Annotated in this window: 45 protein-coding genes, 1 tRNA gene, 1 rRNA gene and 1 pseudogene; 41 read left to right on the forward strand and 7 right to left on the reverse strand. The window is 27.7% G+C overall.

The annotated features are described in order from the left end of the window. The 5 genes from Q1J60_RS07240 to Q1J60_RS07260 form a co-directional block, all read left to right on the forward strand. Window positions 1–232, forward strand: a 23S ribosomal RNA gene (locus Q1J60_RS07240); the annotation flags it as partial. A gap of 54 nt (window positions 233–286) precedes the next feature. Beyond that, a tRNA-Asn gene (locus Q1J60_RS07245) sits at window positions 287–361 on the forward strand. Window positions 362–684: 323 nt separating this feature from the next. Beyond that, window positions 685–1,368, forward strand: a complete 684-nt coding sequence (locus Q1J60_RS07250) for a response regulator transcription factor (protein ID WP_300260198.1) — start codon at window positions 685–687, stop codon at window positions 1,366–1,368. Window positions 1,369–1,553: 185 nt separating this feature from the next. After that, window positions 1,554–2,969 carry a sensor histidine kinase gene (locus Q1J60_RS07255; protein WP_300260201.1) on the forward strand — a complete coding sequence of 472 codons (1,416 nt, stop codon included), beginning with the start codon at window positions 1,554–1,556 and terminating at the stop codon, window positions 2,967–2,969. 16 nt (window positions 2,970–2,985) lie between these two features. Further along, a complete protein-coding gene (locus tag Q1J60_RS07260) occupies window positions 2,986–4,509 on the forward strand; it encodes a hypothetical protein (RefSeq protein ID WP_300260204.1) in 1,524 nt (507 codons plus the stop codon). A gap of 128 nt (window positions 4,510–4,637) precedes the next feature. Here the strand turns inward: Q1J60_RS07260 and Q1J60_RS07265 are convergent, their stop codons facing one another. Further along, entirely contained in the window at window positions 4,638–6,527 is a 1,890-nt protein-coding gene (locus Q1J60_RS07265) for an LTA synthase family protein (RefSeq protein ID WP_300260206.1), read from the reverse strand. A 182-nt stretch (window positions 6,528–6,709) separates the two neighbouring features. Between Q1J60_RS07265 and yedF the strand changes: the two genes are divergently transcribed. Both yedF and Q1J60_RS07275 read left to right on the forward strand, forming a co-directional pair. Then, on the forward strand, window positions 6,710–7,282 hold the full coding sequence (gene yedF / locus Q1J60_RS07270; RefSeq protein WP_300260209.1) for a sulfurtransferase-like selenium metabolism protein YedF: 573 nt from the start codon (window positions 6,710–6,712) through the stop codon (window positions 7,280–7,282). Window positions 7,283–7,313: 31 nt separating this feature from the next. After that, window positions 7,314–8,276, forward strand: a complete 963-nt coding sequence (locus tag Q1J60_RS07275) for an NAD(P)/FAD-dependent oxidoreductase (protein ID WP_300260212.1) — start codon at window positions 7,314–7,316, stop codon at window positions 8,274–8,276. Window positions 8,277–8,411: 135 nt separating this feature from the next. Here the strand turns inward: Q1J60_RS07275 and Q1J60_RS07280 are convergent, their stop codons facing one another. After that, window positions 8,412–8,972: a GDSL-type esterase/lipase family protein gene (locus tag Q1J60_RS07280; RefSeq protein WP_300260214.1), complete on the reverse strand. Its 561-nt coding sequence runs from the start codon at window positions 8,970–8,972 to the stop codon at window positions 8,412–8,414. 8 nt (window positions 8,973–8,980) lie between these two features. Then, window positions 8,981–9,613, reverse strand: a complete 633-nt coding sequence (locus tag Q1J60_RS07285) for a RusA family crossover junction endodeoxyribonuclease (RefSeq protein ID WP_300260216.1) — start codon at window positions 9,611–9,613, stop codon at window positions 8,981–8,983. 141 nt (window positions 9,614–9,754) lie between these two features. Here Q1J60_RS07285 and tsaD point away from each other — a divergent pair, with 141 nt between their 5' ends. The 4 genes from tsaD to Q1J60_RS07305 all read left to right on the forward strand — a co-directional run bounded on the left by tsaD (window position 9,755) and on the right by Q1J60_RS07305 (window position 13,872). After that, window positions 9,755–10,774, forward strand: coding sequence for a tRNA (adenosine(37)-N6)-threonylcarbamoyltransferase complex transferase subunit TsaD (tsaD, locus tag Q1J60_RS07290; RefSeq protein WP_300260219.1), 1,020 nt, complete (start codon window positions 9,755–9,757; stop codon window positions 10,772–10,774). A 14-nt stretch (window positions 10,775–10,788) separates the two neighbouring features. After that, the gene (locus Q1J60_RS07295) at window positions 10,789–11,808 is read left to right on the forward strand and encodes an alpha/beta fold hydrolase (RefSeq protein WP_423249122.1); all 1,020 of its coding nucleotides are present in this window, start codon (window positions 10,789–10,791) and stop codon (window positions 11,806–11,808) included. Window positions 11,809–11,922: 114 nt separating this feature from the next. After that, a complete protein-coding gene (locus tag Q1J60_RS07300) occupies window positions 11,923–13,302 on the forward strand; it encodes a S1C family serine protease (protein ID WP_300260225.1) in 1,380 nt (459 codons plus the stop codon). A 237-nt stretch (window positions 13,303–13,539) separates the two neighbouring features. Next, window positions 13,540–13,872, forward strand: coding sequence for a PTS sugar transporter subunit IIB (locus tag Q1J60_RS07305; protein WP_300260228.1), 333 nt, complete (start codon window positions 13,540–13,542; stop codon window positions 13,870–13,872). A 160-nt stretch (window positions 13,873–14,032) separates the two neighbouring features. Here the strand turns inward: Q1J60_RS07305 and Q1J60_RS07310 are convergent, their stop codons facing one another. Next, on the reverse strand, window positions 14,033–15,178 hold the full coding sequence (locus tag Q1J60_RS07310) for a glycosyltransferase family 4 protein (RefSeq protein ID WP_300260230.1): 1,146 nt from the start codon (window positions 15,176–15,178) through the stop codon (window positions 14,033–14,035). Between the two features lie 128 nt (window positions 15,179–15,306). Here Q1J60_RS07310 and Q1J60_RS07315 point away from each other — a divergent pair, with 128 nt between their 5' ends. From Q1J60_RS07315 to Q1J60_RS07325, 3 genes are read left to right on the forward strand one after another with little or no spacing between them, the layout of a single operon-like run. Next, window positions 15,307–16,314, forward strand: coding sequence for a CotS family spore coat protein (locus Q1J60_RS07315; RefSeq protein ID WP_300260233.1), 1,008 nt, complete (start codon window positions 15,307–15,309; stop codon window positions 16,312–16,314). 6 nt (window positions 16,315–16,320) lie between these two features. Continuing rightward, the gene (locus tag Q1J60_RS07320; protein WP_300260235.1) at window positions 16,321–17,007 is read left to right on the forward strand and encodes a hypothetical protein; all 687 of its coding nucleotides are present in this window, start codon (window positions 16,321–16,323) and stop codon (window positions 17,005–17,007) included. 12 nt (window positions 17,008–17,019) lie between these two features. Then, window positions 17,020–18,048 carry a CotS family spore coat protein gene (locus Q1J60_RS07325; protein WP_300260237.1) on the forward strand — a complete coding sequence of 343 codons (1,029 nt, stop codon included), beginning with the start codon at window positions 17,020–17,022 and terminating at the stop codon, window positions 18,046–18,048. A gap of 189 nt (window positions 18,049–18,237) precedes the next feature. On the opposite strand, the gene Q1J60_RS07330 is transcribed toward Q1J60_RS07325, so the two are convergent. After that, entirely contained in the window at window positions 18,238–19,359 is a 1,122-nt protein-coding gene (locus Q1J60_RS07330) for a glycosyltransferase family 4 protein (RefSeq protein ID WP_300260239.1), read from the reverse strand. 108 nt (window positions 19,360–19,467) lie between these two features. On the opposite strand from Q1J60_RS07330, the gene Q1J60_RS07335 reads away from it, so the two are divergent. The 12 genes from Q1J60_RS07335 to rho all read left to right on the forward strand — a co-directional run bounded on the left by Q1J60_RS07335 (window position 19,468) and on the right by rho (window position 34,352). Next, window positions 19,468–20,472 (forward strand): CotS family spore coat protein, encoded by a 1,005-nt coding sequence (locus Q1J60_RS07335; protein ID WP_300260242.1) that lies wholly within the window; start codon window positions 19,468–19,470, stop codon window positions 20,470–20,472. Window positions 20,473–20,664: 192 nt separating this feature from the next. After that, complete coding sequence (gene yabG / locus Q1J60_RS07340) at window positions 20,665–21,546, forward strand: sporulation peptidase YabG (protein ID WP_300260245.1); 882 nt, start codon at window positions 20,665–20,667, stop codon at window positions 21,544–21,546. 162 nt (window positions 21,547–21,708) lie between these two features. Then, window positions 21,709–21,945 carry a Veg family protein gene (locus Q1J60_RS07345; RefSeq protein ID WP_300260248.1) on the forward strand — a complete coding sequence of 79 codons (237 nt, stop codon included), beginning with the start codon at window positions 21,709–21,711 and terminating at the stop codon, window positions 21,943–21,945. A gap of 360 nt (window positions 21,946–22,305) precedes the next feature. Continuing rightward, complete coding sequence (locus Q1J60_RS07350) at window positions 22,306–23,868, forward strand: DUF3794 and LysM peptidoglycan-binding domain-containing protein (protein ID WP_300260251.1); 1,563 nt, start codon at window positions 22,306–22,308, stop codon at window positions 23,866–23,868. 101 nt (window positions 23,869–23,969) lie between these two features. Then, window positions 23,970–24,797 (forward strand): cyanophycinase, encoded by an 828-nt coding sequence (locus Q1J60_RS07355; RefSeq protein WP_300260254.1) that lies wholly within the window; start codon window positions 23,970–23,972, stop codon window positions 24,795–24,797. Further along, a complete protein-coding gene (gene cphA, locus Q1J60_RS07360; protein ID WP_300260257.1) occupies window positions 24,784–27,408 on the forward strand; it encodes a cyanophycin synthetase in 2,625 nt (874 codons plus the stop codon). The genes Q1J60_RS07355 and cphA overlap by 14 nt, the downstream gene beginning before the upstream one ends. Window positions 27,409–27,543: 135 nt before the next feature. Then, a complete protein-coding gene (gene ispE / locus Q1J60_RS07365; RefSeq protein WP_300260260.1) occupies window positions 27,544–28,407 on the forward strand; it encodes a 4-(cytidine 5'-diphospho)-2-C-methyl-D-erythritol kinase in 864 nt (287 codons plus the stop codon). Between the two features lie 73 nt (window positions 28,408–28,480). After that, window positions 28,481–29,119 carry a stage II sporulation protein R gene (gene spoIIR, locus Q1J60_RS07370; protein WP_300260263.1) on the forward strand — a complete coding sequence of 213 codons (639 nt, stop codon included), beginning with the start codon at window positions 28,481–28,483 and terminating at the stop codon, window positions 29,117–29,119. 37 nt (window positions 29,120–29,156) lie between these two features. Further along, window positions 29,157–30,137, forward strand: a complete 981-nt coding sequence (locus tag Q1J60_RS07375; RefSeq protein WP_300260266.1) for a tRNA 4-thiouridine(8) synthase ThiI — start codon at window positions 29,157–29,159, stop codon at window positions 30,135–30,137. 24 nt (window positions 30,138–30,161) lie between these two features. Continuing rightward, window positions 30,162–30,581 carry a YwiB family protein gene (locus Q1J60_RS07380; protein ID WP_300260269.1) on the forward strand — a complete coding sequence of 140 codons (420 nt, stop codon included), beginning with the start codon at window positions 30,162–30,164 and terminating at the stop codon, window positions 30,579–30,581. Between the two features lie 347 nt (window positions 30,582–30,928). Then, window positions 30,929–32,536 carry a CTP synthase gene (gene pyrG, locus Q1J60_RS07385; RefSeq protein ID WP_300260272.1) on the forward strand — a complete coding sequence of 536 codons (1,608 nt, stop codon included), beginning with the start codon at window positions 30,929–30,931 and terminating at the stop codon, window positions 32,534–32,536. Window positions 32,537–32,870: 334 nt separating this feature from the next. Continuing rightward, window positions 32,871–34,352, forward strand: a complete 1,482-nt coding sequence (rho, locus tag Q1J60_RS07390) for a transcription termination factor Rho (RefSeq protein ID WP_300260273.1) — start codon at window positions 32,871–32,873, stop codon at window positions 34,350–34,352. A 102-nt stretch (window positions 34,353–34,454) separates the two neighbouring features. Here rho and Q1J60_RS07395 read toward each other — a convergent pair whose 3' ends face one another. Both Q1J60_RS07395 and rpmE read right to left on the reverse strand, forming a co-directional pair. After that, a complete protein-coding gene (locus Q1J60_RS07395) occupies window positions 34,455–35,579 on the reverse strand; it encodes an MGDG synthase family glycosyltransferase (RefSeq protein WP_300260275.1) in 1,125 nt (374 codons plus the stop codon). A gap of 102 nt (window positions 35,580–35,681) precedes the next feature. After that, complete coding sequence (rpmE, locus tag Q1J60_RS07400) at window positions 35,682–35,888, reverse strand: 50S ribosomal protein L31 (RefSeq protein ID WP_003452406.1); 207 nt, start codon at window positions 35,886–35,888, stop codon at window positions 35,682–35,684. Between the two features lie 153 nt (window positions 35,889–36,041). On the opposite strand from rpmE, the gene Q1J60_RS07405 reads away from it, so the two are divergent. From Q1J60_RS07405 to atpA, 15 genes and pseudogenes are all read left to right on the forward strand, one after another. Further along, a complete protein-coding gene (locus tag Q1J60_RS07405) occupies window positions 36,042–36,641 on the forward strand; it encodes a thymidine kinase (RefSeq protein WP_300260276.1) in 600 nt (199 codons plus the stop codon). A 25-nt stretch (window positions 36,642–36,666) separates the two neighbouring features. Continuing rightward, window positions 36,667–38,430 (forward strand): peptide chain release factor N(5)-glutamine methyltransferase, encoded by a 1,764-nt coding sequence (prmC, locus tag Q1J60_RS07410; RefSeq protein WP_300260279.1) that lies wholly within the window; start codon window positions 36,667–36,669, stop codon window positions 38,428–38,430. A gap of 56 nt (window positions 38,431–38,486) precedes the next feature. Then, complete coding sequence (prfA, locus tag Q1J60_RS07415; protein ID WP_300260284.1) at window positions 38,487–39,569, forward strand: peptide chain release factor 1; 1,083 nt, start codon at window positions 38,487–38,489, stop codon at window positions 39,567–39,569. Between the two features lie 79 nt (window positions 39,570–39,648). Continuing rightward, on the forward strand, window positions 39,649–40,239 hold the full coding sequence (locus Q1J60_RS07420) for a hypothetical protein (protein WP_300260286.1): 591 nt from the start codon (window positions 39,649–39,651) through the stop codon (window positions 40,237–40,239). A 21-nt stretch (window positions 40,240–40,260) separates the two neighbouring features. Beyond that, window positions 40,261–41,313 (forward strand): L-threonylcarbamoyladenylate synthase, encoded by a 1,053-nt coding sequence (locus Q1J60_RS07425; protein WP_300260289.1) that lies wholly within the window; start codon window positions 40,261–40,263, stop codon window positions 41,311–41,313. A 260-nt stretch (window positions 41,314–41,573) separates the two neighbouring features. Further along, a complete protein-coding gene (rpiB, locus tag Q1J60_RS07430) occupies window positions 41,574–42,023 on the forward strand; it encodes a ribose 5-phosphate isomerase B (RefSeq protein WP_300260292.1) in 450 nt (149 codons plus the stop codon). Between the two features lie 48 nt (window positions 42,024–42,071). After that, window positions 42,072–42,701: a uracil phosphoribosyltransferase gene (gene upp / locus Q1J60_RS07435; RefSeq protein ID WP_300260295.1), complete on the forward strand. Its 630-nt coding sequence runs from the start codon at window positions 42,072–42,074 to the stop codon at window positions 42,699–42,701. 66 nt (window positions 42,702–42,767) lie between these two features. Beyond that, complete coding sequence (wecB, locus tag Q1J60_RS07440; RefSeq protein WP_300260298.1) at window positions 42,768–43,922, forward strand: non-hydrolyzing UDP-N-acetylglucosamine 2-epimerase; 1,155 nt, start codon at window positions 42,768–42,770, stop codon at window positions 43,920–43,922. A 266-nt stretch (window positions 43,923–44,188) separates the two neighbouring features. After that, window positions 44,189–45,367 carry an acetyl-CoA C-acetyltransferase gene (locus tag Q1J60_RS07445; protein WP_300260300.1) on the forward strand — a complete coding sequence of 393 codons (1,179 nt, stop codon included), beginning with the start codon at window positions 44,189–44,191 and terminating at the stop codon, window positions 45,365–45,367. A gap of 880 nt (window positions 45,368–46,247) precedes the next feature. Beyond that, window positions 46,248–46,616 carry an ATP synthase subunit I gene (locus Q1J60_RS07450; RefSeq protein ID WP_300260303.1) on the forward strand — a complete coding sequence of 123 codons (369 nt, stop codon included), beginning with the start codon at window positions 46,248–46,250 and terminating at the stop codon, window positions 46,614–46,616. A 51-nt stretch (window positions 46,617–46,667) separates the two neighbouring features. After that, window positions 46,668–47,342, forward strand: a complete 675-nt coding sequence (locus tag Q1J60_RS07455; RefSeq protein WP_300260306.1) for a F0F1 ATP synthase subunit A — start codon at window positions 46,668–46,670, stop codon at window positions 47,340–47,342. Between the two features lie 57 nt (window positions 47,343–47,399). Further along, window positions 47,400–47,618, forward strand: a complete 219-nt coding sequence (gene atpE, locus Q1J60_RS07460; protein ID WP_011592986.1) for an ATP synthase F0 subunit C — start codon at window positions 47,400–47,402, stop codon at window positions 47,616–47,618. 98 nt (window positions 47,619–47,716) lie between these two features. Further along, complete coding sequence (locus tag Q1J60_RS07465) at window positions 47,717–48,196, forward strand: F0F1 ATP synthase subunit B (protein ID WP_300260308.1); 480 nt, start codon at window positions 47,717–47,719, stop codon at window positions 48,194–48,196. A gap of 2 nt (window positions 48,197–48,198) precedes the next feature. After that, window positions 48,199–48,738, forward strand: a pseudogene (locus Q1J60_RS07470) (F0F1 ATP synthase subunit delta). A gap of 10 nt (window positions 48,739–48,748) precedes the next feature. Continuing rightward, entirely contained in the window at window positions 48,749–50,257 is a 1,509-nt protein-coding gene (gene atpA / locus Q1J60_RS07475) for a F0F1 ATP synthase subunit alpha (protein ID WP_300260311.1), read from the forward strand. Window positions 50,258–50,348: the final 91 nt, after the last annotated feature.

The raw sequence follows: 50,348 nt of genomic DNA on the forward strand, positions 1-50,348 counted from the left end.
GGGATGGACTGACCTCTGGTGTACCAGTTGTTCCGCCAGGAGCACAGCTGGGTAGCTAAGTCGGGAATGGATAAACGCTGAAAGCATCTAAGCGTGAAGCCAACCTCAAGATTAGATTTCCCATAGCATAAGCTAGTAAGATCCCTTGAAGAACACAAGGTTGATAGGTCGGGGGTGTAAGCATGGTAACATGTTCAGCTGACCGATACTAATAGATCGAGGGCTTGACCAAATGTAGTATTAATTATGTGCAATTTTGAAAGAACAAAATCTTTCAATAAAATGTTCCTCGGTAGCTCAATGGTGGAGCACTCGGCTGTTAACCGATAGGTTGGAGGTTCGAGTCCTCTCCGAGGAGCCATTTTTTTGTGTGAAAATTTAATTTAAAATAGATTGTTTAAGTTATGAATTGATAATTTTATTAATTTATAACTTTTTTTTTGTATTTAGATAAAGTCTTGTTTAATATAGTATTTTTAGTGTAAGCTATTTGTAATTAAAGAAAGTATAATATTGTATATAATTAAGAAAAGATAAAATAATATGGTTTTTTATTAATAAAAAACTTTAACCATATTGGTATAATTAAAAAGGAATAGAACAATATTATTACATAATTAATATAAGTAAAAATTTTAATATATTTAAATTTTTAAAGTACATGCAAGGAGTTGAAGGATATAGATGAAGATTTTATTAGTAGAAGATGAAGAAAGCATAAGAGGCTTTTTAAGAATAAATTTTCAAAGAGAAAACTTTCAAGTTATGGAATGTGAAAGTGGAGAGGAAGGAATAAGAAGAGCTTTAATAGAAAAACCTGATATAGCAATACTTGATGTTATGCTACCTGGTATTAATGGATTTGAAGTATGTCAAAAGTTAAGAGAAATCTTTCCTAGAATGGGAATAATAATGTTGACTGCTAAAGGTGAAGATATGGATAAAATAATGGGGCTTCAGTTTGGCGCAGATGATTATGTTTTAAAACCATTTAATCCATTAGAAATAACTTTAAGAGTAAAAGCATTAATAAGAAGGTTAGAAGGAATAAGTGAAGAAAATAATAATGATTGTATAGAAGTGGATAACTTTAAATTAGATTTATATTCTCAAAGCTTATATAAAGAAAATATAGAAATAGATGTAACACCAAAAGAATTTTTATTAATGAAAATATTTATGCAGAATCCTGGAAAAGCATTTACTAGAGATGAATTATTGAATTTAGTATGGGGAATAGATTTTTTTGGAGATCCAAAGATAGTTGATGTTAATATAAGAAGATTAAGATCTAAAATAGAAGATAATTCTTCAAAACCTAAATATATAGAAACTGTATGGGGAACAGGATATAGGTGGAAGAGATAAAGATATTTCTATAAAAAAATTCTAAAGAGGTATTATTAAAATAGGATTTAGATGGAAAAGATAAAGCTATATATTACAGTATTCATAGTAATTTTATAAGGAAATACAAAGTATATAGTGAATATTTATGAGCTTATATTTTAAGAGTTTAAAGTATATATAGGTGAAAGATAGGAGTATATTTTATGAAGAGTATAAAGACTAGGCTAATGAAAAACTTTTTAGTTCTTTTGTTATCAACTATTATTATAGTTTCAGCCATGTTTTTGATTTTTATTTCTAGATATTATTATCAAAATACAGAGGAAATATTATTAAGTCAAATTAATATATCTGTAGATTTTTATAAAAGATATTTATCAAATGTCAGTCTAGAAGAAAATGTTTATGAAGATGTAGATATATTTTGGAAGCAAACAGATGCTCAGGTTCAAATTTATAACTTAAAAGGTCAGTTGATAATGGATTCTATAGGTTTGGAGCCTAAAGAGTACAATACTCCTATAGACGTAAAAAAAGCATTAGAAGGAGAGACTGCAAAATGGATTGGAACGTTGCCTGATTATACTGGTAAAGTAATGTCAATTTCAGCACCACTTAGAAATTCTTCAAATGAAATTGTAGGAGTTATTAGATATATAAGTTCACTTAGAAATGTGGATAATTTTATATTAAATTTCTTTTTGGTATTTTTGGTAATAGGTTTAACAGTTTTAGCTATAGGTATAATATTAAGTTACTTTTTAGCTAATAGTATAGTAAATCCAATCACAGAATTGATAAAAATTTCTGGACAAATGGCCAAAGGAAATTTAAAAGTAAGAAATAAAATTGTTACTAATGATGAAATTGAAAAGTTAGCTGATAGTCTTAATATAATGGCAGAAGAAATTGAAAATAGGGAAATATTAAAAAATGAATTTATTTCTTCAGTTTCTCATGAACTTAGAACACCATTAACATCAATAAAAGGTTGGGCAATAACTTTAAATAATGATTTTACAGATAGAGAAACCTTAAAGATGGGATTGGATATAATTGAAAAAGAGGCTGATAGATTAAGTAATATGGTAGAGGAGTTATTAGACTTTTCAAAGTTTGTCAGTGGAAAAATAAAATTAAAATATGAAGAAATAAACCTAAAAGAATTTGTAGAGTATTTAAGATTATATATGAATCCTAGAGCAGAAAGAGAGCATAAAGAACTTGTATTAGATGGGGTTACAGAGGATTTTATAATTGTAGGAGATAAAGACAGGTTAAAGCAAGTATTTATAAATATACTAGATAATGCATTTAAATTCACCAATGAAAATGAAAAGATAACAATAGAGTTTGTATATTCTGATGATGGAATATATATAAATATAATTGATACTGGATGTGGAATAAGTAAAGAAGAGTTGCCTAGAGTAAAAGAGAAATTTTATAAGGGTAAAAATTCAAATTCGCAAAATGGAATAGGGTTATCTATATGTGATGAAATTATAGCTTTACATGAAGGTCGTTTGGAAATTTATAGTGAATTGGGTAAAGGAACGAAAGTGGTTATATATTTACCTAAGAAATTAATTAGGAGTGTTGAGGAGGATTTAAATTAATCAAAAGAGGTGTTTTATGAAGAAAATTTTTTTAGTATTCTTTACTATTGTTAGCTTTTTTATGATAGGATGTTCTCAAAAAGAATCTTTTGATATATCTAAAATAACTCCACCAGAGTCAGATAATATAAAGATATTAGGGAAATGGGAAGTAGTAAGTAAGTTACATGATAGTGATGAAAATAATTCAAGTAGCGTAAGTGATGCTTTTCACTTAGAAAAAGATGATATTATTAATATAAGTAAGGATGAGATAGTTGCAAATGGTATTAGTATAGTTAATCCAAAGTTTAAGTTAAAGAGAATGGAGAGGGATGTATTCTTTAAAGAAATAGATAATATATCAATAAAAAATGAAATAAAGGATACAATAAAAAGCGAATATATAGATGTAAATTCTATATATGATAGTAACAAAACATATTTAAGTATTATTTCAATTAATGATAATGAGGCATATTTATTATTAACTGATAATCTTATTAAGCTAAAGAAAGTTTCTGATGTTGTTTCAAAAGAATCTATTAATGAATCGGATAACGTAGATATTTATAGTAAGGATAAAAGTGAAAATAGCATAAGTCCAGAGTATTATCAAAAGGATGTAGGAATTTTACTTGGACTTAAGGATCCTGTACATATAGAAGATAATAATTTGGAGGAAGCTTCTTATAAAACTTTATGGATCTCTGTGATTAATAATGAATTGCAACCAATAAGGGTTTTAAAAAACTCTCTTTTATTACCAAGAATAAATGGATTTTCTAATATAAGTTTAAGTTCAAATTTATATAATGGTAAAATTGAAAATAAACTTAAGGTTACAAGCAAAAAAAAGGATCCTAATGATAAGACAGAAATAAAGGGAGAAAAAAATACAGAAGGAATATATGAGGAAATAACTTTTGTAGGAAATGATTATATAGGGTTAGAATCTTATTCTGGAAGTGACAACTTTAGAGGCACATTTAATGAATATAGTATAATTCCTATTAATACTATGGACACTAATAAGAGTATGGATATAGTTAATTTATTTGGAAAAGAACAAGAGGAGAATTATAACAAAAGTGAAAAGAATGCTATTCAAAAGTATGATATTGACGGAAGAGAGTATTATTCTAAAAATAAATATTCTAATATAACTCTCCAAAGAAAGAATGGTAATTGGCATTTAGAAGGAATATTAAATGAAAAGAATTCATTAGATTATCCTAAAACTTTTGATATAAATATAAATCCAGTTCCTATATTAATAAATTATGATACTTTAGCAGTTCCATGGAGTCAGGTTTTATCTCTTGGAAGAGATGTTAGAGATGTTGTTACAGCACCAAATGGAAAAATAGCTATAACATTAGCTAAAGATAAATTATCAATATATAAAATTATTGATGGAAGAATTGGTGAAAGATTAGGTGAAATAAATATAAATAATGATGAAAAGATTGTTATGGCTGAATGGGCTGTAGGAGATTATGTTAAGTATTGGGATGAAACAGTTGAAAATGTATATGGAGCTAACAAAATAAGCGAATAGAATATAATAATTTATTATTAAAGTGTAAATACACAAATATTTGATTTTTAATACTGATTTATTTATTAAGTTTAATGTTTCTAGAAAATAAAAAAGGGAGCTGAATTATAAAATTCAGCTCTCTTTTTTTAATTATTATTAGAAGTATCATTAGGTATTTTATCTTTAAAATAATTCGCTCTAATCATCTTATCAGATAGATCTAATATGCTTCCTACTATTTCTTTTTCTTTATCTGTAAGTTCACCTTTAATTGTTTTGTCAGTTAAAATAGCATAAGATCTCTTAGTGTTTAATAGATTTCTACCTAAAGCTGTATTTTGATATACATTATTATCTACACCTAATAGATATAAAAGAGTTGGCATTATATCTATTTGTCCACCATAAACATCATCTTTTATAGGTGTCTTAATGCTTGGATTGTAAATAATTAATGGAACTGTATGATTTCCATTGTCTAACCACCAAGATTCAGGATTAGATAGTGATTCTATCTTACTGTTATAGTATTTATGAGGACCAGTGTGGTCACCTTCTATTGCAATAACAGTGTTATCTAAAAGACCATCATTTTTCAATGCTTCTATAAACATGCCTATTTTAGCATCTGTATAATGAATACTTTGGAAATATCCTCCTAAAACATTATCATTAAGTTCAGGACTAAGCTTTAATTGACGGTATTCTTTTGGTAAATCAAATGGTCCGTGGCTTGTTAAAGTAACTGTAAATGCATAAAATGGTTGTTTTAGTTCTTTAATCATTGGTTCAATTTGTCTAAAGTAGCTTCCGTCACTTAATCCAAGTCCTATATTTTCATCACGATCAAATGAATAATAATCTACAAACTTATCAAAACCTATTCCATTTAAACCTTGAGCATAGTTCCAGAAAGAGCCCTTATCTGAATGGATAGCAATAGTGCTATAGCCATCTTTTTCTAAAATATTAGGCAGTGAGTTATAAGTTGTAGCTGGGTTTCTAAAGAAAGTACTTCCTTGTCTTAATGGTAACATAGAAGTATTAACCATTAAATCGGAATCAGAGCTTGTACCTTCATTAACTTGGTCAAAGATATTAGGGAAGTAAATTGAATTATTCAATAACTTATTTATGTTTGGAGTTATTTCTTGTCCATCTACTTTTTGATTTATAACAAAATCTTCAAGAGATTCAACTTGTATTACTAATAAGTTCTTTCCTTTGAACATTCCCTTAAATTCATTATCAGGAAGATTTTCATTTTTAAAATCATAATATTCTTTTATTTTTGTCTCATCTTCAGCTGTCATTTTATATGGTTTAGAATTTTTATAAACATTATATATATCAAAAATATGATAACCAATTGGTGAGAAGTATTCTACTGTATTAGTTGGATCATAGTTACTAAATAAGTATGAATTTCTAACATTTTCTCTTTTTAATACATTAACGTTAAAAGGAACATATCCTATGTAACAAATTGATATAAGTAAAACCGCTAGAGTACCTTTCCAATTAGACTTACAGTTTTTAAAACTTTTTCTGAAAATTATAAAAGCTATTATTAAAATAATAAAGTCTATGAAGAATAGTAAATCATATGGACTAGACATTGAAAAAATACTATCTCCAAGATTATCTAAGTTAGCAGTTTGCTTTAATAGCATTATTGAAGGAACTGTTTGGAACCCTCTAAAATACCAAACGTCCATTACTGTAATTAAGGTTATAAATAAATCTACAATTATTAATGAGAAAAATTTACCTTTGTTTTTAAATAAAAAACATATACTTACAAATATTGCTGCAAATGCTATGTAGTAATTAATAAAATAAGAAGCTTGTCTATATCCTAAACTAAAATTAAGTGAGTAAAGGTTTTGGTTTAAAGAGAAACCTAAAAAAAGTGCTCCTTTTAAAACTATTGCTATAAGAGTAAATATGTAAAAACATAGTCTTATTAAAGCATTTTTATTAAGAGACTCTTTAAATTTAGAAAGCCTATTATTTAATTTAACTTTTTCTTGCATTGAAACACCCCTTCTTTTATTATTCAAAGCTGTTAATATTATATCATAAAATAATATGCTAATAATATGAAGGAATTATTACAAAAAATATTAAAAAAGAACTTTTTTTAGAATACTTTGATTTTCTCAATTTATAAAAATGTGATATCTTTATAATATAGATTATTTTAAGAGGTGAGGTCATGAAAAAAATAGATTGTTTAGGTATGGCTTGTCCAATGCCAGTTATAAATACAAAAAAATATTTTGATTCAATAGAAGAAGGAATTGTAGAAGTATTAGTTGATAATGAAGTATCAAAAAATAATGTATGTAAGTATGCAGAAGGATGTGGATACAATTTTGATGCTTCAGAAAAAGAGGGAAATTATATAATTAAAATAGAAAAAAATGGTAATAAAAAAATGGAAAAGAGAGAAGATGACTTTGTAATAGTAGTAGGTACTGATAAATTAGGAGAAGGTAATGATGATTTAGGTACTATACTTATGAAAGGATACTTATACACTTTATCAGAAAGTGACATTCTACCTAAGGAAATTATATTCTTAAATGGTGGAGTTAAACTTACAGTTAAGGAGTCAGAAGTTTTAGAATCATTACAAACTTTAGAAAAGCGTGGAGTTAATATAACAAGTTGTGGAACATGCTTAGATTTTTATGGAATAAAGGATTATTTAGCTATAGGAGAAATAAGTAATATGTACACTATAGTTGAATCTATGAATACTTCTAATAAGGTAATAAAGTTATAGTACTTTTGAGAGGAGAAAATATTTTTAGAGTATGGAGAATATTTTATGTGATTATGATGTTGTAGTTGTTGGTGGTGGAATAAGTGGAATGGCAGCGGCTATAAAGTCAAAAGAAAATGGAATAGGAAAAGTTCTACTTCTTGAAAGAGAAGATGTTTTAGGTGGAGTTTTAAATCAATGCATACATTGTGGTTTTGGAAAAGAAACTTTAGGAGAAGCTGTTACTGGTAGTGAATTTGTGGAGTTCCTAGTTAATAAAGTTGAGAAGTTAGATATAGATGTTAAATTAAATACTACTGTATTAGAAATAACTAAAGATAAAGAAATAAGTTATGTTAATCCAAATGAAGGTATGAGAAAAATTAAAACTAGAGCAATAGTTTTAGCTACTGGAAGTAGAGAAAAGTTTAAGGGAAATGTAAGTGTTCCTTTAAATAAATTTACAGGTATATATACTTCAGGAACTGCTCATAGATTTATAAATCTTTATGGTTATCTTCCCGGAAAAAATATAGTCATAATAGGTTCACATGATAGTGATATGATTGTTGCTAGAAGGCTTATTATAGAAGGAGCTAAAGTAGAAGCTATAATTGAAAGTAAGGATTATTTAAATTCTTCTCAATATATTGTGGAAGATATAATTGAGACCTTTGATATTCCTGTTAAACTTGGATATACGGTAAACGAAGTTTTAGGTACTGAAAGAGTAGAGGGAGTAATTATAAGTAAAGGTGGAGAAGAAGAAAGTTTTATAAAATGTGATTCACTTTTAATATCAGTTCCATGGATACCAGAAAGTGCTTTAGGGAAAAAGATTGGACTAAGAATATCTAATAGTAGTGAAACTATTTTAGTAAATGAAAACTTTGAAACATCTGAAAGTGGAATATTTGCTTGTGGAAATGTTTTGCATGCCTATGAACTATCTGATTTGGCAACAAAAGAAGGATTTAAAGTTGGAGATTCCATTAAAGATTATCTTGGGAATTAATTTTTAATAAGACTAAGATTCAGAATTTTAATAAAATTTAATCTGAATATTAGTCTTATGTTATATTTAAAACAAAGTTATAATTAGAAAAAAATATTTTAAAAGTGTAATTTTCAAAGTTTAAAATATATAAAATTATAGATAATTTTTTAAATGAATTTTTACTAAGTTAGAGATTAGTGTATTTCCTTTTAAACTTAAGTGTAATCCATCAGTATAATTTAAAGAATTAAAAGGAAGAGTAGAGTTTAAATCTATAAATAACAAATTGTTTTTTTTGCAAAATAGACCTAATTTTTTAGCATATTTTTCAAGATTAGAATTACATTTTTCATAATCAATTGAAGAATCCCACCTTTTAATAGCTAAGTCATTGTATATTTTAGGTGGAGATAAAATTATTGGTTTTATGTTAAGTGAATTACAATCATCAGTCATTAACTGTATATTATCAATAATTGAACTAATTGATTTATTCATTATAATATCATTTGAACCACACATAATTAAACAAATACTAGAATCACTTGATTTTAATATTGAATATATTCTAGATAAAATACCAGTTGAAGTATCACCATTAACTCCTTTATTTATGAATTTATTTTTTTCATCATTTAAAAGAGAGACCCAAGAATTTTCTTGTCCTACACCATAACCAAAGGTAAGTGAATCGCCTATACAAATTATATTCATATAATCACCTACATTCTTAGTAAACATTTTTTGCAAATAATAGTTGTCCCTTTATTAGCTGTAACAAAATCATTTTCTACAATAGTTTTATTACAAATAGCACATATAGTATTTGAACTTTCTTTACTTAATGAAGAACTTTTTGGTTCTTTATTAGTATTATTAGTTTTTCTTTTTTTATTAGGTGGGGGTGAATAAAGAAGCTTTTCAGCTGTTTCTTTACGCTTATTTATTTCATAATTAAAACTATAAGAACTTTCACAAAAAAGCTCTAATTCAAATCTAGGATTTTCTTTATCATAAAATTCCTCAGTTATTATTCTTCTTATTTGCATATCATTTATTATTAATCCACTCTTTTCAATTCCATCGAATATACTTTTTGTTATATTGCTTGTATCTGGATGTCTCTTAGAACTTTTATAATAAACTTTTAACACAGCTATTAAAGATTCCTCTAAAATAACATTAGGATTTTGAATTCTTGCTTCATAAGCAATTTGCTCTTCATACAATGCATATCTATCATGATATTTACCAGAATTGGATGGTAAAATTGCTCTTCCTTGCGAATTTGATAGTTTAAAATTTGATTTAGTAATAGGTGAGCCTTTTACTATAACTTTTGCGTATGAATTCATAGTAAACCTCCAATCATATGATATAATAATATAGATTATATCATAATGTAACATTATATATTTACATTTCTTGAAAGTATTTAACAGATAAAGTATAATACTCTATGTTTATATGAAAAATTAAAATTAAGAGGGATAAAAATGGATAAAAAAATTATATTAGCAATAGAAAGTAGTTGTGATGAAACAGCGGCAGCTGTTGTAGTCAATGGTAGAGAAGTTTTATCAAATATAATATCTTCTCAGATAGATATACATACAAAATTTGGAGGAGTAGTGCCAGAGGTTGCATCAAGAAAGCACATAGAGGCTATAAATGCAGTGGTAGAAGAGGCATTAGAAGTTGCAGGAGTAACTTTTGATGATATAGATGCAATAGCAGTTACATATGGTCCAGGTTTAGTTGGAGCACTTTTAGTAGGGCTTCAATATGCTAAAGGATTAGCATATTCTTTAGATAAACCTCTAATAGGAGTTAACCATATAGAGGGACATATAAGTGCTAACTTTATAGATCATAAAGATTTAGAACCACCTTTTGTTTGTTTAGTTGTATCAGGAGGACATACTTTTGTAGTTCACGTTGAAGACTATGGAAAATTTGAAATAATAGGAGAAACAAGAGATGATGCAGCTGGAGAAGCTTTCGATAAGGTAGCAAGAGCAGTCGGATTAGGATATCCAGGAGGACCAAAAATAGATAAATTAGCTAAGGAAGGAAATAGTGATGCTATAAAATTCCCAAAAGCTAATTTCCATGATAATACCTTAGATTTTTCATTTAGTGGAGTTAAATCAGCGGTCTTAAACTATTTAAATAAGATGGAAATGAAAAATGAAGAAATAAACAAAGCTGATGTAGTAGCTAGTTTCCAAAAGGCTGTAGTTGAAGTGTTAACTGATAATGCAATAAAAACTTGCAAGATTAGAAAGGCAGATAAAATAGCAATTGCAGGTGGAGTTGCGTCTAATAGTGCCTTAAGAGAAAATCTTCTTAGAGAAGGAAAAAAGAGAGGAATAAAGATTTTATTCCCATCACCAATACTTTGCACAGATAATGCTGCCATGATAGGAAGTGCTGCATATTTTGAATTATTAAAAGGAAATGTATCTGAAATGAGTCTTAATGCAAAGCCTAATTTAAGATTAGGTGAAAGATAGGGGCTGAATTACAAATGAGGTTTATTCCGTACTCAAATGGATTTCATAAAATGAACAAGAATATAGAAATAAAGCCTATAAATGTGATAAGGAACATTTTTATATTTATATTAGCTTTAGTATTTATAGGCTTTGTTTATCAAATGATAGTAAACAAAATTGACGATAGCAAAATAGAACCAGATACTAAGTATGTAAGAATTGATAGTAAGAAAAATTATTACAATTTCCAGGGAGAAAGTAAACCAACTATAATCATGAGTTCTGATATAGGTTTAGGACTAAGTGAATGGAATAAGGTTCAGAATCTTATAGAAAAAGAGTATGGTTATAGAACATTTTCTTATGATAGACCAGGATATGGTTTTTCTGAATCAATAAAGGATGATGGTATTAAAGAACAAGCTCAACATCTTAGAATGATTCTTAAAAAATCAGGAATTGGTGGTCCATATATACTTGTTGGTGAAGGCTATGGTGGATTAGTAATGTGTAATTTTGCTGAGCTCTATCCTGATTTGGTTCAAGGAGTTATTCTTGTAGATCCAATAAGTGAAGAAGCTTTAAGCGAAAATAAAAATTATATGGAACAATATTCAAGCCAAAAATTTAGTAGGTTTATACAAAAATATGGTTCATACTTTGGATTAACATCAATAATGAATAAATTTGGTATGTTAAAAAATCCAAATGGTTTAGAGGAAAATTTAAATAATGAAAATCTTAAGGTGTATAATATTTTGAGAACTAAAAGTGATTATAATAGCGGATATTATACTGAGCTTACAAATATTTTAGAGAAAAGTAGTAATTCTCAAAAATCTGGGTTATTAAATGGCAAACCTTTGAGCATAATAGTTAATGATAATGCTTTTATTAAAGAGCAGGAGAGTTTAAAAAAACTTACTTCAGATAATAAAGTCCAAATAGTAAATGCTAAGAATAAGACAGATGTTATACCTTTAGAGAAGCCAGAATTATTTTTAGATAGTATAAGATTTATCCAAGATAATAGTTTGGAAGAGCAAAATTAGCCTAAGAGTATAAACATATCCTATGACATAGAAATGACATAAACATGACATAGAAATGACACAAAAAATGGTTACTATTAACTTGTAAAACAAATGTTTAGGAGGGTATGTATAATGAGTGATTTTAATAAAAAAGATGAAAACTTAAATGACTACTTTGGTTTTGATCATAAAGAAAATGAAACTTTAGATTCAGATAAAGACATAAAAGACAAAGAAAATATAGAGTCAAATAATGATACTAAGCAAACTAACATAGATCAAACTCAGCACTTAAATATAGATAATGAAATTAATTCAAAAGAGGAAGTTAAACAAAGAGAGGATATAAAGTCCTCTGATGTAAACTCAAAAATTTTGAAAGAATCTAATGATAATAGTAAAAATAAAAAAGTAAAGGAAAAGAGTGGATTTAAAAGAGGAATAGCTATGATAGCAGGTGCTGTTATAGTTGCAATTCTTGGAGGAGCTATAGGAGCTGGAGGAGTTTATTATGCTTTTAAAAATAGCATACCGGTAAGTACATTAGAAAATAATAGTAATAGTGCAACTAATCCACCAGAATTTAAAGGCGAAGATGGAGCATTAACTGTTCCACAAGTAGTTGAAAAAGTTACACCTGCCGTTGTAGGAGTATCTACAAAAAGCTTAGTAAGAGATCAATTCTTTAATGTAAAGGAGCAAGAAGGTTTAGGATCTGGATTTATAATAAATGAAGATGGATATGTTGTTACAAACTATCATGTTATAAATGGAGCTCAAGAAGTTAAAGTAATATTCTCAGATGGAAAAGAAGTTAATGCTAAGGTTGTAAATTATGATGCAGAAAGAGATGTTGCAGTAATAAAAATAACAGATGATGTTAAAATGCCTGGAATAGCTCAATTAGGAGATTCATCTACAGTTAAGGCTGGTGAAGAAGTAATTGCTATAGGAAATCCTCTAGGAAAAGAATTTAGTTCAACAGTAACTAAAGGAATAGTAAGTTCACCAAATAGAAAAATGAAGACAGAAACCGGAAATGTATTAGATTATATTCAAACAGATGCTGCTATTAACCCTGGTAATAGTGGTGGTCCATTAATAAATTCTAAAGGTGAAGTTATTGGAATAAACACTGCTAAAAAAGTTGGTGAAGATATTGAAGGTATAGGATTTGCAATTCCTATAAATGAGGTTAAAACAAGATTAGATTCATTATCAAAACCAATATTAAAGCTTGGTATTACAGCTAGAACTGTTACTCCAGAATTGGCAAAAGAAAATAATTTAGAAGAAGGTATTTATGTTGTTGGAGTACAAGAATTTAGTCCCGCAGAAAAAGCAGGATTAAAAATAGGTGATTTAATAATTGAATTTGGTGGAAAAAGAGTAAAAACTTTAGAAGAATTAAATCAAGCTAAAAGTAAATATAATGATGGAGACTCAGTACCAGTTGAGATAATTAGAGATGGTAAGAAAGTCAAATTAAATTTAACATTAGTTGCTAATTAGTTTAATAAAGGATGTATATCAAATAAATTTATTTGATACACATCCTTTTTATTTTAAATAAAATTTAAATGTAAAATTTTAGATAAAAATCAAATATATCCAATAAAACCAATTATTAATTATTATATTTGACTATAGAATAGTAGTAATAGTCATTTAAAATTAAAGATATATTTTATCTAAAACAAAAAAATATAGGTTATAAACAAGAAGGGTATTAATTTAGGAGGATTATATATGAAAAAAATAGTATTATTATGTACATTAGGAATGTCTACATCTTTATTAGTTTCTAAAATGAGAAAAGTAGCAAATGAACTAGATATTGATTGTTCTATAATTGCAATAGGTGAATATGAGCTTAAAAAATATGAAAAAGACGCAGATATAATAATGTTAGGACCTCAAGTAAGATATTTATTTAATAGTTTAAGGAAAAAAATGGATAGTAATATACCAATAACTCTTATAAATAGTGGAGATTATGGAACTATGAATGGTAAGAAGGTTTTAGATCAAGCTTTAGAGCTAATTGATAATAAGGAATTATCAATAAATAATTTATTATAAGAAGTTTTAAATAATGGATCATATAATAAGTGTTTTTAAGATATTTTTATACGGATCTTTATCAAAATATAATAGTAAAACTTACAAACATATTGTGAGAATTACTGTTTGTAAGTTTTATTAAAATTTTCATACTGCACTATTATTTTTTAGCAGATTTTTATGATTTTATTAATGAATTTTTAGAAATTTTTATTACCTTTTTATATACATCTAAGGTTTTATTTGCTGTTTTTTCCCAAGTGAATTCCTTACTTCTTTCAAAACATAGATTTTCTAAATTATTTCTAAGCTTTGAATCATTTAATAGATTTTCTAGTTTTGAAGATAATTCTTTAGGGTTATTTGGATTAACTAAGCTTTCATTAAATGGAACTACTTCAGGAATAGAAGTTATATTTGAGGTTAAAACGGCTGTTTTACAACTCATGGCTTCTAAAGGAGGTAAACCAAAGCCTTCATATAGAGAAGGATAAGTAAACAGGGTAGTTGCATTATATAAGGTTGGTAAATATTCATCTTCTATAAATCCAGTAAAAATAACCTTATCTTTTATAGGTAAACTTTCAGTATAGGCCTTTAATTTTAAGCCTTCATCTCTTAATCCACCTACAATGAGAAGTTTATAATTTTCATCAATATTTTTATGAATATTGTTAAAGGCATCAACAAGTCCTTTAACATTCTTTCTTAAGCTAAATCCACCTATATACATAATAAATGGACCATTGAAATTAAATCTATTATTAACATCAAATAGACATTTTTCTTTATCTAAAGGTTTATAATTTTCATTAGCTGCTAGTGGTGTTACAAAGATATTTTCAGCAGGAAAGTGTGGGAAAAATCTTAGGATGTCACTTTTAGAGTATTCTGATACAGTTATTATTCCTGTTGAATTATCAATTATTTCAGGCATACTTTGAAGAAATTTTTTTAAGTAACCTTTACCAACGGTTTCAGGTAAAATATATGGAATTAAGTCATGAATAGTAACTAATTTTGCAAAGTTTCCTTTAGAAGAAAGTCCAAGTCCATTTTGGGGAAGGTGAAGTAAATCTATATTTTCTTTTATTGCATAGGATGGTATATAGTAATCTTCAAAAAAACGTTGATGTTTTCTAGAAGACATTATTATTTTAGTATTTTCAGTTTCAAACTCAGGTATTTTTTCTCCAGAGCATAATAAATCATAAGATGAATCCTTATCTAATTTTAATATGTTTGTTAATAGGTTATATGTGTATGTTCCTATACCTGTTCCTCTATACCAAGTTGCACCTCTTGCATCTATTAAGTTATACATTAAGATTCCACTCCTTAGAAAAATAATAATTATAATTAATAATATTAATAAATAATATAAAATGTGCATGTAACAAGAAGAATTTAATCAACATATACTAATTAAAAAGTGAAAGTAGGAGTAAGTTTATGGAACAGGATTATATAAAGGATAAAATCTTACTTAACTATGGTATAGAAAGCAAAGAAGTAATAAAAGTGAAAAACACATATAAAATTATAACCAGGGATGAGGAGTATTGTTTGAAGGTAATAAAATATCAATATCCTCATTTTTATTTTATAGTTTCTGCTCAAAAGCATCTTGTGAAAAATGGATTTAAATCAATTCCTAAAATACTAGATACTGTAGACGGAAAAGATTATGTAAAGCTACATGATAAATTAGCTTATTTAACTCCTTGGATAAAATGTAGAGAATGTGATTATAAAAATAAGTCGGATTTAAGATTAGCAGCTAAAAAGCTTAGTGAACTACATAATAGTAGTGAGGGGTTTGTTATAAATAAGGCACTTAACCCTAGGATAGCATGGGGAAGGTGGTATAAGATATTTGAAACAAGAGGAGAAGAAATTATTGACTTTAAAAAAAGAATATATCAGAAAGCGTATATGTCAGAATTTGATAAGTTATATCTTTCTATTATGGATGAGGAATTAAAAAGAGTTGAAAGAACACTTTTGCACATAAAAAGTAGTGGTTATTTTGACTATATGAAAAAAGAAGTTAAAAAATTGGGATTTTGTCATCATGATTATGCAGATCATAATGTACTTTTATTAGAAAATAATGAAATAAATATAATAGATTTTGATTACTGTATTTTAGATTCTCACTTACATGATTTAAGTAGCATATGCATTAGGACAATGAAAGAGGGGAGATGGGACTTAAATTTATTTAAATATATAATAGATAGTTATTTAAATAATAAAGAAGTAAGAAATGAAGAATTTCCTATTATGGCTTCTTTTATTGAGTTTCCTCAAGCCTATTGGCAATTAGGACTTCAATATTATTGGGAGCAACAGCCTTGGGAGGAAGAACATTTTTTAAAGAAACTAGGTAAATACGAAAAAGATAGAAAACTTAGACAGAATTTTGTTGATGAATTAAGTAATTTTACTTTGAGGTGATTTAATTTGAGTGAAGAATTAGAATTATTTTTAAATAAAAATAATATAGAAGTATTACCTAGAAAAGAAATAGAAAAGGAAAAAAGGGAATTAAGATTTTATGATCCATTAGAGTATTTAAATACAATAAGTGAAATTCACAAAGAATTTTTAAAAGAGGAAAATAGGATAAAATTTAAATTTAGAAATGATATATGGAAGCATGTTCAAATTTTAAAACTATGGATTAGAAGAGTAGATAAATTAGAAGAAAGTAATAAATTAATTAATATAGCCTTAGATACTTCAAAAAAAAGCTTAGAGTGTATTGAAAATATTAGTTATAAAGAGCTTATAAGAAGGGCTATGGAAAGAGAAGAAGTATGTATTGGTAGGATATATTATGAAATTAAGAAGGGTGAGAAAAGGATTTTTATAAAAAATACAGAGAATATAAAATTTAATATGGTAGAAGATGACTATTATAACTACTTAAAAAAGATAAGAGGAAACTATAGGGATGAATTAAAGGATTTGCTGAGTGAAGTGATAGAAAAAGAAAATTTGGATTTTAAAAGTTATGTTTATATAAATTCATTAATTGAGTATCCATATAATTCAATGAAGTATTTGCAAAATAATTATATAAAGGATTTAAAGATTGAAATTAATGTTTTAGAAGAATTATTAGTTAAAGATTATCTTATACAATAGGGGGAGTGGTTTATGAATAAGATTAGATATAAAGATGAGAAATATTTATGTAGATATGATTTGGATATTAAATTATTTGAAGCTTTAGGATTAGATATATTTGATTTAAGACCAAATAGAAATGTATTTTTGTTAGATACAAAGCAAGGCAAAAAGATTTTAAAGATGATAAATTATGATGATGATAGATTAAACTTCATAATACATTCAACAAATTACTTGAGAGAAAGATATGATGGTATATTAAAAATAAATAAACTTCCAAATGGAAATAGTAAACTCAAGTGGAAGGGGAATGATTATATATTATTAGACTATTTTGAAGGAACGGAGTTTAATATAGCTAATCCAATAGAATTAGAATTCATAACAGAGGCAGTAGCTAAACTTCATAATGCAGGAATAGGTATTCAGGAGGTTACTTCAAATGCAATGAATGAAAAGAATAGTGAGATTTTTAAGTTAAAAGATTATTTCACAAATAGTAAGAAAGATTTGGAAAAACTAAAAGGAATAGTAGAGAGATGTAAGTATAAAAACGAATTTGATGAAATATTTATAAAGGAAGTGGATTATCATTTAAATGATGTAAAAGCCTGTATAGATTTATTAGAAAATAGTAAATATGATGAATTATGTAGCAGTAAAGAAAAAATAACTTTGTGCCATAATGATCTTGCATATCATAATATATTATTTAATCAAAATGAAGTAAGTTTTATAGACTTTGATTATTGCAATATAAATCTAAGAGTTATAGATTTATGTGATTTTATAATTAAGAGTATAAAAAGATTTGGATTTAGTTTAGAAATGTATGATTCAATTATAGAAAAGTATGATAAGTTAAATAACTTATCAAATGAGGAAAAAGAATTAATATATATATATTTAAGATTCCCACATGATTTTTATACTGTTTCAATGCAATATTATTATAAATTAAAAGATTGGAAATATGAGTCATTCTTAAATAAGTTAGAGAGAAAATTAGAATACACAAAGGAAAAGGAATTTTTATTAAATCATATAAATAAATAATATGAATCAAGTAAAATGTACTGTATAAAATAACTAATAAGACTTATAAATTAATTTTTAGGATTGATAAATTCTATTAAAGTTTATAAGTTCTATGTTTAAGTTTTCTATACAGTACCTTTTCATTTTAAAATAATAATTTTTTATGAGATATATTAAGATTAAGTTTTTATAAAGTATATTTTAAATTTAAGAAGAAATATGTTTATAGACGTCAAGTGTATTATAAGCAGTTTTTTTCCAATTAAATTTACTTGAGTGAGTTATGCCTTTATAAATCATAAGGGAATAGAATTTATGGTTATTTAATAAGATTAGTATATTTTCTTTTATTTCATCAATATCATAAGGATTAACTAAAAGAGCAGCATCTTGGCATACTTCAGGCATTGAGGTTAAATTAGATGCTATTACAGGAGTACCACAGGCCATACATTCTATAGGTGGTAATCCAAAGCCTTCATAAAAAGAAGGATAAACTAAAGCTTTACTAGCGCTATAGAATATAGGCATATCTTTTATAGGAATAAATCCAGTAAAAATAACGGATGAAGTTAGATTTAACTCATCCACTTTTTTTCTGTAATTTTCATATGAAGGTCCCTTAGTTCCTATAATGACAAGCTTTAAATCTCTTTTATAAGAATTTTTTACTAGGTTAAATGCCTCTATAAGTCCTAAAATATTTTTTCTAGGACTAAAACCACCTACATATAATAAAAAATCTGTATCTATACCATAGTGTTTTTTTAAATATTGAGATGAGTGAAATTTGTTTAATGGAGTATATATTTCTTCAGCGGCCAAATGAGTAACAAATATTTTTTCCCTTGGATAAGAAAAAGTTTTACTTATATCTTCTTTAGAAAATTTAGAAACTGTAATAATTCCATCTGAGTCATCTAAAATATTTTGTATATTGGCATGAAAAATCTTTAAGAATCTATCACTAACTGTATCTGGCATTTTCATGGGTATAATATCATGTAGAGTAACTACAGTCTTTATATCATTAGGTTTAGAAAATCCTATACCATTTTGAGGAATATGATATACATCACCTATAATATTTTCTTTAGGATTTTGAGTATTTATAAATTCCCAAAAGTTTTTTTTATTATTTGTACTTGAAGATAAATAATTAAAGTTAATTTTTTTAGGTAATTTTAGAGAGGATGATTGAGGAGTAAGTATGTTATATTCATTTAAAAAATCTATCTGGTGTAGATTATTTATTATTTGATAAGTGTAGTTACCAATTCCAGTACCGCGATATAAGGTAGCTGCTCTTCCATCAATACATATTTTCATAGCATATATCCTTTCAGTATAAATATATATTATTATATTTATATATAGAATAAAATGTTAATAAAACAAGAGGTTGCTACATATAAATATGGTAGGGGGTGAATAGATATGATGAGAGAGTTTGAAATAGAAAGACAATTTGATATTAAAATAGAAAAATTAAAACCTAATAAAGGTGTATATTATTTAAAGAGTAATAAGGGTGATAGATGTTTAAAAAGGATAAATTATGGAACTCAAAAACTTCTTTTTGTTTATGGAGCAAAAGAGCATTTAGCTAAAAATGGATTTGAACATATAGATAGATATTTCTTAAATATTGAGAATGAACCTTATGCTCTAGTAAATGAGGATTTATATACTCTTTCAAATTGGATAAAAGGAAGAGAGTGTGATTTTACTAATATAGAAGAGGTAAAATTAGCTGCTAAAAAGTTAGCTGAATTACATGAAGCTAGCAAGGGATACGATCCACCAGAAAACTCAAAATTAAAAAGTGACTTAGGAAGATGGCCATATCTTATGGAGAAGAGAGGCAAAGCCTTAGAAAAAATGAGAGGTATGGCTAGAAAGAAGAATTTAAAAAAAGATTTTGACATTATTTATATAACAAATGTTGATTTTTATAAGGAGTTAGCAATAAGAGCCACAAAAATATTAAATAATTCAAAGTATTTAAGTTTATGTGAAGAAGCAGAGGCTGAGAAGGTATTTTGTCATCATGATTATACTTATCACAATATAATAATTGGAGATGATAATGAAGTATATATAATAGACTTTGATTATTGTAAAAGAGAAATAAGAACATATGATATAGCTAACTTTATGAAGAAGGTTTTAAAAAGAGTAGATTGGAATATTGAATATGCAGAGGCTATAATAGATGCTTATAATACAGTAAGTCCATTAAGAGAAGAAGAATACGAGGTCTTATATGCATACTTATTATTCCCACAGAGATATTGGAGACTTGCAAATAGATATTATTACAATGAAGTTATGTGGGGACAAAATATTTTTATAAATAAAATAAAAAACATAATTAATGAGAAAGAAAGTTATATGAAATTTATTGAAGAATTTAAAAATAAATATAATCAAGTTGGATAATGATGCTTTAGGTGCCTAATAATTAGGCACCATTTTTTATTTGAATTTAAATATTAATTTCATGAAATTTTTAATATATATTTTTGATTTAAACATAGAAAACAATAAATTAGCTAGTAATATATAATCAGAACAATTACCAATAAATCTTCATATTATGATAATAGGATTATATAAGTTAGGAGAAAGTATATGAAAGTTGGAGATTTAGTAGTAAGAAAATCATATAGTAAAGATATAACTTTTAAAATTATAGATATTAAATATAATGAAAATGAAATAACTTATATTTTAAAGGGACTTCACATAAGAATAATAGCTGATTCTCAGGAGGAGGATTTAGAAAAAGTTGATGATGACTTTGCTGGAGACAAAGATAAGTCTTTTGATTCTAAAATCAATGATATCATTAAAAAAGTAATTTTGAGTAGAGAACAGAAAAATAATCAATTGATTACGAGAGTAAATGAAGAAGATAATTTAAATAGGATAGAAAAAGGATTGGTATTTGGAAGACCTGGAAGAATACTTCATATAGATGGAGATCCATCATACATGGAAACTTGCTTAAAGGTGTATAAGCAATTAAATTTAAATGCTATAGGAATATCAATATTTGAAAGAGAACAACCTTTAAAAATTTTATCTTTAGTTAAGAAATATAATCCAGATATAGTTGTATTAACTGGCCATGATGGTGTTCTTAAAGATTCAAAAGGAATGCTTGATTTAAACAATTATAGAAACTCAAAATATTTTATTGAGTCTGTAAAAATTTTAAGAAATTATAATTCAAGTTATGATGAGCTTGTTATTTTTGCTGGAGCTTGTCAATCTTGCTATGAAAGTATTTTAGAAGCAGGTGCTAATTTTGCAAGTTCACCTAATAGAGTTCTTATACATTGTTTAGATCCTGTTTTAGTATGTGAAAGAGTTGCTTACACTAGGATAGATGAAATTGTATCAATAAAAGATGTTATAGAAAATACAATAACTGGAATAAAGGGCGTTGGTGGATTACAAACTAGAGGAAAATATAGAGAAGGTTATCCAAAATCCCTATATTTAAATTAATAGAATAAAATAAGTAATTTAAGTTAATAATATAATTGGATGTTTTAGTTTAAATATAGTATATTTTTATTGACAAAACATGGTTTTATATAGTAAAATAATTTATTTATTGAAAAAATATCCCCTTTAGTGTATAATATATAGTAGAAAGAGGGTGTTAAAATGAGTACCAGACTTACATTGAATTCCATCAGAAAAACCATAGAAGATCACGTAGGTGAGAAAGTTAAGCTAAGAGCTAATGGTGGAAGAAAAAAGATTTTGGAAAATGAAGGAATACTAGAAAGTGTTCATCCAAGTATTTTTGTAGTTAGATTACAAAAGGACACCCAAAGGAAAGTGACATACAGTTATTCAGATGTACTTACAAAAACGGTTCAACTAGATTTTGTTGGTTAAATAAAAAAGTTAGCTAATATATTAGCTAACTTTTTTTTGTTTATTTATTTAACAAAAAAAAGAAAGATGGTGGGTTTCCATCTTTCAACTATGGTATAAAAGGGTATTGAGAATTTATGAGAGGTTATATGGTCAATAACCATCTTTATAATACGACATATTTTTCAGTATGTCAATACTTTTAATAAAAAATGTCGAAAAAAGATGAGTTTTTTTTAATTTTATTTTAAAAAATTGTGTAAACGTTTATGAAATATGGTTTCAAATAAAAAAATAAATAAAGTATAAATAAGAAGAATTATCATAAATAAAGTATCATACATATATATTATAGTATTAGATTATTTAGGAGGGATACATTTGGTTAATTTAGATATTATTAAAGAAAGTATTGGGTTTGAGAAGGTATTAAGTGAAAACTCTTTAGATATACCATTTAGAGAAGAATACTTAATACCAGATACTCAACCAGATGTTTATGACGTACTTTCAGTTGATACTAAGGTTTATACACTTAATAGAGAAGTTCAAAATGATAGAGTATTATTAGAATATGAAATTGAATGTAATGTTATGTACTTAGCTAGAGAAGAAGAAGGTTTAGGAATAAATAGTGTTGTTTATAAAGAAAAAAATTCTAGCTTTATTGATATAGCTGGGGCTGAACATAGTATGATTTGTGATATGGAATGTGATTTTGAACATATGGATGCGAACATAATCAATGAAAGAAAGATAAGAGTAGAAGGGAAACTAAGAACAAAATATAAGGTTTATAAAGAAGAAAAAATAGATGTTGTTAAAGAATTAGATGGTTTGGGTGATTTACAAATAAAAAGAAAACCAGAAAGTATAGAAAAAAATATAACAAATATGGTTTGTTCCATGAGTGGAGAATTATCTATAAATGTAGGTATGGATAAGCCTCAAATAGGAAAAATAATAAAATGTGGATATATGCTTCATAGACAAGAGATAAAATTAGGGGAAGATAAAGTACAAGCTTCTTGCTTAGCTAAAATTAATGTTCTTTATAGAGCTTATGATTCTAGGGAAGTTGTAGCTTTAGAAGAGGATTTATATTTATCTAATGATGAAGAAGTTGTAGGTGTAAATTCAGATATGAATTGTAATGGGTATTTTGAAATAAAAGGTCATGATGTGAAAATTTCTCAAAATGATTTAGGGGAAAGTAGAATAATAGATGTTAATTTATTTGTTGATGCAAATGTTGCAATATCAAAATTAGAATTTGCAGAAATAGTTGAAGATTTATATTCACCAACACAAAATGTAATGCCATTAAATGAAGTTTGCAAGATTAATATGTGTGTTAGTGAAAATTCAAATGAATCAGTAATAAAAGGAAATTTAGATCTAGGAAAAATTGGAGGAGATGCTACTCAAACAGTTGATTGCAAAGGTAAAATAGTAGATATGGAAAGCTATTTTATGGATCAAAAGGTTGTTGTAAAAGGTAATTTAGCTGTTGAATCAATATACAAGACAACTGATGAAGAAAAGGGACTTAATAAAGTAAATGGAGAAATTCCTTTTGAAGTTGCTTTAGATATGCCAAATTCTCAGTCTGGTATGACTTTTGATACTAAGGCAAATCTAGAAGATTTACAATGTAGTATAGAGGGAAATAGTTTAGCTGTTAAAGCTGTAGTATATTTTTATGCTAAATGTTCAGATATGTTTGATAAAGAATATGTTAAAGATATTGAACAAAATGATGAGACTGTTGAAAAGAACGCATCTATTACTATATATACAATTCAAAAAGGAGATACTTTATGGTGTTTAGCAAAAAAATATAAGACAACAATAGATACTTTAGTTAAATTAAACGATATAGAAAATCCAGATTATATATATGCTGGAGATAAAATTATGATTCCTGGAAGAGTAGTTTTATAAAAAAAAGAGTTTTACGATATTATTTCGTAAAACTCTTTTTTTTATGAATAAATATAAGTTTTATGGTAAAAATAAGAAATGCATGATTTGAGGTGAATAATTTGAAAAGTAGTAGCAAAAAAAATTTAATAATAATAGGTGGAGCAGAAGATAAGAAAGGGGATAAGATTATATTAAATTTTGTAGCAGATAAATTTAAAGAATCTGAAGGAATTATGTTGATTGCAACTATAGCTACAGAATCACCTAATATAGTAATAGAACAGTATAAAAACATATTTTCAAGTATGGGGATAAGAGAGATTAAGGAACTTCGTGTTATAGAGAGAGAGGAAGCTTTTGATGAAAATAATATTTCTTTAGTAAATGACGCTTCAGTAATATTTTTTACTGGAGGAGATCAGCTTAGAATAACTAGTTTAATTGGTGGAACTCCTCTTTATGATACATTACAAAAAAGAAGTAATGATGGATGCTACTTTGTAGGAACATCAGCAGGAGCTTCTGTTATGAGTGATGTTATGATAGTTGGTGGAGAAGAAGAGGAGTCACCTAAAAAGAGTACATTAAATATGTCAGCAGGACTAGGTTTAATTAAAAATACTCTTATAGATCAACACTTTGCTCAAAGAGGAAGGATAGGTAGATTATTATCAGGAGTTTGCCAAAATCCTGAAGTTTTAGGGGTAGGGATAGATGAAGACACTGCTATAGTAATTAATGATGATGAATTAACTGTAATTGGTAGTGGGGCAGTTTATTTTGTAGATGGAAGAAATATTGAATATACAAATGTATCTGAGAAAAGACAAGATGAGGTGTTTAGTATATTTAATATAAAGTTACATGTACTAACAGCAGGCAAAAAAATGAATTTATCAACTAGGGTGCCTTTTGAGGAGGAAAGAAATAAAAATGAAGATAAATAATCAACGTATATTTGATGGAAGGAACATATATTCACATAGAAGATGTATTAGATTAGATGTTGATTTAGAGGGATATTGTGAAACTCCTACTAAAGATATTGATGGATTCAATAAAATGTTATTAAGTTATGTTCCAGAATTATATACTCATAGATGTGGAATAGATATAGAAGGTGGATTTGTACAGCGTTTAAAAGAAGGAACATATTTAGCTCATGTTTGTGAACATACAATCATAGGAATACATAATAAACTAGGGGTAGATGTAAAATATGGAAAAGCAAGAGAGATAAAAGATGATTTTTATTACATAATATTTGAATATAAATTAAAAAGAACAGCAATATTAATAGCCGAATTAGCAATAGATTTAATTAATTCAATAATAAAGAAGAAAGAAATCAATTTTGATGAAAGAATAGAAATAATAAAGAGAGTTATTATGGAAGAGAGTATAGGTCCATCAACAAAGGCTATATGTGATGCGGCTAAAGAAGTTGGGCTTCCTATAATTTCAGTGGGAAATGGAAATTTATATCAAATAGGTTATGGAAAATCAGGAAAGAGATTTAGTGCTACTATTGGTAATAATACAAAAGGAATTGCTATAGATATAGCTTGTGATAAAATGCTTACAAAAGAACTTTTAGATATACAGAACTTACCTGTTGCTAGAGGTGAAAAGGTATTTAATACAATACATCTTCTTGAAATGGTTAATAGGATTGGGTATCCTGTAGTTTTAAAACCCCAATGGGGAAGTAAGGGGGATGGAGTTTTTGTAAATATAAATAGTGAAAAGGAACTATTAAGAGCCTACGCTGAAATAACAAAAGAATGTAAAGAGATAATGATAGAAGAGTATAAGATTGGAAATGACTACAGAGTAATGTTAGTTGATTATAAGGTAGTAGCAGTTTCTTTAAGAAAACCGCCATATATAACAGGTGATGGTGTTAGGAGTATTAGAGATTTAATAGAAGCTATGAACGCTAATCCACTAAGAGGAGAAGGTCATGAAAAACCTTTAACAAAGGTAAAAATAGATAAAGAATTAATAAATAGATTAAGTAACTTAGGGTATTCCTTAGATTCAGTTCTAGAGTATGGAGAAAAAGTTATCTTAAGAGGAAATGCAAATCTTTCTACAGGTGGAAGTGCTGAGGATTATACTGACTTAATATGTAAAGAAAATATTGAGATTTGTGAAAGAGCAGCTAAAACTATTGGTTTAGATATATGTGGTATAGATATTTGTGCAAAATCAATATCAGAGCCATTATATGAAAATGATGGAATAATATTAGAAGTTAATGCAGCACCAGGAATAAGGATGCATCATTTCCCTACTGTAGGTAAAGAAAGAAATGTAGGAAGAAAAATTTTAGATAATATGTTTAAAGAGAATTATTCTAATATTCCTATTATTTCAGTTACAGGAACAAATGGAAAAACTACTACGGTAAGATTAATATCTTATGTTTTAAATTTAATTGGATTTAATGTAGGATGTACAACAACTTCAGGAATTAAAATAGGTAATAGATATATACACAAGGGTGATGATACAGGATATTATAGTGCAAGATCTGTATTATTAAATCCAGAGGTTGACGTAGCAGTTTTAGAAAGTGCAAGAGGTGGATTGGTAAGAAGAGGATTAGCTTATGATTTAGCAGATGTAGGAGTAATAACTAACATAAGAGAAGATCATTTAGGTATAGATGGCATAAATGATATGGAAGATTTGTCTTTTGTAAAATCCTTAGTTGGTGAAGCTGTAAAAGATAATGGATATTCAGTTATAAATGCTGATGATGAATGGAGTTTAAAAGTTTTAGATAGAATTAAAAATCCTAAAATATTATTTTCAATGCATGAAAATAATATTTATCTACAGGAAAATTTGAAAAATGGAAATCCTATTGTGTTTTATAGAGATGAAACTATATATGTAAAAAATAGAGGTAAAGAATACAAAATAGCTTCTGCAGATGAAATGAAGTTTACTATGAATGGTAAACTAAAGCATAATATAGAAAATGCTATGGCAGCTTGTGCAGCCTTAGTTGGAATAGGAGTTGATTATTGTATTATATCTAAAGGGCTAAAACAGTTTAAATCTTGTGAAGAGGACAATAGGGGAAGATTTAATATGTTTGATGTTAATGGTGTAAATGTAATATTAGATTATGGTCATAATATTGATGGATATAAGGTAGTCATAGACTCTCTTAAAAATCTTGGTTTAAAAAATATAACTGGAATAATAGGCGTTCCAGGGGATAGAGATTTAAAGACTATGACAGAGGTAGGTAGAATAAGTGGAGAATTTTTTGATTCTATAGTTATAAAGGAAGATAAAGACTTAAGAGGAAAAGATAAAGGCGAAGTTGCTAGAATTATAAATGAAGGGGTATTATCTTCAAATCGAAAAGAACTAAATGTAAAAATCATATTATCAGAGGAAGAGGCACTTAAAGAAACTTTAAAGTTAGCTAAAAAAGGTGAAACAATTATAATGTTTTTTGAAGATTACGAGCCTTTATATGACATAATAAATGAATTTAAAAATAATTACATAAAAGATTTTAAAAGTGCTAGTATATAAGAAAAATAATTTAAAAAAGAAATCTTCTAGTAACTGATTTAGAAGATTTCTTTTTACTTTAATTAACTCTTTATGTTTTTTAAATAAAATAATATAATTATATTTAGCTTTAATTAATGTAAGGAAGGTGATTATATGAAAATGAAAGCTTATGCAAAAATAAATATAGCCTTAGATGCTATTGGAAAAAGAGAAGATAACTATCATTTATTAAGAATGATAATGCAAACAGTAGATTTGTATGATGTTATAGATATAGAGAAAAGTAATGATAGTAATATAAGCATTTATTGTAATAAGCATTATGTCCCTACAGATGAAAGAAATTTAGCTTATAAAGCAGCAGCCTTATTTAAAGAGAGATTTAATATAAAAGAAGGAATTAATATACGTATAAAAAAGAATATTCCAGTTGCAGCAGGTATGGCTGGTGGAAGTACAAATGCAGCCGCAGTTTTAGTTATTATGAATAAACTTTTTAATGTTAATGCTAGTTTAGATGAATTAAAAGAATTAGGTGTTAAGATTGGAGCCGATGTTCCTTATTGCATAGAAGGAGGAACAGCTTTATGCGAAGGAATAGGTGAGGTTATAACTCAATTAAAACCTTTTGAAAATAAAATTTTAGTAGTTTTAAAACCTAATTTTGGAGTATCAACTAAAGAGGTTTATACAAGCCTAGATATAAATAAAATAAAAAAACATGTTAATATAGAAGGTTTAATAAGTGCTATGGAAAATGATGATTTAAGATATGTTTCAAGAAATATGAAAAATGTTTTAGAAAATGTAACACTTAAAAAACATAGTGTTTTAAAAACAATAAAAGAAGATATGAAAAGAAGTGGCGCTTTAGGGGCTATGATGAGTGGAAGTGGTCCTACTGTTTTTGCTTTTTTTGATAATATGTTAACTGCTCAAAAATCTTTTGAGTTTTTAAAAAGTAAATATAAATATGCTGATGTTTATATAACAAGAACAATAAGCAGTAATCAATAATAACTCAATAAAAAATTGGTATGTATAAAAAAATACTCCTTGGTAATAATTAAGGTATCAGGGGGTGTTTATTATGAAAAAAGTATTATCAATTTTATTTTGTGGAGTTTTAGTGTTTAGTTTATTAATAGGGGCAACTTTAGAAAAGAGACAAGCTACTAATGAAGATAATGAAATTATAGAAAATATAAGTGAAAAATTAATTAGATTTCATGTCTTAGCTAATAGCAATACAGATGTAGATCAAGAATTAAAAATGAAGGTTAAGGATGAAGTTTTAAAATATATATCACCTATGTTAGAGAAATCTGAAAGCTTAGAAGAATCTAGAGAGATATTAAAAAAAGAAGATAATAATATTATAAATATAGCAGAAGAATTTATAAAAAAAGAGGGATTTAATTATTCTGTTGAAACAACATTAACAAGAGAAAATTTCCCAGTTAAAGAATATGGTAATATAGTATTACCACAAGGTGAATATGAAGCATATAGGATTTTAATAGGAAATGGACAGGGTGAAAATTGGTGGTGTGTTATGTTTCCACCTTTATGTTTTGTAGATATTACTAAAGGGCAAGTTTCCTATGATAAAACTGATAAACAGATGAAAGAGATTTTGTCAGAAAAAGAATTTAAAGCTGTTAATAAAAAAGAAAATGAAGTTAAGTTCGAGCTTAAGGTATTTGATTTATTTAAGCAAAAGAATTAACATAGGATAATAAAACAAATTTTAGGAGGAGTAAAATATGACTAGAGCATTAGCAATGGTTTCAGGTGGTTTAGATAGTATATTAGCTGCAAAATTAATAAAAGAACAAGGAATTGAAGTAATAGGAATATGTTTCAGATCTTATTTCTTTAATGAAGAAAATGCTAGAAGAATGTGTAAACAAATAGACATGCCTTTAGAGGTAGTAGATTTTTCAGAAGAACATTTTGAAATGGTTAAAGATCCAAAGCATGGAAGAGGAAAAAATATGAACCCATGTATAGATTGTCACTCTATGATGATGAAATACTCAGGAAAGTTATTAGAAAAATTCAATGCTGATTTCATAATAACAGGAGAGGTTTTAAATCAAAGACCTATGTCTCAAAACAGACAAGCCTTAAATACAGTTAAAAAAGAATCAGGATTTAGTGATAAAATATTAAGACCTTTATGTGCTTTAAATTTAGAACCAACAGAAATGGAGTTAAATGGATTAGTAGATAGAGAAAAATTATTAAAGATATCAGGTAGAAGCAGAAAAGTTCAAATGGAACTTGCAGAAAAGTGGAACATAGTTGATTATCCATCACCAGCAGGTGGATGTAAGTTAACAGAGCCTGGATATGCTATAAGATTAAGCGACTTACTTGACAATCAAAAAGAGGTGGCTAAGGATGAAATAGAAATACTTAAGTATGGTAGACATATGAGAATATCACCTAAGAATAAAGCCATAATAGCTAGAAATGGTGAAGAGTGGAGTGAAATAGTTAAATTTAAAGAAGATTCAGATGTATTAGTTACTCCTAAAAATTCAACTGGTGCTCCTGTTATATTAAGAGGAGAGTTTAATGAAGAAGATTTAGAAGTAGCTGCTAAAATATGTGGAAGATACTGTAAAGAGAAAGAAAATGAATCAGTTGAGATAAATTACGAGAGAAATGGAGAAATAAATACTATAACTATAACTCCATTTAAAGATGCAGATCTTAAACAATATATGATAAACCAATAATTTTAGGTTGAAAGGAATATTGTTATGGGAAAGAAAGCTATAATATCAATATGTAGTGCTCAAGAAATTGAGGGACAAGAAAAAATAGAGGTTGTTACTGTAGGAGAATTCTCTAATGAGGGTGACGAATTTATAGCTACTTATGATGAAACTGAAATATCAGGAATGGAAGGTACTAAAACTACCTTAAGAATAAATGGTAATAAAGTTATCTTACATAGAGAGGGTACAACAAGTACAAAAATGGAGTTTGAAAAAGATAATACTTCAGTTTGTCTTTATAATACTCCTTATGGAATGTTAGAACTTAGAACAACTACAAAAGAGTTAGATTTAGATGTAAATGAAAATGGAGGAAATATATCCATAGAATATCATCTGGTTGCTGGAGGACAAGAGCCAATAAAAACTAACTTAGAAATGAAAATTAAAGTAGAAGAATAATTTGAATAAGCATGGGATATTATCCTGTGCTTATTTTTAATTTGAATTAAATGAAATATTAGTTTTAAAAATAAAAAACTTTCAAATTACAGTATAATTTGAAAGTAATAATTCTAATATTAATAATTAAATTTGCTAATTATGAGCAAAATAAAAATAGAAAACGTTATTTTTATAAAAAATTAAAAAAACGCAAAAAAACACTAGACTTAAATAACATTATTTGATAGAATATCTATTATGTTATTAAATCAAGCAATAAAAAACCCATTCTAAATGAGGTAATTATCATTATAAATGAAAAAAAGAACGATGTCAAGTGAAAATTTACATTAGGAGGAAAGAATATGAGCAAAAAGACTAAGTACGTATTTGTAACAGGTGGAGTTGTTTCTTCGTTAGGAAAAGGAATAACAGCTGCTTCATTAGGAAGATTATTAAAAAATAGAGGTTTAAATGTAAGTATTCAAAAATTCGATCCATACTTAAACATTGACCCAGGTACAATGAGTCCATACCAACACGGAGAGGTTTTCGTAACTGATGATGGAGCTGAAACTGACTTAGACTTAGGTCACTATGAAAGATTCATAGATGAAAACTTAACTCAAAACTCAAACGTTACTTCAGGTAGAGTTTATTGGTCAGTAATATCAAAAGAGAGAAAAGGTGAATACTTAGGTGGAACTGTACAGGTTATACCTCATATCACTAATGCAATAAAAGAGAGAGTGCATAGAGTAGGAAAAGAAAGAGATGTAGATGTAGTAATCACTGAGATCGGTGGAACAATTGGTGATATCGAATCATTACCTTTCTTAGAAGCTATAAGACAAATCAAATATGATGTAGGTCAAGAAAATGTTTGTTTCATACACGTTACATTAGTACCTTACTTAGGAAAAGCTGGTGAGTTAAAAACAAAACCAACTCAACACTCAGTTAAAGAGTTAAGAAGTATTGGAATTCAACCAGATATAATAGTTTGTAGATCAGAAAAAGAATTATCAGAAGATATCAAAAAGAAAATCGGATTATTCTGTAATATAAACGCTAACGAAGTTATTCAAAACTTAGATGCTGAGCATTTATACGCTGTTCCTCTAATGTTACATAAAGAAGGATTAGATAGATTAGTTTGTGAAAAATTAGGTCTTGGATGCAGAGATATAGATAATAGAGAATGGACAGATATGGTTCATAGATTAACTCACTTAACTCATACAACTAAGATTGCTTTAGTTGGTAAGTACGTTGAGTTACATGATGCATACATATCAGTTGTTGAAGCTTTAAGTCATGGTGGATTAAGTAACGATACTAATGTTGATATAGAGTGGATAAACGCTGAAGATGTAACTAAAGAAAATGTTGATGAATTATTAAAAGGAGTAGACGGAGTTCTAGTTCCTGGTGGATTCGGAGACAGAGGAGTAGAAGGAAAAATCGAAGCTATAAGATGGGCTAGAGAAAATAAGAAACCTTTCTTAGGAATATGTTTAGGAATGCAGTGTGCTGTTATTGAGTATGCTAGAAACGTATTAGGATTAGAGGGAGCTCATTCATCAGAGTTAAATCCAGAAACTCCATTCCCAGTAATTGACTTAATGCCTGAGCAAAAGGATGTAGAAGATTTAGGTGGAACAATGAGATTAGGATTATATCCATGTAAATTAGAAAATGATACTAATTGTAAAGAGGTTTATGCTTCAGATTTAATCTACGAAAGACATAGACATAGATATGAGTTCAATAATGAGTATAGAGCTCAATTAATAGAAAATGGATTAACTATAGCTGGTACATCACCAGATGGTAGATTAGTTGAGTGTGTAGAAGTTAAGGATCACCCATGGTTCGTAGCTGTTCAATACCACCCAGAATTAAAATCAAGACCAAACAGACCACATCCATTATTCGTAGGATTTGTTGGTGCTGCATTAAACAATAAATAATTAATATTTAAATATGAGGATATCTAACAAGAGAGTTAGATATCCTTTTTTATTAATTAATATATTGAAATAAAAATGAAAAGAATATACTATATATATAGGATTAGATTTTATGTTAGAGGATAATAATATAAATATTTAACATAATTAGTTCATATATTCCGGATTATAATCAAAGGTTTCTAAAATAATTAAAGTTCTTAAAGTGATTATTTAAAATAATTAAAGAAAGTGTTGACATAAAAGTTTCTATATAATTAAAGCCTTTAAGGCAATCTAAATTTACTTTTCTTTACCTTATTCCATTAATTAAAAATAAGCAGGAGGTGCTTAAATGACTGTAAAGCAATATGAAAGCATGACTTTAGTTCAACTTAAAGAGAAGGCTAAAGAATTAGGTGTAAAAAATATAAGCAAAAAGAAAAAAAGCGAGTTAATTGAAGAATTAAAAGTTAGTGATAATAATCAAAATAACAATACTAAAGTAATACATAAAGATGGAGTTGTTTTAAGAGAAAAAATATCTCAAAAAGAACAAAATTTTAATGAAGATAATAATATTAATGAGAGAAATGACAAAGTAGAAAGAACGGAAAGAAACTTTAGAAATAATAATTATAACAACAATTTAAATAATAATGGAAATAATAATGATGAAGGTAAAAAAGAGCAGTTAAAGAATATGATAAGTTCATCAGATTCTGCAAAGGGAATATTAGAAATTTTAGATAATAATAACTTTGGTTTCTTAAGATGTAGAAATTATTTAACTAGTGAAGATGATATATATGTTTCACCTTCACAAATAAGAAGATTTGGCTTAAGAACTGGTGATGAAGTTCAAGGAAAAGTTAGAATACCTAAAGAAGGAGAAAAATTTAAAGCACTTCTTTATGTTGAAAAAGTAAATGGAGAGAGTCCAGAAAAAGCAGTAGGAAGAAATAAGTTTGAGGAATTAACACCTATATATCCTAAGGAAAGATTAAGACTTGAAACTAATAATGGAAATGATTTAAGTTCAAGACTTATGGATATAATTTGTCCTATAGGTAAGGGACAAAGAGGTATGATAGTTGCACCACCTAAAGCTGGTAAAACAACTCTTTTAAAGAGAATAGCTCAAAATATTTCAAAAAATAATCCTGAAGTTAAACTTATTGTTCTTTTAATTGATGAAAGACCAGAAGAAGTAACTGATATGAAGAGAAGCATTGATGGAGAAGTTATTTATTCAACATTTGATGAAGAACCACAAAATCATGCTAAGGTTTCTAGTATTGTATTAGAGAGAGCTAAGAGAATGGTTGAACAGGGTAAAGATGTGGTTATACTTATGGATTCTCTAACAAGACTTGCAAGAGCTTATAACTTGACTGTTACACCATCAGGAAGAACTCTTTCAGGAGGATTAGATCCAGCGGCCCTTACAATGCCTAAGAAATTCTTTGGAGCAGCTAGAAATCTTGAAGAAGGTGGAAGTTTAACAATATTAGCTACTTCTTTAGTTGATACAGGAAGTAGAATGGATGATATGATTTTTGAAGAATTTAAGGGAACTGGTAATATGGAAGTTCATTTAGATAGAAAACTTCAAGAAAGAAGAATATTCCCAGCTATAGATATTTATAAATCAGGTACAAGGAAAGAAGATTTATTATTTAGTCCAGATGAAAGAGATGTATCATTTAAAATAAGAAGAATGTTACAAAAAGAAAATAATATAGAAGATATTGCAGAAAAGCTTATAAGTTTATTATCAAAAACAAAAAATAATGAAGAATTCTTACAAATGGCATCAAAAAGTATTCTAGAGTAGATAAAGTGAAATTAAACCAAAATTTAGAAGGTTATTCATATTATATAAGGTGATTATTTCACAATTATAAAACATAAAAAAGAAGATATTAAGCAATTAAGTTTAATATCTTCTTTTTTTATAAGAATTATCTATTATTGTATTACAAAGTTTAATTATATCTTCGTGAGAATAAGGCTCTAAAACTTTTAAAATACTTTTTTTCATATTCATTAATTTGTCTTTATCACTTTCAAATTTAGAAAGTTCTATGTTCAATTCATCTAAATTTCTTATTGGAATAGCACAGTTGTTTTGGGCTAAGAAATCACGATTTTCACTTTCCTGGCCTGGAATTATAAATGGAATAATCATTGGCAGCTGACTAAGTAAGGACTCAGTTGTTGTTAAGCCACCTGGTTTAGTTATTATAAGGTCAGAATTTTTCATGATTTCAGGAATATTAGTTGTATATCCTAAAATGTTTATTTTCTTATTACCCTTAAAATTATTATATTCCTTTAATAAATGATTTTTAAGTTTATTATTTTTTCCACAGACTACTGTTAGTTCTAAAGGTATATTTCCTTCAGATAATTTTTTAAGTACTTTTGATATATTATTTAAACCCATTCCACCGCCCATTAATAGTATTTTAATTGGTCCATCTAGGAGATGGGGTATGTATTTATGGTAATCATGTTCATAAAAGTTTTGTCTAACAGGAATTCCAAAAGGAGCAATTTTATTTTCATCTATTCCTTTAGAAATAAGACTTTTTTTTGTATATTGGCTAGCAACAATATATTGATCAACTTCCTTCGAAACATAAGTAGCATGACATTCAAAGTCTGTTACTATAGAAATGATAGGTACATTGATAAGTTTCTTCTTTTTTAAATAAGATAAAATATTTATTGCTAGAGGGTGGGTTGAAATTATTACATCTGGATTAAAATCTAAAATATATTTAGCTAATTTTTTTGAAACTGGTAAGAAAAAAATACTCATAATATTATTTATAGAATTAAAATTAATAAGTCTATAAAAAAATCCATAAATATTTCCTAGGAACCTTGCACATAACTCATAACCGTTAATTATTGATGAGTTAAAAAGACGATTGTCTTTTAAAAAATCATGTATAACGATTTCTGTATTATTATTTTTTATAAGTTCTTTTAATGAGTTTGCAGCTTGATCGTGTCCATAACCAGTAGATGTACTTAAAATAAGAACTTTTTTCATTATATCCACTCACTTCTATTAACTATATTTTAATTTATATTAATTAAAAAATATTTTTCATAAAGAAAAATGGGAAAGATTTGAGTCTTTCCCATAAAGAAATTATTTATTAAGATTAAATCTCTTGTTGAACTTATCAACTCTTCCGCCAACATCAACGATTTTTTGTTTTCCTGTGAAGAATGGGTGGCACTTAGAGCATATTTCAACTTTAAGTTCTGGTTTAACTGAACCAGTTGTGAAAGTGTTTCCACATGCACACTTAACCACTGTATCGTGATGGTATTCTGGATGTATGCCTTGTCTCATGTAATTCACCTCTTTCAAAATAAAAAAATGTTGCTAAACAACTATTAACAAGTATATCATGGGCATATTTAATCGTCAATAGTTTAAAAGCTTTCTTATTTAAGTTATAATCATATTTAGAATATTATAAGAGTAGAAGGAGTTAAAGCTAATATGAGTAAATTATATTTTAGATACGGGGCAATGAATTCTGGAAAATCTACACACCTTATGCAGGTTGCACATAATTATGAAGAAAGAGGAATGGAAGTTATCATAATTAAGCCATCTACTGATAAAAAAGGTGGAGATAAAGTTGTATCAAGATTAGGTGTTGAAAGAGTAGTAGATTTACTAATAGATAATAATGATAACATAATAAATCTAATTGATGAGAGATTGGAAAAAGGAAGAAAGATAGATTGTATAATAGTTGATGAAGTACAATTTTTAAAAGCTCATCACATAGATGAATTATTTGAAATATCAGTTGTTAAAGATATTCCTGTAATTTGTTATGGATTAAGAACTGACTTCCAAATGAATGGATTTGAGGGAAGTGAGAGATTACTATTATTAGCACATAGTATAGAAGAGATGAAGACTATATGTAAATGTGGAAGAAAAGCCATATTAAATGGAAGAATGATAAATGGTAAGTTTACATTTGAGGGAGAACAAGTTGCTATAGACTTAGTTGACAATGTTGAATATCAATCATTATGTGGACAATGTTACTTCGATTATAAATATGGTAATAATAAAGAGAAGTAATTAATGAAAGGACAGGGTTAAAATTATGAGAAAATGCCAAGTTGGCGGTCAAGCAGTACTAGAAGGCGTTATGATGAGGGGGAGAAAAGGGACAGCAACAGCTATTAGAACACCAAGTGGGAAAATAGAAGTTTCTTTTGAACAAACAATACCATATACTAAAAAAAATAAATTTTTAGGACTACCTTTTATAAGAGGATTTGTTACACTAATAGAATCTTTAATTGTTGGATTAAAGTCTCTAAGCTATTCTGCTAGTTTTTTTGAAGATACAGAACCTTCAAAATTTGAGGATTGGATTAATGAAAAATTTGGAGACAAAGCTAACAATATAATAATAACATTAACAATGATGCTTTCAGTTTTTTTTGCAATAATTTTATTTGTGGCAATACCAACAGGAATAACATTTCTTTTAAAGAAAATTAATTTTCCTCAATGGAGTTTAAGTATTATTGAGGGTGGAATTAGTATAGGGATACTTTTAGTATATATGTATCTTATGGGTAAAATGGAGGATATAGAAAGAACATTTCAATATCATGGTGCAGAGCATAAAACCATTTTCTGTTATGAAAATGAAGAGGAATTAACTGTTGAAAATGTTAGAAAATATCAAAGATTTCATCCAAGATGTGGAACAAATTTCTTGTTTTTAGTTGCTATAGTAAGTATTTTTATATTTTCATTTACAAAATGGGATTCAGTTTTAGAGAGAACGGCAATGAGGATAGCACTGTTACCTGTTGTATCTGGAATAACTTATGAACTTATTAGATGGCTTGGTAAATCAGAAGGAAAAATAGCTAAAATAATAGCATCACCAGGTTTAAGGCTTCAAAAACTGACAACAAGAGAACCAGATGATTCTCAAATAGAGGTAGCTATAGCTTCTTTAAGGAGGGCTGAAGGATTGAAAGAACCAAATAAAAAAGTTGGAGAATTATTAGCTTTAGGAAATGAAACTTTAAAAGAAGTTTCAATAGATACTTATATATTAGATACTCAATTATTACTAGGAAAAGTTCTTGAAAAAGATAAAATATGGCTTATTACTAATAAAAATGAGGAAGTTCAAAAAGCTGATGAAATACACTTTCTAAACTTATTAAACAAAAGGAAAGAAAAAATGCCAATGCAATATATTTTAGAAACATGTGAGTTTATGGGCATGGATTTTCATGTTGAAAAAGGAGTTTTAATTCCAAGGGGAGATACTGAAATAATTGTTGAGGAAGTTTTAAATAATATAGAAGAAGATGCGAAAATAAATCTTTGTGATTTATGCTGTGGAAGTGGAGCTATAGGTTTATCATTAGCTAATTATAGAAAAAATATAAAGGTAGACTTAATAGATATTGATGAAATTCCAGAGAAAGTAACAAGAAAAAATATAAGAGAGTTTAAACTTTCTGATAGATGTGGATTTATTAAAAGTGATCTTTTAAAAGAAGTTATTGAAAAAGAAAAGAAATATGATGTTTTAGTTTCAAATCCACCATATATAAGAACAGAGGTTATAGATACATTGATGGAAGATGTTAAAGACTATGAACCTCACTTAGCTTTAGATGGAGGAGGAGATGGATTAATATTTTATAGAAGAATTGTTGATGAAGCTTTAAAAGTTTTAAATGAAAATGGAATACTTGCTTTTGAAATTGGACATGATCAAGGGGAAGATGTTAAAGATTTAATGATTGAAAATGGATATAAGGATGTTAAAGTTATTAGAGATTTAGCAGGTCTAGATAGATGTGTTATAGGAAGAGTGAGCCTTGAAAGATAGCAATGTAATGTGTTATAATTGTAAAATATGAAAATCTGTATACGGAGTGATAATAGATGATACTTGATAGATTAAATTTTATTGAAAATAAATATGATGAACTTTCAGTTAAAATTAGTGATCCTTCAATAATGGCTAACCAAAAAGAATGGAGAAAGCTTTGTAAGGAACATGCTGACTTAGAAGTTATAGTTGGTAAGTACAAGGAGTACAAAACTGCAACTGAAGATTTAGAAGCTAACAAAGAAATGCTTTCAGAAGAAAGTGATCAAGAAATGAGAGAAATGATTAACTCAGAAATAAAAGAGTTAACAGAAAGAAAAAAAGAATTAGAAGACGAAATACAAATTCTTTTATTACCAAAAGACCCTAATGATGAAAAGAACGTATTCGTTGAAATCAGAGGTGGTGCAGGTGGTGATGAGGCAGCATTATTTGCAGCCAATTTATTCAGAATGTACACTAAATATGCTGAGAAAAATAGATGGAAAGTTGAATTAATGAGTACAAATGAAACTGATATAGGTGGATTTAAAGAGGTTGTATTCATGATAAAAGGTGCTGGAGCTTACTCAAAACTTAAGTACGAAAGTGGAGCACACAGAGTACAAAGGGTTCCAGATACAGAGAGTTCAGGAAGAATACATACATCAACAGCTACAGTGGCAGTTTTACCAGAGGTTGATGATGTAGAAATAGAAATAAATGATAAAGACATAAAAATAGATGTATTTAGAGCATCTGGTAATGGTGGTCAGTGTGTTAATACAACTGACTCAGCTGTAAGATTAACTCACTTACCTTCAGGTATTGTTATTTCATGTCAAGACGAAAAATCACAGCTTAAAAACAAAGAAAAAGCTATGAAAGTTTTAAGAGCTAGATTATATGAGCAAGCAGAAGCTGAGAGATTAGCAGGAATTGCGGAAGATAGAAAGAGTCAGGTTGGTACTGGAGATAGAAGTGAAAGAATAAGAACTTACAACTATCCTCAAGGAAGAGTAACAGATCACAGAATAAACATGACTTTATATAAATTAGATAGTTTCTTAGATGGTGATATAGATGAGATATTAAATGCTCTAATCACTGAAGATCAAGCTCAGAAGATGAAAGCTATGGGTAATACTGAATTTTAATATATAAAGCCTTACATTAATAATGTAAGGCTTTAAAAATATTTATTTTAAATATATTAATTTAAAGAGGGACTTACTTATGAATATAGATAAAGCTATAAAAAAGCAAAGAAAATCATATAAAAGATTTATGATTCTTATGGTAATAATTCTTACTTTGTTACCTCTTTTAGTTTGGTATTTTGAAGTTTATAAAGAATTTTTGATAGTTTATTTAATTTTTCTAGAAATATTTATAGTCATTGTTATGATTAAAAATTTTAATAATATAAGGTTAGAATATACTTTAGAAAATGGAATTTTAAAAATAAAACCTAATATTTTATCTAAAGCAAAGACAGTTTATTGTGATAGAGTTAAGTTAGTACATACAGAAAATAAACTAGAAGATATGAAGATAATAATTATTTTCTCTAATAAAGGAAGAAAAGATAAGTTTGGAAAACCTGTTGGAGAATATTTTTGTAAGGCTTATCCAGAATTAAGTAGAGATTATAAAAAGATGGTTAAATTAAATAAAGAAACTCAATATTATTATATAATAGTAAAAAGAGGAGCTTTAAAAAAGTTAAAACTTTTAGATGATATATATAAAAATTGTGTAACAGCAATTTATACTAATGAAAGTATAGAAAACATAAAAATTGCTAGAGGACAAACGAATTTATAAAAATGAAGGTGATATTGTTTTATGAAAACAAAGGTACATTTTATAAAAGATATAAATAAAGACATAAAACATTTAGAAGAAGCTGCAGAAATAATAAAAAAAGGTGGAATAGGGGCTTTCCCTACTGAAACAGTTTATGGCTTAGGTGCAAATGCTTTAGATGGAGAAGCTGTTACAAAGATTTTTGAAGCCAAAGGAAGACCACAGGATAATCCTTTAATAATTCATATAGCTAATAAAGAGGATATTGAAAAATATGTTGAAGAAGTACCAACTTATGGAAAAGAACTTATGGATAGATTTTGGCCTGGGCCTTTAACAATAATATTTAAGAAAAAAGATATAGTTTCAGACATAACATCTGCTGGGTTAAAAACCGTGGGAGTTAGAATGCCAAATGATGAGGTGGCATTAAAGCTAATTGAATTATCAGAAGTTCCAATAGCAGCACCATCGGCAAATATATCAGGGAGACCAAGTCCAACTGATGTTGAAAGATGTGAACAAGATTTAAATGGAAAAGTTGATTTTATTCTAGGTGCAGAAAAAAGTGAAATAGGTGTAGAATCAACAATAGTAGATGCAACTGGGGAGCATTTATGTATTTTAAGACCAGGCGGAATAACTTTAGAAATGTTAAAAGAAGTTGACAAAGAAGCTTATATTGATAAAGCAATACTTTCAACTTTAGATAAAAATGTTAAGCCAAAAGCACCAGGAATGAAATATAAACACTACGCTCCAAAGGCAAAAGTGAAAATGGTTCAAGGTTCAACAAATAAAATGGTTGAAAAAATTAGAGAAATGGTGCATAATTACATAGATGAAGATTTCAAGGTTGGAATTATGGCTACAGATGAAACTATGAATATGTATAATGAAGGAATAGTTAAATCTTTAGGAACAAGGGAAGACCTGACGTCAGTAACTAAAAATTTATTTGAGATGCTTAGATCTTTTGATGATTTAGGAGTGGATATTATAATAACAGAAGCTTTTGATGAAGAAGGTTTAGGATTTACAATAATGAACAGGTTAAAAAAATCTTGTGGATTTGATATAACTGTAGTTTAGAAATATATGTGAAAGGAGCTAGATAAGCATGATGCTTTGGAAAAATAAAAAATATTTTGATTTTTCATTTTTAAAAAATTTAATATTTTCATTTTTTGAAGATTTAGTGTCTTTATTTAGTTTTCTTTCAATTAATAAGAAAAAGTGCTTTTTTAATTGACTTGCTATTTGATTTTTAAATTTAAGTAGTATTATTAGTCATTTGAAAAGCACTTTTTTTGAAATATATATTTAATACAAGGCATATGGAGGTTAGTGAAATGAAAATAGCAATAGGTTGCGATCATGGTGGTTTTAATTTAAAAAACACAATAATAAAACATTTAGAAGAAAAAGGAATAGAAGTTAAAGATTTCGGTACATATAGCACTGATTCATGCGATTACCCAGATGTTGCACTTCCAGTTGCAGAAGCGGTTTCATCAAAAGAGTTTGAATATGGAATATTAATATGTGGAACTGGTATAGGAATATCAATATCAGCAAACAAGGTTCCAGGAATAAGAGCAGCACTTTGTTCAGATACTTTCAGTGCTCATGCAACAAGACAACATAACAATGCAAATATATTAGCTATGGGGGAAAGAGTTGTAGGATCTGGATTAGCTTTAGACATAGTTGATACATTCTTAGCTTCAGAATTTGAAGGTGGAAGACATCAAAATAGAATTGATAAGCTAAGTGCAATAGAAGAAAAATATTCAAAATAATAATAAGTTTAAAAATAATTTATATATAGATTCTAGGAGGAAGATAAAATGAGTAAAGTAACAGAAATAACACATCCACTTATATTACATAAGTTAGCATTTATAAGAGATAAAAATACAGGTTCTAAAGATTTCAGAGAATTAGTAAGTGAAGTTTCTATGCTTATGGCTTATGAGGTAACAAGAAATCTTCCAATGGAAGAAATCGAAATAGAAACTCCAGTTTGTAAAACTAAGTGTAAGGTTTTAGCTGGTAAAAAAGTTGCTATAGTTCCAATATTAAGAGCTGGCTTAGGTATGGTAGATGGTATGTTACAACTTATACCTGCAGCAAAGGTAGGACATATAGGATTATACAGAGATGAAGAAACTCTTCAACCTGTTGAGTACTTCTGTAAATTACCACAAGATATAGCTGAGAGAGATATAATAGTGGTAGATCCAATGTTAGCTACTGGTGGTTCAGCTGCAGATGCTATAACTTTATTAAAGAAAAGAGGAGCTAAGCAAATAAGACTTATGTGCTTAATATCATCACCAGATGGAATTGAATTTGTACAAAAAGCACATCCAGATGTTGATATATATGTTGCATGCATAGATGAGAAATTAAATGAGCATGGATATATAGTTCCTGGATTAGGAGATGCTGGAGATAGATTATTTGGAACAAAATAGGTTATAATTAAAATAGCTACTTATTAAATAAGTAGCTATTAATTATTTTTTTGGAGGTAATTATTAATGGATAAGATAAAAGTTTTAACGATCTTTGGAACAAGACCAGAAGCTATAAAAATGGCACCATTAGTAAAAGAGTTAGAAAAAAGACCTGAAATAGAGTCAAAGGTTTGTGTAACAGCTCAACACAGAGAGATGTTAGATCAAGTTTTAACTTTATTTGATATAAAACCAGATTTTGATTTAGATATAATGAAGAACCGTCAAACATTAACTGGAATAACAAATAGAGTTTTAGAAGGGTTAGAAAAAGTATTTACAGAAGAAAAGCCAGATATGATACTTGTACATGGTGATACAACTACAACTTTTGCTGGTGGATTAGCAGCTTTTTACCAACAAATAAGAGTAGGTCATGTTGAAGCTGGACTTAGAACATTTGATAAGTATTTCCCATTCCCAGAGGAAATGAATAGAAAGTTAACTGGGGCTTTAGCAGATTTACACTTTGCTCCAACTCAAGGTTCAAAAGCCAACCTTTTAAGAGAAGGAATAAATGAAAATGATATAAAGGTTACAGGAAATACTGTAATTGATGCTATGGAACATACTGTTGATAATAACTATGTTTTTGAAAATGAAGAATTAAATAACATAGATTTTGAAAACAAAAAAGTTATAATGATAACTGCACATAGAAGAGAAAACTGGGGAGAAGGTATAGACAACATCTGTACAGCATTAAATAAAATTGTTGAATATAATAAAGATGTTGAATTAGTTTATCTTGTTCACTTAAATCCTGTAGTAAAGGATGTAGTTTATAAAAATCTTGATGGAAAAGAAAGAGTGCATCTTCTACCTCCACTAGATACTAAAGAAACACATAACTTAATGAATAAATGCTTTATGGTTATGACTGATTCAGGTGGATTACAAGAAGAAGCACCTCACTTAGGAAAACCAGTATTAGTTTTAAGAGATGTTACTGAAAGACCAGAAGCTGTTAAGTCAGGTACAGTTAAGTTAGTAGGAACTGATATTGAAAAGATATTATCAGAAGCTAATACTTTAATAAATGATGAAAAAGCTTATGCAGATATGAGTAAAGCAGTGAATCCATATGGAGATGGAAAAGCTTCAGAAAGAATAGTAAAAGCTATTTTAAATTACTTTGGAAAAGATGAAGAAGTTGTAGAAGAATTTGTTAGTAAGTAAAGTTTGTTAAAAAACTAAATAAGTATAATTTGAATAAATGGAATTAAAATACAGATATTTAGAATATTATAGAAATTTTAATAATATATTTCTATTGTTATTCTAAAATATCTGTATTATTTTTTTGAAAAACAAAAAAATAATAAAAACTTTGTTTAAAATTTAACGAAATCTATTGAAACTTAAAAATTTTAAATATATAATTAAATCAGTTAGAAAATTTAAATATATTTGATAATTTTTTACCTAAATGGGAGGTTTTTGATATGAGAGAGGTAGTTATTGCAAGTGCAGTAAGAACAGCATTAGGATCATTTGGTGGTACATTAAAAGATGTTCCAGCAGTAGATTTAGGGGCTTTAGTAATTAAAGAGGCTTTAAACAAAGCAGGAGTTAAAGCAGAAAATGTTGACGAAGTTCTAATGGGTAATGTTATCCAAGCTGGATTAGGTCAAAACCCAGCTAGACAAGCATCAGTAAAAGCTGGTTTACCAGTTGAAATTCCAGCAATGACAATAAATAAAGTTTGTGGTTCAGGATTAAGATGTGTAGCTTTAGCTGCTCAAATGATAAAAGCAGGAGACGCTGACGTAGTAGTAGCTGGTGGTATGGAAAATATGTCACAAGGACCATACGTTTTAAAAACAGCTAGATTCGGCCAAAGAATGGGCGATGGAAAAATGATAGATACTATGGTAAATGATGCATTAACAGATGCATTTAATGGATATCATATGGGTATAACTGCTGAAAATATAGCTGAACAATGGGGATTAACTAGAGAAATGCAAGATGAATTCTCAGCAAATTCTCAAGCTAAAGCAGAAGCCGCTATAAAAGCAGGAAAGTTCAAAGATGAAATAGTTCCAGTTGTAATTCCACAAAGAAAAGGTGAGCCAATAGTATTTGATACTGATGAATTCCCAAGATTCGGAACAACTGTTGAAAAATTAGGAAAATTAAGACCAGCATTCAAAAAAGATGGCACAGTTACTGCAGGTAATGCTTCAGGTATAAATGATGGAGCGGCTGCATTAGTAGTTATGAGTGCTGAAAAAGCTAAAGAATTGGGAGTAACTCCAATTTGTAAAATAGTTTCATATGGTTCAAAAGGATTAGATCCATCAATTATGGGATATGGACCATTCTATGCTACTAAAAAAGCTTTAGAAGGAACTAATTTAACTATAGATGATTTGGATTTAATAGAAGCTAATGAAGCTTTTGCAGCTCAAAGTTTAGCAGTTGCTAAAGATTTAGGATTTGATATGAATAAAGTTAATGTAAATGGTGGAGCTATAGCTTTAGGTCATCCAGTTGGAGCTTCAGGAGCTAGAATATTAGTTACATTAATCCACGAAATGATGAAGAGAGATGCTAAAACAGGTTTAGCTACACTTTGTATAGGTGGAGGAATGGGAACTGCTTTAATAGTGGAAAGATAATAAGTTTAACATTATTATATATTAAAAGGTGTTATCAAATTGATAACACCTTTTATTTTATAAATAATTTCATTATATTAGCGTATGATTTTTTTGCTTTAAAGAGCTATGATATTTTTATGATTTATGTTAATTAGTATTTTATTATAAGAAGTAATACATCTAATAAATTAATTAATGATTTTATGTTCATGAATTAATTGATATTTTAATATTCATAAAAAATAATCAAAATTAATTATAAAATTTTAAGTTTATTGGAATTACTTAGTCAATTAATGTTTAGAATTTTAAATATATATCAGTAATTGTTTATATAATGAATAAATAAACTAGTTTGTGAAAAAATGAGTGTATAAATTAAATCACTTTTTGTAGAAAAAGGATGAATGATAAAGTTAATAATAGAAAAAAATAGATAGAAAGTGCATAAAATCATTAAAAAAATAAAAAAATAAAAAAAAAATATAAAAAAATGTGAATAAATATTAAAAAGGTTATTCAAAACCTTTTAAGCTGTAAAGTTTATTCTAAATAATGGTTTGAAATTTTTTACGCAAAAATAGGGTTAAAAGTTATAATTTAATAACAAAAACTTTTAAAAAAGGATTTCAAAATCGAAAATAGTAATCGAAAATTAACTTGAGATAAGCAATAAAAGATTAAAAATTCAGAAAAATGAAATTTGATCAAAATAAATATTCAAAAAACTTCAAAAAAAGAGTAAATAAGAGTTTATGAGAGTAAAAATGAAGGAAGTATATAAAATCACTTTAAAATATTAAAATATTAATAAATATAAGCAAAATTTAAATTTTATTAATATTAAATTCAGGAATATAATTAGTAAAGTAACATTGCGGAACTATGGAGGTTATAAGTGAACGCTAAAATTAAAAGCTTAGTTTTATCAGTAATGAAAACTAATATTTTATTAACGGTAATAGCAACCCTAGCAATTAGTTTATTTAATTTGAAATTAGGGGTGGCTTTTTTAGTTGGAAGTATAGTTGCTACAATTAACTTTACTGTTAATGCAATTGTAATCCACAAGGTCATTAAAAAAAGACGTGGAGCTTTAAAAATTCAATTGAGCTTTGTACTTAGAATGTTGATGATTCTTGCATTTACTTTAGTATTTATGAGAAGTGTTGAGGAGTTAGCATTTTACTTAGTCGGGTTCATAGCACATCAGATATCAATATTTATTTATACAAGAAAGAATAAGGCCTTATCAAACGTAAAATAAATATTTATATACATATATAAATTAATACTAAGATAGAAAGGGAGTGATTCCGTGGATATCTTTGCACCAATGTTTACAGTTAAGATTGGTAGTTTGACAATTACTAGTACAATAATATTTCAATGGGCAGCAATGCTTGTTATAACAATATTTGCTATTTTATCAACTAGAAATCTTAAAAATAAACCAGGCAAGTTACAAGTTGTTTTAGAGTCACTTTATCAAACAATTTATAACTTGGTAAAGAGTAACATGGGGGAAAATTATATCAGCTTTGTACCATACATAGGAACATTAGCGATATTTTTACTTGTTTTAAACCTTTTTGGATTAATCGGGCTTGCACCTCCAACTCAAGATTTAAGTGTAGCAGTAGCGTTAACAATTACTTCCTTTGTCGTTGTTCATGTTAATGCAATATACAGATGTCATATTGGAGGATATATTAAAGGATACTTTAAGCCTTATCCAGTAATGTTACCTTTAAATATAATGGAGAGAATAATTTTCCCAGTTTCTCTTTCACTACGTTTATTTGGTAATATGTTAGCTGCCACTCTATTAATAGATCTTATGTATTCAGGTCTAGCTCATATAGGATGGATAGCTCAAATAGGTGTGCCAATAATAGCACACAGTTTCTTCGATGTATTTGATGGAACAATACAAATGATAGTATTTACAATGTTAACAATGGTAAATATCAAAATGTTAGCAGATCACTAAGAAAAAACAAAATAATAAATCAACTGAATTGGTTTGATTTAAAAGGAGGACTTTCTAATGGATATGAAGTTATTAGCAGCAGGTATCGCTGTATTAGCAGGTATAGGAGCCGGAATTGGTATAGGTATTGCAACAGCAGGAGCAATAGAAGCAACTGCAAGACAACCAGAGGCATCAGATAAAATACAAAGTTTATTCATCATGGGAGCTGGTCTTTCAGAGGCAACAGCTATCTATGGATTAGTAATTTCAATAATCTTATTATTCGTTGTTTAATATCAAGATACGTACTAATTTATTAAGAACTTGTAGTAATTAATAAAAAGAGAATAGAGTTAATATAATTGACTCCGAAGGGAGGCTGTGATTGATATATGGAATTAGATTTTATGAGAATATTAGCTACAATCATTAACTTTATCATATTAATTCTTATACTAAAACATTTTTTCTGGGACAAAATCAAAAAAGCTATTGATGCAAGACAGGAAGCTATAGATGAAACAATCTTACAAGCTGATGAAGATGCAGAGAAGGCTAGAAGATTAAGATTAGATAATGAGAGAATTCTTAAGTCTGCTAAAGAAGAAGGTAGAAAATTAAGAGAAGATCAGAAAAAAGAAGCTGACAGAATTTATAAAGAAATAGTTGATGATGCTCATAAAGAAGCTGAGGCTGTATTAAATAGAGCTAATATTGAAATTCAAAGAGAAGAAGAAAAAGCAAAATACGAATTAAAACAACAAGCAGTTGAGTTATCTTTAATGCTTGCAGAAAAAGCTCTTGGCGAAAGCATAGATGAGAATAAACATAGAGATTTAATCAATGATTTTATTGAAAAGGTAGGTATCTAATTATGTATGAATATTTAGATCGTAGATATGCCTTAGCTCTATATGAAGTCGCAGAAGAGAAAAATAAAGTTGATGAGTACATGAATGATTTAAAAGAAGTGTGTGACATAATTTATGGAAATAAAGATTTCTATGAAATTATAAAGCACCCTCAAATCAGTACTGTCAGAAAAAAGAAAACTTTCAAAAACATATTTGAAGGTAAAATAGATGATGAATTACTTTCATTCTTAATGATTCTTATAGAAAAAGATAGAATACTTTATTTAAAAGAAAAGTTAAACCAAATGGAAAAAATTCATAGAGAAAGAAACAATACTTTATTAGCAGAAGTTAAGAGTGTTGTTCCACTGACATAAGATGAAGTTCAAAGACTTGTAGAAAAGTTAGAGAAAAAATATTCAAAGAAAATATTATTGAAGCAAGAATTAGATAATAGTATCATAGGTGGACTTTTTGTAAGAGTTGGCGATGATGTTATAGATGGTACTATAAAAGCTAAACTTGATGATATGAAACAGATAATGCTTAAGAGAGAATAGAGGTGAGTCTATGCATATTAAACCAGAAGAAATAACTTCTATAATCAAGAATGAAATAAAAAATTATGAAAAAGAGTTAGAAACTGTGGATTCTGGTACTATCATTCAGATAGGTGACGGAGTTGCCAGAGTTTATGGACTAGAAGATTGTATGGAAGGTGAGCTTCTAGAATTCCCTAACCAAGTTTTCGGTATGGCTCTTAACTTAGAGCAAGATAACGTTGGATGCGTTCTTTTAGGATCTGAAGAAGGTATAAAAGAAGGAGATATCGTTAAAAGAACTGGAAAAATCGTTGAAGTACCAGTAGGTGAAGAGGTAATAGGTAGAGTTGTTAACTCATTAGGTCAACCTATAGACGGAAAAGGACCTATCAAAAATGATGGATACAGAGCTATAGAAATCCCAGCACCAGGAATACTTGAAAGAAGTTCTGTTAATGAGCCTCTACAAACAGGTATTAAAGCTATTGACTCAATGATACCAATAGGTAGAGGACAAAGAGAGTTAATTATAGGAGATAGACAAACAGGTAAAACTGCTATAGCTATTGATACTATAATCAACCAAAAAGGTAAGGATGTTATTTGTATATATGTTGCTATTGGACAAAAACAATCAACTGTTGCAAATATAGTTAATACATTAACTGAAGAAGGAGCTATGGACTACTCAATCGTAGTAAGTGCATCAGCATCTGAATCAGCACCATTACAATACATAGCACCATATGCAGGATGTACTATGGGTGAGTACTTTATGAATAAAGGAAAACATGTATTAATAATATATGATGACTTAAGTAAACACGCTGTTGCTTACAGAACAATGTCATTATTAATTAGAAGACCACCAGGAAGAGAAGCTTACCCAGGAGATGTATTCTACATCCACTCAAGATTACTTGAGAGAGCGGCTAAGTTATCAGAGAAAAATGGTGGAGGCTCATTAACAGCACTTCCAATAATTGAAACACTAGCTGGAGACGTAACTGCTTACATCCCAACTAACGTTATATCAATAACAGATGGACAGATATTCTTAGAAACTGAGTTATTCAACTCAGGACAAAGACCAGCTGTTAACCCTGGTATATCAGTTTCAAGGGTTGGAGGAAATGCACAGATAAAAGCAATGAAACAAGTTTCAGGTACATTAAGACTTGAACTTGCTCAATATAGAGAGTTAGCATCATTCGCTCAATTCGGATCAGACCTTGATAAAGATACTCAAGCAAGACTTGAAAAAGGAAAGAGACTTATTGAGATCTTAAAACAAGATCAATATAAACCAATGGCAGTTGAAAAACAAATAATGATTATATATGCTGCTGTTAATAATTTCTTACTTGATATACCAGTTCAAGATATTAAGAAATTCGAAAAAGAATTCTTAGAGCATATGGATACTCATCATAGAGAAGTTGGTAAAGATATTATAGAGAAGAAAGTTTTAAATGATGAAATAAAATCTGCTTTAGAAAGCGCTATAGTAGAATTTAAAAAAATATTCTTAATGTAAAATAAGAGCATAGCTTTTTAATTAAAGCTATGCCCACATTTTTAAGAATGGAGGTGGAGCTTAAATGGCAGGTGCAGGACTTTTAGAAATT

The sequence above is a fragment of the Clostridium sp. genome (assembly GCF_029258205.1).
Lineage (GTDB): Bacteria > Bacillota > Clostridia > Clostridiales > Clostridiaceae > Sarcina.

Excerpts from the sequence above, each read along its gene's own strand:
- rpiB (WP_300260292.1), top strand. The coding sequence starts at position 41,574 with ATGAAAATAGCAATAGGTTGCGATCATGGTGGTTTTAATTTAAAAAAC.
- Q1J60_RS07275 (WP_300260212.1), top strand. The coding sequence starts at position 7,314 with ATGGAGAATATTTTATGTGATTATGATGTTGTAGTTGTTGGTGGTGGA.
- Q1J60_RS07335 (WP_300260242.1), top strand. The coding sequence starts at position 19,468 with ATGATGAGAGAGTTTGAAATAGAAAGACAATTTGATATTAAAATAGAA.
- Q1J60_RS07255 (WP_300260201.1), top strand. The coding sequence starts at position 1,554 with ATGAAGAGTATAAAGACTAGGCTAATGAAAAACTTTTTAGTTCTTTTG.
- wecB (WP_300260298.1), top strand. The coding sequence starts at position 42,768 with ATGGATAAGATAAAAGTTTTAACGATCTTTGGAACAAGACCAGAAGCT.
- Q1J60_RS07395 (WP_300260275.1), bottom strand. The coding sequence starts at position 35,579 with ATGAAAAAAGTTCTTATTTTAAGTACATCTACTGGTTATGGACACGAT.
- Q1J60_RS07425 (WP_300260289.1), top strand. The coding sequence starts at position 40,261 with ATGAAAACAAAGGTACATTTTATAAAAGATATAAATAAAGACATAAAA.
- rho (WP_300260273.1), top strand. The coding sequence starts at position 32,871 with ATGACTGTAAAGCAATATGAAAGCATGACTTTAGTTCAACTTAAAGAG.
- Q1J60_RS07250 (WP_300260198.1), top strand. The coding sequence starts at position 685 with ATGAAGATTTTATTAGTAGAAGATGAAGAAAGCATAAGAGGCTTTTTA.
- ispE (WP_300260260.1), top strand. The coding sequence starts at position 27,544 with ATGAAAATGAAAGCTTATGCAAAAATAAATATAGCCTTAGATGCTATT.
- Q1J60_RS07280 (WP_300260214.1), bottom strand. The coding sequence starts at position 8,972 with ATGAATATAATTTGTATAGGCGATTCACTTACCTTTGGTTATGGTGTA.
- yabG (WP_300260245.1), top strand. The coding sequence starts at position 20,665 with ATGAAAGTTGGAGATTTAGTAGTAAGAAAATCATATAGTAAAGATATA.
- Q1J60_RS07445 (WP_300260300.1), top strand. The coding sequence starts at position 44,189 with ATGAGAGAGGTAGTTATTGCAAGTGCAGTAAGAACAGCATTAGGATCA.
- prfA (WP_300260284.1), top strand. The coding sequence starts at position 38,487 with ATGATACTTGATAGATTAAATTTTATTGAAAATAAATATGATGAACTT.
- atpE (WP_011592986.1), top strand. The coding sequence starts at position 47,400 with ATGGATATGAAGTTATTAGCAGCAGGTATCGCTGTATTAGCAGGTATA.
- rpmE (WP_003452406.1), bottom strand. The coding sequence starts at position 35,888 with ATGAGACAAGGCATACATCCAGAATACCATCACGATACAGTGGTTAAG.
- Q1J60_RS07310 (WP_300260230.1), bottom strand. The coding sequence starts at position 15,178 with ATGTATAACTTAATAGATGCAAGAGGTGCAACTTGGTATAGAGGAACA.
- tsaD (WP_300260219.1), top strand. The coding sequence starts at position 9,755 with ATGGATAAAAAAATTATATTAGCAATAGAAAGTAGTTGTGATGAAACA.
- Q1J60_RS07260 (WP_300260204.1), top strand. The coding sequence starts at position 2,986 with ATGAAGAAAATTTTTTTAGTATTCTTTACTATTGTTAGCTTTTTTATG.
- Q1J60_RS07380 (WP_300260269.1), top strand. The coding sequence starts at position 30,162 with ATGGGAAAGAAAGCTATAATATCAATATGTAGTGCTCAAGAAATTGAG.
- Q1J60_RS07265 (WP_300260206.1), bottom strand. The coding sequence starts at position 6,527 with ATGCAAGAAAAAGTTAAATTAAATAATAGGCTTTCTAAATTTAAAGAG.
- pyrG (WP_300260272.1), top strand. The coding sequence starts at position 30,929 with ATGAGCAAAAAGACTAAGTACGTATTTGTAACAGGTGGAGTTGTTTCT.
- Q1J60_RS07305 (WP_300260228.1), top strand. The coding sequence starts at position 13,540 with ATGAAAAAAATAGTATTATTATGTACATTAGGAATGTCTACATCTTTA.
- Q1J60_RS07285 (WP_300260216.1), bottom strand. The coding sequence starts at position 9,613 with ATGAATTCATACGCAAAAGTTATAGTAAAAGGCTCACCTATTACTAAA.
- Q1J60_RS07420 (WP_300260286.1), top strand. The coding sequence starts at position 39,649 with ATGAATATAGATAAAGCTATAAAAAAGCAAAGAAAATCATATAAAAGA.
- cphA (WP_300260257.1), top strand. The coding sequence starts at position 24,784 with ATGAAGATAAATAATCAACGTATATTTGATGGAAGGAACATATATTCA.
- upp (WP_300260295.1), top strand. The coding sequence starts at position 42,072 with ATGAGTAAAGTAACAGAAATAACACATCCACTTATATTACATAAGTTA.
- Q1J60_RS07315 (WP_300260233.1), top strand. The coding sequence starts at position 15,307 with ATGGAACAGGATTATATAAAGGATAAAATCTTACTTAACTATGGTATA.
- yedF (WP_300260209.1), top strand. The coding sequence starts at position 6,710 with ATGAAAAAAATAGATTGTTTAGGTATGGCTTGTCCAATGCCAGTTATA.
- Q1J60_RS07465 (WP_300260308.1), top strand. The coding sequence starts at position 47,717 with ATGGAATTAGATTTTATGAGAATATTAGCTACAATCATTAACTTTATC.
- prmC (WP_300260279.1), top strand. The coding sequence starts at position 36,667 with ATGAGAAAATGCCAAGTTGGCGGTCAAGCAGTACTAGAAGGCGTTATG.
- Q1J60_RS07345 (WP_300260248.1), top strand. The coding sequence starts at position 21,709 with ATGAGTACCAGACTTACATTGAATTCCATCAGAAAAACCATAGAAGAT.
- Q1J60_RS07300 (WP_300260225.1), top strand. The coding sequence starts at position 11,923 with ATGAGTGATTTTAATAAAAAAGATGAAAACTTAAATGACTACTTTGGT.
- Q1J60_RS07295 (WP_423249122.1), top strand. The coding sequence starts at position 10,789 with ATGAGGTTTATTCCGTACTCAAATGGATTTCATAAAATGAACAAGAAT.
- Q1J60_RS07405 (WP_300260276.1), top strand. The coding sequence starts at position 36,042 with ATGAGTAAATTATATTTTAGATACGGGGCAATGAATTCTGGAAAATCT.
- atpA (WP_300260311.1), top strand. The coding sequence starts at position 48,749 with ATGCATATTAAACCAGAAGAAATAACTTCTATAATCAAGAATGAAATA.
- Q1J60_RS07330 (WP_300260239.1), bottom strand. The coding sequence starts at position 19,359 with ATGAAAATATGTATTGATGGAAGAGCAGCTACCTTATATCGCGGTACT.
- spoIIR (WP_300260263.1), top strand. The coding sequence starts at position 28,481 with ATGAAAAAAGTATTATCAATTTTATTTTGTGGAGTTTTAGTGTTTAGT.
- Q1J60_RS07325 (WP_300260237.1), top strand. The coding sequence starts at position 17,020 with ATGAATAAGATTAGATATAAAGATGAGAAATATTTATGTAGATATGAT.
- Q1J60_RS07375 (WP_300260266.1), top strand. The coding sequence starts at position 29,157 with ATGACTAGAGCATTAGCAATGGTTTCAGGTGGTTTAGATAGTATATTA.